46 protein-coding genes and 1 tRNA gene (1 of these 47 running past the window's edge) are annotated in these 57,671 nt (G+C 40.7%); 23 read left to right on the top strand and 24 right to left on the bottom strand.

Translation table 11 applies throughout. The features are described 5' to 3' along the window. The 4 genes from CQA40_RS02220 to CQA40_RS02205 all read left to right on the top strand — a co-directional run. On the top strand, window positions 1-1,432 hold the 3' portion of the coding sequence (locus tag CQA40_RS02220; RefSeq protein ID WP_181882796.1) for a TolC family protein. 224 nt of this gene lie to the left of the window's left edge; 1,432 of the gene's 1,656 nt are visible here — the last part of the coding sequence; its start codon lies off the left edge, out of view; its stop codon occupies window positions 1,430-1,432. A gap of 43 nt (window positions 1,433-1,475) precedes the next feature. Next, window positions 1,476-2,279 (top strand): efflux RND transporter periplasmic adaptor subunit, encoded by an 804-nt coding sequence (locus tag CQA40_RS02215; RefSeq protein WP_115519343.1) that lies wholly within the window; start codon window positions 1,476-1,478, stop codon window positions 2,277-2,279. Between the two features lie 40 nt (window positions 2,280-2,319). Continuing rightward, window positions 2,320-5,406 carry an efflux RND transporter permease subunit gene (locus tag CQA40_RS02210; protein WP_115519342.1) on the top strand — a complete coding sequence of 1,029 codons (3,087 nt, stop codon included), beginning with the start codon at window positions 2,320-2,322 and terminating at the stop codon, window positions 5,404-5,406. A gap of 93 nt (window positions 5,407-5,499) precedes the next feature. Then, window positions 5,500-6,339: a hypothetical protein gene (locus tag CQA40_RS02205; protein WP_147290138.1), complete on the top strand. Its 840-nt coding sequence runs from the start codon at window positions 5,500-5,502 to the stop codon at window positions 6,337-6,339. A gap of 139 nt (window positions 6,340-6,478) precedes the next feature. On the opposite strand, the gene CQA40_RS02200 is transcribed toward CQA40_RS02205, so the two are convergent. From CQA40_RS02200 to CQA40_RS10965, 5 genes are all read right to left on the bottom strand, one after another. Then, window positions 6,479-6,553, bottom strand: a tRNA-Val gene (locus tag CQA40_RS02200). A gap of 291 nt (window positions 6,554-6,844) precedes the next feature. Further along, window positions 6,845-8,071: a cation diffusion facilitator family transporter gene (locus CQA40_RS02195; protein ID WP_258864429.1), complete on the bottom strand. Its 1,227-nt coding sequence runs from the start codon at window positions 8,069-8,071 to the stop codon at window positions 6,845-6,847. 37 nt (window positions 8,072-8,108) lie between these two features. Next, the gene (locus tag CQA40_RS02190) at window positions 8,109-9,647 is read right to left on the bottom strand and encodes a 2-hydroxyacyl-CoA dehydratase (protein ID WP_258864428.1); all 1,539 of its coding nucleotides are present in this window, start codon (window positions 9,645-9,647) and stop codon (window positions 8,109-8,111) included. A 39-nt stretch (window positions 9,648-9,686) separates the two neighbouring features. Next, the gene (locus CQA40_RS02185) at window positions 9,687-13,217 is read right to left on the bottom strand and encodes an acyl-CoA dehydratase activase (RefSeq protein WP_258864427.1); all 3,531 of its coding nucleotides are present in this window, start codon (window positions 13,215-13,217) and stop codon (window positions 9,687-9,689) included. Between the two features lie 389 nt (window positions 13,218-13,606). After that, on the bottom strand, window positions 13,607-13,765 hold the full coding sequence (locus CQA40_RS10965; protein ID WP_181882795.1) for a hypothetical protein: 159 nt from the start codon (window positions 13,763-13,765) through the stop codon (window positions 13,607-13,609). A 59-nt stretch (window positions 13,766-13,824) separates the two neighbouring features. Here CQA40_RS10965 and fliQ point away from each other — a divergent pair, with 59 nt between their 5' ends. Both fliQ and CQA40_RS11520 read left to right on the top strand, forming a co-directional pair. Continuing rightward, window positions 13,825-14,091 carry a flagellar biosynthesis protein FliQ gene (gene fliQ / locus CQA40_RS02180; protein ID WP_023927448.1) on the top strand — a complete coding sequence of 89 codons (267 nt, stop codon included), beginning with the start codon at window positions 13,825-13,827 and terminating at the stop codon, window positions 14,089-14,091. 78 nt (window positions 14,092-14,169) lie between these two features. After that, window positions 14,170-15,369, top strand: coding sequence for a hypothetical protein (locus CQA40_RS11520; RefSeq protein ID WP_258864426.1), 1,200 nt, complete (start codon window positions 14,170-14,172; stop codon window positions 15,367-15,369). 105 nt (window positions 15,370-15,474) lie between these two features. Here CQA40_RS11520 and CQA40_RS02170 read toward each other — a convergent pair whose 3' ends face one another. The 4 genes from CQA40_RS02170 to CQA40_RS02155 form a co-directional block, all read right to left on the bottom strand. Continuing rightward, window positions 15,475-16,437, bottom strand: coding sequence for an ABC transporter ATP-binding protein (locus CQA40_RS02170; RefSeq protein WP_258864425.1), 963 nt, complete (start codon window positions 16,435-16,437; stop codon window positions 15,475-15,477). Window positions 16,438-16,439: 2 nt separating this feature from the next. Further along, window positions 16,440-17,513, bottom strand: coding sequence for an iron ABC transporter permease (locus CQA40_RS02165; protein ID WP_258864424.1), 1,074 nt, complete (start codon window positions 17,511-17,513; stop codon window positions 16,440-16,442). Between the two features lie 69 nt (window positions 17,514-17,582). After that, window positions 17,583-19,781 carry a TonB-dependent receptor gene (locus CQA40_RS02160; RefSeq protein ID WP_115519340.1) on the bottom strand — a complete coding sequence of 733 codons (2,199 nt, stop codon included), beginning with the start codon at window positions 19,779-19,781 and terminating at the stop codon, window positions 17,583-17,585. A gap of 50 nt (window positions 19,782-19,831) precedes the next feature. Next, window positions 19,832-22,243: a TonB-dependent siderophore receptor gene (locus tag CQA40_RS02155; protein WP_115519339.1), complete on the bottom strand. Its 2,412-nt coding sequence runs from the start codon at window positions 22,241-22,243 to the stop codon at window positions 19,832-19,834. A gap of 305 nt (window positions 22,244-22,548) precedes the next feature. On the opposite strand from CQA40_RS02155, the gene CQA40_RS02145 reads away from it, so the two are divergent. After that, window positions 22,549-24,024 carry a hypothetical protein gene (locus CQA40_RS02145; protein WP_258864423.1) on the top strand — a complete coding sequence of 492 codons (1,476 nt, stop codon included), beginning with the start codon at window positions 22,549-22,551 and terminating at the stop codon, window positions 24,022-24,024. Next, window positions 24,021-25,076: an ABC transporter substrate-binding protein gene (locus CQA40_RS02140; protein WP_181882794.1), complete on the top strand. Its 1,056-nt coding sequence runs from the start codon at window positions 24,021-24,023 to the stop codon at window positions 25,074-25,076. The genes CQA40_RS02145 and CQA40_RS02140 overlap by 4 nt, the downstream gene beginning before the upstream one ends. Window positions 25,077-25,220: 144 nt before the next feature. Here CQA40_RS02140 and CQA40_RS02135 read toward each other — a convergent pair whose 3' ends face one another. The 4 genes from CQA40_RS02135 to CQA40_RS02115 all read right to left on the bottom strand — a co-directional run bounded on the left by CQA40_RS02135 (window position 25,221) and on the right by CQA40_RS02115 (window position 31,430). After that, the gene (locus CQA40_RS02135) at window positions 25,221-27,212 is read right to left on the bottom strand and encodes a methyl-accepting chemotaxis protein (RefSeq protein ID WP_115519336.1); all 1,992 of its coding nucleotides are present in this window, start codon (window positions 27,210-27,212) and stop codon (window positions 25,221-25,223) included. 438 nt (window positions 27,213-27,650) lie between these two features. Continuing rightward, on the bottom strand, window positions 27,651-28,646 hold the full coding sequence (locus CQA40_RS11515; protein ID WP_408941403.1) for a septal ring lytic transglycosylase RlpA family protein: 996 nt from the start codon (window positions 28,644-28,646) through the stop codon (window positions 27,651-27,653). A gap of 225 nt (window positions 28,647-28,871) precedes the next feature. Then, a complete protein-coding gene (locus tag CQA40_RS02120; RefSeq protein ID WP_181882793.1) occupies window positions 28,872-30,440 on the bottom strand; it encodes a lytic transglycosylase domain-containing protein in 1,569 nt (522 codons plus the stop codon). Between the two features lie 183 nt (window positions 30,441-30,623). Then, window positions 30,624-31,430: a TatD family hydrolase gene (locus CQA40_RS02115; protein ID WP_115519332.1), complete on the bottom strand. Its 807-nt coding sequence runs from the start codon at window positions 31,428-31,430 to the stop codon at window positions 30,624-30,626. Window positions 31,431-31,540: 110 nt separating this feature from the next. Between CQA40_RS02115 and ribE the strand changes: the two genes are divergently transcribed. The 4 genes from ribE to hypE all read left to right on the top strand — a co-directional run bounded on the left by ribE (window position 31,541) and on the right by hypE (window position 34,960). After that, window positions 31,541-32,191: a riboflavin synthase gene (gene ribE / locus CQA40_RS02110; RefSeq protein WP_115519331.1), complete on the top strand. Its 651-nt coding sequence runs from the start codon at window positions 31,541-31,543 to the stop codon at window positions 32,189-32,191. 19 nt (window positions 32,192-32,210) lie between these two features. Then, window positions 32,211-32,558 (top strand): EscU/YscU/HrcU family type III secretion system export apparatus switch protein, encoded by a 348-nt coding sequence (locus CQA40_RS02105; protein WP_115519330.1) that lies wholly within the window; start codon window positions 32,211-32,213, stop codon window positions 32,556-32,558. 41 nt (window positions 32,559-32,599) lie between these two features. Continuing rightward, window positions 32,600-33,427 carry a C40 family peptidase gene (locus CQA40_RS02100; RefSeq protein ID WP_115519329.1) on the top strand — a complete coding sequence of 276 codons (828 nt, stop codon included), beginning with the start codon at window positions 32,600-32,602 and terminating at the stop codon, window positions 33,425-33,427. 453 nt (window positions 33,428-33,880) lie between these two features. Next, window positions 33,881-34,960: a hydrogenase expression/formation protein HypE gene (hypE, locus tag CQA40_RS02095; protein ID WP_115519328.1), complete on the top strand. Its 1,080-nt coding sequence runs from the start codon at window positions 33,881-33,883 to the stop codon at window positions 34,958-34,960. A gap of 276 nt (window positions 34,961-35,236) precedes the next feature. Here the strand turns inward: hypE and CQA40_RS02090 are convergent, their stop codons facing one another. Further along, window positions 35,237-37,210, bottom strand: coding sequence for a Na/Pi symporter (locus tag CQA40_RS02090; protein ID WP_115519327.1), 1,974 nt, complete (start codon window positions 37,208-37,210; stop codon window positions 35,237-35,239). A 395-nt stretch (window positions 37,211-37,605) separates the two neighbouring features. On the opposite strand from CQA40_RS02090, the gene CQA40_RS11790 reads away from it, so the two are divergent. The 9 genes from CQA40_RS11790 (at window position 37,606) to CQA40_RS02045 (ending at window position 45,293) form a co-directional block, all read left to right on the top strand. Further along, window positions 37,606-37,773 carry a hypothetical protein gene (locus tag CQA40_RS11790; protein ID WP_023927465.1) on the top strand — a complete coding sequence of 56 codons (168 nt, stop codon included), beginning with the start codon at window positions 37,606-37,608 and terminating at the stop codon, window positions 37,771-37,773. Window positions 37,774-37,787: 14 nt separating this feature from the next. Next, entirely contained in the window at window positions 37,788-39,443 is a 1,656-nt protein-coding gene (locus CQA40_RS02085) for a disulfide bond formation protein B (protein WP_115519326.1), read from the top strand. A 465-nt stretch (window positions 39,444-39,908) separates the two neighbouring features. After that, window positions 39,909-40,307, top strand: coding sequence for a preprotein translocase subunit SecG (gene secG, locus CQA40_RS02075; protein ID WP_115519324.1), 399 nt, complete (start codon window positions 39,909-39,911; stop codon window positions 40,305-40,307). Window positions 40,308-40,328: 21 nt separating this feature from the next. Continuing rightward, entirely contained in the window at window positions 40,329-40,886 is a 558-nt protein-coding gene (gene frr, locus CQA40_RS02070; RefSeq protein ID WP_023927468.1) for a ribosome recycling factor, read from the top strand. Window positions 40,887-40,944: 58 nt separating this feature from the next. Then, the gene (gene pyrE, locus CQA40_RS02065; protein WP_115519323.1) at window positions 40,945-41,562 is read left to right on the top strand and encodes an orotate phosphoribosyltransferase; all 618 of its coding nucleotides are present in this window, start codon (window positions 40,945-40,947) and stop codon (window positions 41,560-41,562) included. 32 nt (window positions 41,563-41,594) lie between these two features. Further along, a complete protein-coding gene (locus CQA40_RS02060; protein ID WP_258864422.1) occupies window positions 41,595-42,314 on the top strand; it encodes an RDD family protein in 720 nt (239 codons plus the stop codon). A gap of 125 nt (window positions 42,315-42,439) precedes the next feature. Beyond that, complete coding sequence (locus CQA40_RS02055; protein WP_115519322.1) at window positions 42,440-43,825, top strand: sodium-dependent transporter; 1,386 nt, start codon at window positions 42,440-42,442, stop codon at window positions 43,823-43,825. Window positions 43,826-43,834: 9 nt separating this feature from the next. Beyond that, window positions 43,835-44,035 carry an exodeoxyribonuclease VII small subunit gene (gene xseB / locus CQA40_RS02050; protein ID WP_023927472.1) on the top strand — a complete coding sequence of 67 codons (201 nt, stop codon included), beginning with the start codon at window positions 43,835-43,837 and terminating at the stop codon, window positions 44,033-44,035. Window positions 44,036-44,216: 181 nt separating this feature from the next. Further along, window positions 44,217-45,293 carry a carbon-nitrogen hydrolase family protein gene (locus CQA40_RS02045; RefSeq protein ID WP_115519321.1) on the top strand — a complete coding sequence of 359 codons (1,077 nt, stop codon included), beginning with the start codon at window positions 44,217-44,219 and terminating at the stop codon, window positions 45,291-45,293. 182 nt (window positions 45,294-45,475) lie between these two features. Here CQA40_RS02045 and glmS read toward each other — a convergent pair whose 3' ends face one another. From glmS to CQA40_RS02020, 4 genes are all read right to left on the bottom strand, one after another. After that, on the bottom strand, window positions 45,476-47,341 hold the full coding sequence (glmS, locus tag CQA40_RS02040; RefSeq protein WP_115519320.1) for a glutamine--fructose-6-phosphate transaminase (isomerizing): 1,866 nt from the start codon (window positions 47,339-47,341) through the stop codon (window positions 45,476-45,478). 165 nt (window positions 47,342-47,506) lie between these two features. After that, window positions 47,507-49,228 carry an amidophosphoribosyltransferase gene (locus tag CQA40_RS02035; RefSeq protein WP_115519319.1) on the bottom strand — a complete coding sequence of 574 codons (1,722 nt, stop codon included), beginning with the start codon at window positions 49,226-49,228 and terminating at the stop codon, window positions 47,507-47,509. A 22-nt stretch (window positions 49,229-49,250) separates the two neighbouring features. Beyond that, on the bottom strand, window positions 49,251-50,702 hold the full coding sequence (locus CQA40_RS02030) for an ArsS family sensor histidine kinase (RefSeq protein ID WP_258864421.1): 1,452 nt from the start codon (window positions 50,700-50,702) through the stop codon (window positions 49,251-49,253). 163 nt (window positions 50,703-50,865) lie between these two features. Then, the gene (locus CQA40_RS02020) at window positions 50,866-51,591 is read right to left on the bottom strand and encodes a response regulator transcription factor (RefSeq protein WP_023927477.1); all 726 of its coding nucleotides are present in this window, start codon (window positions 51,589-51,591) and stop codon (window positions 50,866-50,868) included. A 272-nt stretch (window positions 51,592-51,863) separates the two neighbouring features. On the opposite strand from CQA40_RS02020, the gene CQA40_RS02015 reads away from it, so the two are divergent. After that, the gene (locus CQA40_RS02015; protein WP_023927478.1) at window positions 51,864-52,079 is read left to right on the top strand and encodes a hypothetical protein; all 216 of its coding nucleotides are present in this window, start codon (window positions 51,864-51,866) and stop codon (window positions 52,077-52,079) included. 29 nt (window positions 52,080-52,108) lie between these two features. Here CQA40_RS02015 and CQA40_RS02010 read toward each other — a convergent pair whose 3' ends face one another. From CQA40_RS02010 to CQA40_RS01985, 6 genes are all read right to left on the bottom strand, one after another. Then, a complete protein-coding gene (locus tag CQA40_RS02010) occupies window positions 52,109-52,651 on the bottom strand; it encodes a CiaD-like domain-containing protein (RefSeq protein ID WP_115519316.1) in 543 nt (180 codons plus the stop codon). Between the two features lie 15 nt (window positions 52,652-52,666). Continuing rightward, complete coding sequence (locus CQA40_RS02005) at window positions 52,667-52,918, bottom strand: tetratricopeptide repeat protein (protein WP_115519315.1); 252 nt, start codon at window positions 52,916-52,918, stop codon at window positions 52,667-52,669. Between the two features lie 80 nt (window positions 52,919-52,998). Then, the gene (leuB, locus tag CQA40_RS02000) at window positions 52,999-54,075 is read right to left on the bottom strand and encodes a 3-isopropylmalate dehydrogenase (RefSeq protein ID WP_115519314.1); all 1,077 of its coding nucleotides are present in this window, start codon (window positions 54,073-54,075) and stop codon (window positions 52,999-53,001) included. A gap of 32 nt (window positions 54,076-54,107) precedes the next feature. Next, window positions 54,108-54,674, bottom strand: coding sequence for a 3-isopropylmalate dehydratase small subunit (locus tag CQA40_RS01995; protein ID WP_115519313.1), 567 nt, complete (start codon window positions 54,672-54,674; stop codon window positions 54,108-54,110). A 112-nt stretch (window positions 54,675-54,786) separates the two neighbouring features. Continuing rightward, the gene (locus CQA40_RS01990; protein ID WP_147290137.1) at window positions 54,787-55,800 is read right to left on the bottom strand and encodes a hypothetical protein; all 1,014 of its coding nucleotides are present in this window, start codon (window positions 55,798-55,800) and stop codon (window positions 54,787-54,789) included. Between the two features lie 204 nt (window positions 55,801-56,004). Next, window positions 56,005-56,844, bottom strand: coding sequence for an HDOD domain-containing protein (locus CQA40_RS01985; protein ID WP_023927484.1), 840 nt, complete (start codon window positions 56,842-56,844; stop codon window positions 56,005-56,007). A 605-nt stretch (window positions 56,845-57,449) separates the two neighbouring features. Between CQA40_RS01985 and CQA40_RS10955 the strand changes: the two genes are divergently transcribed. Further along, the coding region (locus tag CQA40_RS10955) for a transcriptional regulator (protein ID WP_181882792.1) at window positions 57,450-57,671 on the top strand (222 nt) is incomplete at its 3' end.

The following is a 57,671-nucleotide window of genomic DNA, read 5'->3' as shown; positions in this document are numbered from 1 at the left end:
CCCTGCTAGCAAAAGCCCTATTTCACAAGGATTTATAGGGCAAAGAATCTATGGGCAAGGAGATAGAGGATTTGATGATAAAGGATTTGAAAGCGCACTAGGCTCGCCCACCAAAGAGGAGCAGCTAGCTAGCGAATACTCTTCCCAAAACCTCCAAGATGAAGTAGAATCTCTGCTAAAAGAATCCAAGCACCAAGTAAATCTAGCCGAGCTTTTAGAGGCGGCAAAGAGTAATGACTCCCTCCAAGCTCAGCTCCTCCAAGTAGAATCCAATCGCCAAATCGCACGCGTAGCCAAAATAGGCTTTATCCCCAAGCTAGATGTGGATTATAGTTTGCAGCATAGTTATTCTGATTTGCGAAGTCTTGATGCAAATGCGATGAAATTTGGACAGTTTGGTAACTACCGCACACAAAACTTCAACGCTAGATTTTCGCTTGATTTGTTTAGCGGGTTTAGCACGATAAACCTTATCCGTGAGAGAGCTGCGACATATCGCTCATCTGTGGCAAATGCCGAGTATGCAAAGCAAAGCATATATCTGCAAGTGATTCAGGAGTATTATAGCTATTTCAATAACCTATCCCAGCTCCTCTCCCTAAAGCGCAAATACGAGGAGGTGCGCTCTGATGAAACGCGCGTGAAGCGACTATATGACGCGGGACTATCCACCATAGATGATTTGGAGTCTTTGCGCTCCCAGCTCTCCCTCACAGAATACCAAATCGCTGATATGAAGCTAAGCGTGGAGCAAAATCTATTTATGCTACGCTACCTTACCAAGCTAGAATTTGACGGACTTGTCCGCCAAGACATATCCACGCCAAGACTTAGTAGCGATGAGCAAAGGCAAGACATAGTCGCACTTAGCGAGCAGACAAAGGCATTAGAATTTCAAAAGCGACAATACCACTTCTACCCCACAGTAACTGTGGCAGATACCTATACTTACAGAATCGAAAAGCCAGATTATGTTACGAGGGCAGACCCGCAGTTTGGCAACTTTATGGCGAGGCAATTCCCCACACACGCAAATACCGTTACGCTTACCGCGACATTTACGCTGTTTGATAAAATCACCACAGGATTTCAACGCCAAAGCTACCAGCTAAACAAATTATCCAAGCAAAAAGAGCTAGCCTATAAGCAAGCCGAGAAGCAAAAAGATGAAGCCCTTTATCGTAAGCGACTAGAAATCGCTAAAAGCCAAATCCGCTCATCAGAGGCTAGCCTAAAATCTGCTAATATTTCCTTTGAGAATGTGCGCAAGCGATACAACTCCCAGCTTGTAAATTTCACTGACTACTTGCGCTCACTAAGCACCAAGTATGATGCAGAATCAACATACAATCAAGCCCTAAACAACTACGAGCTACAAAAAGCAAACTATATCTTTTATAGCGGACAGCAAATACAAGAGTATGTCAAGTAGCAAAATGTGGCAATGCCAAACCTAAGCGATACGGAGTAGTATGATGAAAAAGTCTGCAAAGTTTTTGATTTTGTTTTTGTTTGGACTAGGTGGCGCAAGCTATGCAGAGGATATATATGCTGTGTTTAATGTCAAAGCAATCAAAGACGCAAATCTCGCAATAGATGTAAGTGGCGTGGTGGAAAAAATCTTTGTCGATGTTGATAGTGAAGTAAAAAAAGGAGCGCAGCTCCTCGTGCTTGACAACAAAGACAAAGCCGCCCAACTAGAATCCATAAAGCAGCAATATCTTTTTGCAAAAGCCCAATGGGAGCGATACGCCAAAAGCGCGGACGCAGTGGATAAAAATACCCTAGACCAGCAAAAATCAAACTTCAAAAAACTAGAAGCAGACTATCAATACTACCAATCAATGTATAACAAAAGCATTTTGCGTGCGCCATTTGATGGCACTATCGCAGAAAAAAAAATCGAAGTAGGCGATGGCGTGGGCGGGACAAGCACTGCGCTATTTCGCCTTGTGAGTGCGGAGAAAAAGCTCGTTTTGCAGTTTGATTCTAAGCATTTATCAAAAGTCAAAATAGGCGATACATTTGAATACGCAATTGATGGCATAGGCAGCAAGCAATCTGTCATCATAAACAAAATCTACCCCACTATTGATAAATCCACCCGCAAAGCCACTGCTGAAGCAAGCGCACCAAATACGCTAAAGCCCGGGCTTTTTGGCGATGGGTTTATAAAGGCAAATGCGCCACAACACACACAAAATCCGCAAAACTTGCCAAATTCACAAAATCCACAAGAAAACATAGGACAAGAAAATCAAAAGCCACAAAATCATTAGAGCATTTAAGTAAGCCAAAACAACAAAAAGGAACAAGCTAATGTATAAATTCGCTATCAATCGCCCCATTAGCACGATAATGTTTAGCTTGGGAATTATGTTTTTTGGATTTTTGGGGCTAAAAAAAATCCCTGTCGCACTTTGGCCAAATATTGATTTTCCCATAGTGCTTATATCCACAGTATATCCCGGTGCTTCTGCCACTACGATTGAAAGCAAGGTAACTGACAAAGTAGAAGAGCAAGTGCTAGGGATTGATGGCATAAAAAATGTAACCTCCGTAAGTGTGCGAAACACAAGCCTTGTCATCGTCCAATTTCAGCTAGAAAAGCCTATAAGCGAAGCAGTGAATGATGTCATAAACAAAGTCTCTTCGGTGTATTTCACGGACGCAGATATACGAAAGCCCTCTATTGACAAAATCGATACCAACGGACAGGCAATCATTTCGCTATTTGTAAGCTCTGCTACGCACTCCGCACCAGAGATTATGAAGCATACAGACACTATCATAAAGCCCCAGCTCCAAAAAATCGCAGGCGTAGGTGGCGTGCAACTAAATGGATATAGAGAGCGACATATCCGCGTATATCCAGACCCTACCTTAATGGCAAAATATGACATAACCTACTCTCAAATCTCCCAAAAACTAGGTAGCGAAAATGTCGAAATAGACGGGGGCAAAATCATAAATGCCACACAGCAATTTTCTATCACTACCGATGGCAATAGCCCAAGTGTCGAAAAAGTCGGCAATATCCGCTTAAATGATAATGTCTTGCTTAGTGATATAGCTGTCATAGAAGATGGGCTAGAGGAGTATAACACTTACGCTGCGTTTAATGGCGAGGGCGGCGTGATAATGGAAGTGCAAAAAATCGCAGGCTCAAATGACATAGCCATAGCCGATGGTGTAAAAAAGGCATTGCCCATCATAGAATCCGTAAGTGAGGGGTATAATATCCGCCCGTTTTTGGATACCACAGAATTTATCAAAGAATCTATCCACGACATTGAGTTTGACTTGATTTTGGGTGGGATTTTGGCTGTGCTTGTGGTGTTTGTGTTTTTGCGAAATGTAACTATCACGCTTGTGTCTGCTATCTCGCTACCTATCTCGGTGCTGGGGACATTTGCACTTGTGCAAGCTATGGGATTCTCGCTAAATATGCTTACGATGATGGCTATCACGCTTTCTATCGGTATCATCATAGATGACGCCATAGTAGTCATCGAAAACATCTACAAAAAGCTAGAGGAGGGCAAGCAAAAAAGAGAAGCTGCCTATGAGGGTGTGCGCGAAATCGCTTTTGCAATCTTCGCTATTTCGGCTATGCTTTTGTCGGTGTTTGTGCCTGTGGGAAATATGTCTGGAATCATTGGCAAATTTTTCCAAAGCTTTGGGATTACAGTCGCGCTTGCGATTGGGATTTCTTATGTAGTAGTGATGACGGTGATTCCTATGGTTAGCTCACTTATTGCTAGTCCTAAGCAAAGTGCTTTTTATACCAACACAGAGCCGTATTTTGTGCGACTTCAAGAAATGTATGCAGGCACGCTAAAATCTGTGCTAAATCAAAAATTTATCGTATCTTTAGCTGTGCTTGGTATTTTTATCGCCTCGCTTTTTTTGGCAGGAAAGCTAGGAATGGAATTTATGCTAAAAGAGGACAGAAGTCAAGTGTATTTTTGGGTGCAAACCCAGCCCGGAATCAGTATCTATGAGATGAGGGCAAAAACCGAAGCCCTCCAAAAAGAAATCAACAAAGACACCCAAAATGTCGAATATACCACGATACAAGTCGCTTATGGCAAAACCCAAAACACGCACAAATCCAAAATCTATGTCAAACTTCACGATAGAGACAAGCGCAATATAGACCAATTTGTATGGATGCGCGAAATGGGCAAAAGGCTATACTCACTCAAAGAATCTAGTGGGCTTACTATCACTCCTGCAGAAGTGCCACTTATGGGTGGGGGGGACAACTCCGCACTACAAGTGGCGATATACGCACCCGAGCAGCGATTAGTCGATGAGAGTGCTAGCAAACTAAAGCAGCTTTTGCTGCACGATGAAAGGCTAAAAGGAAAGTTAGTTGATTACCACGAGAATCAATCTGATTGGCAGCCTGAATATCGCTTGAAAGTATTGAGGGCAAATGCAAATGAATATGGGGTAAGTGCCAAAGACATAGGGAATGCTATAAGTGCGGCTTTTTCGGGCGAAACCCAAGTAGCCTACTACAAAGAAAACGGCAAAGAATACAAAATCACTTTGCGTGTGCCAGATGAGCGCAGAGCAAGCGTAAATGACATAAAGCGCATACAGATTCCAAACAAAAACGGCGATATGATGTTTTTGGAAGGCTTGGTAGAAATAGAGGAGGGAAAAACCCCCACCACTATCAATCGCTACAATCGCCAACGAAGCATAATGCTCTATGCAAATACTGCTACAAAACCAAATGGCAAAAAATATCCACTAAGTGAAGTGCTAGAGACAATCGAAAAAACAAAAGGCGAGTGGCTATCTCAAGGCGCGACTTATAGCCTAAGTGGCGAAGCAGAAAATCTAGCTGAGACAGGTGCTGCATTTGGCATAGCCGTTGCCACGGCGTTTGTGTTGATTTATTTGATTTTGGCTGCGCTTTATGAGTCGATTTTAGAGCCTATCATTATTATGGTAACGATGCCTCTTAGCTTTTCAGGCGCGTTTTTCGCGCTAGGGATTGTAGGGCAACCACTAAGTATGTTTTCATTGCTTGGGCTTATACTGCTGATAGGAATGGTCGGCAAAAACGCCACACTGCTAATTGATGTGGCAAACGAAAAACGCGAGGAGGGCTATGGCATAAAAGATGCTATTCTCATAGCAGGGGAGCTACGACTTCGCCCGATACTTATGACGACTATCGCTATGGTATTTGGTATGCTACCTCTTGCGCTTGCCACAGGGGAGGGAAGCTCGATGAAATCTGCCATTGGTATTTGTATGATAGGTGGGCTTATCATTTCTATGCTTTTAAGTCTTTTAATCGTGCCTGTTTTTTATATGATTTTAGCCCCCATAGATGATAAAATCAAGCGATTTTACCGCGTAGCAAAATCACAAAGGCTTGCTTGATTTTGCGCTGTTTAGTGTGGTAAGATTTCTGTGGGCTTTTGCGTGATTTTCAAATATTGTATTTTTAGATTTTAGATAGATTTTGGATAAAAAATGATAGCTAATAAGTTTTTGTGTTTTGCTTTTTGTGTGGGGGTTGTCTGCGGTGGATTTACCCAAATGCTACTAGCAAAGCCCACAAGCCAAACAAAATCCACTCAAGCAAAATCTACAAAGCCCGCTAAATTTACCAAACCTCCAATATCCAAACCTGCACAAAGTCCAAACTCCACCACAAAAAATAGCCCCAAAAATACCCAAAAAACCACTACTAAATCCAAATCAACAAATAAAGATTCCTCACTAAAATTTACACTCACCCCCCTAGAAATAGAGGAAAACAAGCTAGGCAAACCTCGCAAAAATCCTCACTCACTATTCATAGGAGCTGGGCTAGGCTATGGAGTAGAGATACAAATACCAAAAGACACGGCTAATGCCAAAGACACAATATCTATGCTAAATATCGGCTTTCGCTCGGGCTATGAGTATATGCCACTAGCCTATATCGGCTTTCGCGTGTATTTGGACTATTTTTTGAGTGTGCGTCCTAGCGGGCTAGAGAGTGAAGCTACCTCTACATTTTTGGCAAATCTAAACGCACAAGGTAGAATCTACTCCTTTAGCGAAAGGTTTGAGTTTGGCTGGCTAGGTGGCTTAAGCGTGGGTTATGGAGTGCAGGATAAGCAAATCTCATCTAGTGATGATTCTAGCGAGCAGATACAACAAGGCAGAGGGGTTTTTCTAGGAAATGTAGGGGTTTTTGGTATCATTGATGAACATCATCGAGTAGAGATTTTAGCCAAACTCCCTATCAAAACCTTTGCAGAAGAAAGTCAAACACATACTTATGAGGATTATAGCTTTTTGCTTATGTATGACTATCTTTTTTGATTTTTATTGTGAAGCATTGGCAAAATATTGTGGGTAAAAATATTGTGCAAAAAAAGATTATGTAAAAAAGATTGCGAAAATTTTGCAAGAAATGTAAGAAATAAAGATAAGTAAGATAAGTAAGATAAGTAAGAAAAAATGGTGGCTCTGATTGGACTTGAACCAACGACCCCTACCATGTCAAGGTAGTGCTCTACCACTGAGCTACAGAACCAAAAACTAGCACAAAGCAAAACTAAAAAATAAACACTTAAATCACAAAAACACTCTAAAAATGCACGCCAAAAATCAACGCACGCTTGGGATAAAAGCAAGTTTGAATTATAAAGTATTTTTGTTTAATTTTTGCTTTATCGCCCTATTTTATGTTGCATTACTTCGTGTCATATTACGCGTTATGTTGCATTTGAAGCACCACGATTGATTATAACTCGTGGTGGCTATTTACAAATCCCAAATGCTAAAAAAACTAAAATCCACTTATGCAAAATCGCTTAAAAAATCGCTAAAGCCACTGTGGATTTGTAGTCCAGCTTACAGATAGCCAGATTTTGTAGCTTGGGATTGCAAGTGCGTGCTGTATCTCCTCACGGATAGAATCCAAGTCCGCCACCTTGCCCTCATAATCCCCTTTTACCAATATATTTATCTCCACCATAAAAAACCTACCAGATTTTGCTGTGTGTGTATCATAGTCGCTAAAGCCGTATTTTTGGCTTATTTCCTCCATTATGTGCGTGATTTTTTCATCGATTTCTTTTGGGGCTACCATTATCAAATCTTTGAAATTCGCTATGGCGATTTTTGCAGGGCTTATGCAAAGTAGCAAGGATAGCACGCACAAAAGCGCAGGGTCTACATATCGTGCCAATGTTTTCGCACTAGGGCTAATCGTGCCAGAATCAAGTGCGCTCCCACCACTTGTCCCGCTTAATATCACATAAATCACGCCAAACGCCACAATCGCACCCAAATATAGCACACAATCGATTTTCCACTCAATATTATCCACCTTGATTAAATCAGATTCTAGGGCTTTGCAAGCGCGGTGAGTGTAGACAAAAAGTGCTAAACAAAACAAAAACGCACACACACTATACACGCAAGCCCCACCCAAATACACCTCATACCCACCACTTAGAATGCTACTAAGCGCGTTTATAAACGCATACACACACACAAAAACAAGCACCAACGCCTTAAAAAGATTTACCATAGGTTCAAAGCGCACATAGCCGTATTGAAACACATCATCATCTTCTTTGTAGATATAGCGCGAAGTTATCACACTAAGCGCACCAAGCCCCACACTGATAAGTGATACAAACCCATCAAATGCGATTGAAAGCGAGCGCACAGCCACCCCAAAGCCAATCCCAAATATCGCTAAAATTAGCGAGCTAAACATAGAGATTTTTAGCACCATTTGTTCTTTTTGGGCTTCTTTTTTGGGAGAGGAAACATTAGCAGGTTTCGCGCTAGAATCGCTTTTTTTGCCTTTGCGCACAGAAGTGATATAGTTTCGTTTAAGTGAGAGTGTCTTGCTAAAAGGCAAGGAAGTTTTTAGGATAGATTCTTTTGGCTTTTGTGTGCTATCTTGCACGATAGAATCTCCCATTTTGGATTCTTTTGCACTAGATTCTTTCGCATTAGAATTATTTAAATCCACTATCTTAGAATCAGCACTTGTAGCACTTATATCATCGCTGTTTTGTGGCGTTAGATTTTGCATTTATATCCCCTATCTGCTCTAAATCACTTTTGGCGATTTAGCATTTTTGTTTTTGGGAGAGTTCTTTTTTGGCGTTTGAGAGCATAAGTTTTATGCGGTTTTCTTGATTGACTTTTGTCGCGCTTGGGTCGTAGTCTATGGATATTATGTTGCTTTGTGGATTTCGCTCTTTGATGAGCTTTAGCATACCGCGTCCTACTATGTGGTTTGGCAAGCAACCAAAGGGTTGCGTGCAAATGATATTATTTACGCCTTGCTCTAGTAGCTCTAGCATTTCAGCAGTGAGTAGCCAGCCCTCGCCCATATTCATTCCGTGCGAGACATAGCCATTTGCTAGGGTTTTGGTATGCCAAAACGGCGTAGGTGCGCGAAAAACCCCGTGCTTTTTTATCGCGCTTATCATATCTTTTTGTCGCTTCAAAAAATACCAATACACCGCTTGATAGATAAGCTTTTTGTAGAATTTATCGCCATAGAGTTTGTTATCCACAAGTCTATCATTTATGCAATAAAGCCCAAAATCTAAAAATCCCGGGATTACCACTTCGCAGTCCTCTTCTAGCAAGAAGTCTTCTAAGTTATTGTTGCCTATGGGGGAAAATTTGATATAGATTTCGCCCACTATGCCGACTTTGACTTTTTGCGTGTGAGTGCGACTAATACTAGCAAAATCTTGCAAAATCGCTTTCATATCGCGTTTTAGGGATTTGTAGCTTGTAAGCCCGCTTGTGGTTTTGGCTGTGGCTTTGATAGATGTTTTTAGCGCACAATCGCTTGTGTTATGGTTTGTTACGCGCTCTATCCATTTGCTTACTACTTTGTCAGTATCGCCCTTGTTTAGCTCATAAGGCTTGCACTGATTTGCTAGGCACATTAGCAAATCCCCATAAATCATTGCATTTGTAAAATGCTTTAGCATTTCTCTGCTTACGCGAAATCCTTGCCCACTCTCTAGTCCGCTGAAGTTTAGCGAAATCACAGGAATCCTCTCAAACCCCGCTTTTATAAGGGCTTTGCGCAGGAGGTGGATATAGTTGCTAGCCCGACAGCCACCACCTGTTTGGGTGATAAGCAAAGCGACTTTGTCTAAGTCGTATTTGCCACTTTTTAGCGCGTCTATCATTTGCCCGATGACAAGCAGGGCAGGGTAGCAAGTGTCATTATGCACATTGCGCAACCCCTCATCAACCACACCCTTGCCCTCATTGTGCAATAGCTCGGCTTTATATCCGTGCAAGTGCAAAATATTTACTAAGAAGCGAAAGTGAATAGGCAACATCATTGGCACTAAAATCGTATGCGTTTGCTTCATCTCTTTTGTAAATATGGCTTTGATATTATCCCGCCCTTGTGATTTTTGCGGTGGTTTCTTTGGGTTTTTGGGATTATTAGCACTATTTGATAGTCTCCACTCTTTTATAGCAGGCAATCTTGGTGGGAGATTTTGACTAAAATCTTGGAATGCTTTTAGTGCGTTTTTGGGGTTTGGCATAGAGCTTAGAGTATCAAAAGAATCCAAAAGATTTTGGTGTAAAAACGGGCTTTGTCCTTGATATAGATTTGTCGCTTGCTTCATTGACTTTCCTTATTTAGCAGATTTTAGATTTAGCTGATTTTAAGCATTTTCTTTTGTGGCTTGTGTTGCTAGATTTTGACGAGTAGCTAGCACAGAGGGGAAAGCCATATTTGCGCGTTTGCGAAAGATGATTGATTGCTCGCTATTTGTGCTATTAGCATTATCGATTTTAGTAGCAAAGACAGCACTATTAGATTGTGTCTTTAGCACACTAGAATCCATAAAGCTAGATTTTGCTTCTAGCTGTTTGCTATCTTGTTTGTGGTGTTGGCTAGCTAGCTCCATAGCTGCTATTAGCGAGCGGATACGAATCTTTACCGCACCTAGATTGCTTATTTCATCGATTTTTAGCTGGGTGTAAAATCTGCCTTTTGATTCTAGGATTTCGCGCACTTCATCAGTAGTGATAGAGTCTATCCCACAGCCAAAGCTCACAAGCTGCACTAGCTCGATATTTTCATTTTCGCAAACAAACTGCGCGGCATTATAAAGCCGTGAGTGATAGCTCCACTGGTTTAAAATCTGCAAATCTTTTGCGTGTGCGAGATGAGCTATGGTATCCTCGCTTAGCACGACTAGCCCAAGAGAATTTATGAGCTTATCTATGCCGTGATTTATCTCTGGGTCTATGTGGTATGGGCGTCCACAAAGCACGATAGCTTTTAGATTTTGCTCCTTTGTGATTTGCAAAATCTCTTCACCCTTAGCACGAATATCAGCTAGCCACTCCTCACGGAAGCGATATGCACTATCAAGTGCAGCTTTTAGCTCTTTTTGGCTAAAATCTTTTAGTCCTAGCATTTTGCTTGTCGTTTTTATGGTGGATTTTAGTGTGTTTTTTAGCGCGGATTTTAGCCCTTTTTTGTCGCTTTTGGATTTTGCAAAATCCCTAAACATTTCACCAAAAAATCGGCTAGATTTTCGGTAGAAATTGTCTTTTTTGTGCAAGCCAAAGTAGGGATAATAAAATCGCACTTCTTTTAGTTTGTCGACATTGTTTGCAAGTAGTTCTGGATAGTAAGCGACAACGGGGCAATTATAGCTTTTGGTGCTAGAGTCTTGGTGATTTTGGCTATTTTGAAATCCTTTGCTCATACAAGGGTAAAATATCGCTTCTATCCCTTGCTCTAGCAAATCCTCAATATGTCCGTGCATAAGTTTGGCAGGGTAGCACACTGTATCGCTAGGGATAGAATACTGCCCTTTTTGGTATGTGTCTTTTGAGCTAAATTTTGATACTACTACTTCAAAGCCTAGCTCGCTAAAAAGTTTGTGCCAAAAGGGTAGATTCTCATACATATTTAGCCCTAGTGGGATACCGATTTTGCCTTTATATTTCGGATTTTGGCTTGGATTTTCATATAGCTTGTAGTTAGTCAAGTCCTTTAGCCTATTTAGCTTGTATTCATACATATTTGGGAGAGTGCTTTGTTTTTTTATGCCTAGTGGTTTATCACAGCGATTGCCCGAGATAAATTTCCGCGCTCCTTTTGAATCGTTAAATTTATTTATCGTTAGGTGGCAGTTATTTCCACAGATTTTGCAGTTTGTCGCACTTGCACTATGTGAGAAATGCTCCAAATCATTTTCATCTAAAATGCTAGATTTGTCTAGTTCTAAACTTTTGGCATAAAGAGCTGCGCCAAATGCACCCATAAGCCCGCTTATCTCTGGGCGAATGACATTTCTAGCGATTTCTATCTCAAAGCTCCTTAGCACAGCATCATTTAGAAATGTCCCTCCCTGCACGACTATTTGCTGTCCCAAATCATCAGCATCACGCGCACGAATCACTTTGTAAATCGCATTTTTTACCACACTCATAGACAGCCCAGCACTTATATCCTCTATGCTTGCACCCTCTTTTTGTGCTTCTTTGACAGAGCTATTCATAAACACCGTGCAGCGCGAGCCAAGCTCTACGGGGTGCTTTGACTTTAGCCCTAGAGTTGCAAATTCACTCACGCTATGTCCCATAGAGCGAGCAAAAGTCTCTATAAAGCTCCCACACCCACTTGAGCAAGCCTCATTTAGCATTATGCTATCTATCGTGCCATTGCGGATATAAAAGCACTTCATATCTTGCCCGCCGATGTCAATGATAAAATCCACCTTTGGGTTAAAAAACTGCGCGGCTTTTAGGTGTGCCATTGTCTCTACTATGCCTGCATCTAGTCCAAAGCCAGACTTGATAAGCTCTTCGCCATAGCCTGTAACGGCACTTCCTTTGATAAAAATCTGCGAACCATAATGCTTGTAGATATGCTTTAGTTGGGAGTGAATCACGCTTGCAGGATTGCCCTCATTGGAGTTGTAGTATTGATAAAGTATGTTGTTTGCAGAATCTAGCAGTATGATTTTGGTAGTGGTGCTACCACAATCCACTCCAAGATAGGCTTCTATGGGCTTTCCTCCATTTGCTTCAAAGGCTTCATCAATGTCTATAATTTTTAGGCTAGCTTTTTTGTGCCTAGCATTAAAATCATCTAGCTCTTTTTGGCTAGCAAAAAGTGGCTTTAGATATTTGTTGCGAGAAGCGGTGTTTTTGGATTGCTCCAATCTCTCTAGTAGGCTATCACAGCTAAATGTTTTGCTTGATTCGCTAGCACACCTTGCCACACCGATAGCCACCGCATAAGGAGCAAAATCAGGGAAAACCGCGCAAAAAGGCTTAATGGATTTTGCGGGATTTTGAGTATTTTGGGTGTGGCTAGGATTTTTGTTTTTTGCTCTCTCATAGCTTTGACTTTTTTCATAGTCCTCTTGCAAAGTTTTAGCAAATCTCTCTTGCAAGCCTTTGTAAAAAAACAGCGGTCCACCCAAAAACAGCACTTTGCCTGTGATTTTGCGCCCTTGTGCTAGTCCGCTTATGGTTTGATTTACCACAGCTTGAAATATGCTAGCAGCAATGTTAGATTTATCTACGCCTTGATTTAGCAGAGGCTGGACATCGGTTTTGGCAAACACTCCACAGCGACTTGCCACAGGATAGATTTTGCTATGATTTAGAGAAATCTCATCAAATTCTTGCGCACTAATTGCTAGCAGGGTTACCATTTGGTCGATAAACGCCCCCGTGCCACCTGCACAAGAACCATTCATTCGCTCCTCACTTCCTCCGCTCAAAAATAAGATTTTGGCATCTTCCCCACCTAGCTCGATAACCGCATCTGTATCTGGCTCTAGTAACTTCACCGCTTCTGCTGTGGCAAACACTTCTTGGACAAAATCTATGCCAACTGCTTTTGCTATGCCAAATCCTGCCGAGCCACTTAGGGCTACTTTTAGCTCACGCGTGCCGACTATCTCGCGCAAATCAGTGATGATTTCTATGGCTTTTTCTCTCACTTTTGAGTAGTGTCGCTCATATCGCTTATAGATGATTTTCCCCTCGTCCAAAAGCGCGATTTTTGCCGTAGTAGAGCCGACATCTATGCCAAGAAGTAGTGGTGTGGCAGAAAGCGTGGTAGTAGAAAGTGAGGTATCAAGTGTGGGATTTGCAGAATGTGTTTTTGTGGATTCTTGGCTTATTTGCTTTATCTGTTTGCTTTTTTGCATTGTTTGGGACATTTTTGTTTTACCTCTTTTAGGTTTTGTTGGGGTTTTGTTAGGTTGTGTCTAGGTATTTGATTTTGGTGTTTTGTGGTTGTTTAGTCCATATTTTGCGACTTTTGAAAGCCAACTTTTGATAATGCTGAAATCGACAAAGCAATGGCGAAATTGTAGCAAAATAAAGGCAAAAATCGTGCCTTAAGTTCTGCAATTTTCACTTTAGAGAAAACAAACCTTTTTACCCAAAAAATCACCGCCTTATTTTTAAAGCTTTATCTCAAATTTTAAAGCGACAAAATCTTAGCAAAGAAGTTTAAAAAAGTCAAACGATTGTTTGAAAATATAAAAATCAAAAATAAATTACACATAAATTAGCACTTGCTTTTTTATAAAAACCAAGTGCTAATTTATGTAAAGCTATTTAAAGCCACACCAAAATCAGCCAAAACTTGCGTAAAATCATTTGAAATACTTAAAATCCCATTGCCAAAATCGCCCTCAACCACTAAGAGAACATAGAGATTTTGTGGCAAGATTTTGCTATAATGGACTTTTGTTTTATCCACAATAATAGTCTACTAAAGCACGCAAAATCAAAATCCCACAAAAACAAAAGGACACAGATATGGAAGAGCAGCTTGTCGCCCTTGCGATTGAAACCTACAAAATCACACTTCTTATCTCACTTCCCATTCTTGCCACAGGGCTTATCATCGGGCTTTTAATCAGCATTTTCCAAGCCACCACTCAAATCAATGAAATGACACTCTCTTTTGTGCCAAAGATTTTGGGCGTAATCGCCGTAATTGTGCTTACGATGCCGTGGATGCTAAATATGCTAAGCGATTACACGACAAATATCATCAAACTTATCCCTAAATTCATAGGCTAGATTTTGTGTTTTAAATCACAAAAATAAGATTTCCAAACGCAAAATTTTAAGCAAAATTAAACAAGACAAAAGCCCAAAATGTTTCTAAAAATCATAAACTTTGCCACTTACACAAGCCTAAAAATCGGCACTCCACTGCCTGTGTGGGTGCTAGAGAGAAGCGATGAAGTCGCCTTTGGTGCATTGGGCTCGCACAAGGTGTGGGATAAGCTAGATAAGCTATATTTTTTAGAAAAATTGACACAAGCAAAATCCAACACTAAGGCTGATTTATCGCACGCTAATTTAGACTTATCCTCTTTGGCAAGTGATTTTACAAACTTGAATAGTGATTTGAGGAATGATTTGGCAAGCGAGGGATTAAGTCCAAATGAGATTTTGGGAAATAAAATTTTGGAAAATGAGATTTTGGGGGATAAAATCTCAAGTAGCGGGATTTTTGAGATAAAGCAAAGCACTTGTGGCAAACAACAGTGCCTAAAACAACTCCCCTACACCTGCATAGGCAATGGCTATAATCTCCTTGTATCGCCAAATGCTAAGCACTTAGTGATGCTTTCTTCCGAGTTTGATTATATTTTGGCAAAAGATACTTTGCAAAATCCAAAAGATTCTAGTGAGGTTATCGAAGTGGGTGGCAAAACTAGCTCTTCAAGCCTTTTTAGATTTTGTAAGCAGCATAATTTAGGTGGGCTAGAGTTTTTGCGCTCATTGCCGGGGAGTGTGGGCGGACTAGTCAAAATGAACGCTGGAATGAAGCAATATGAGATAAAAGACACGCTGCTAGAAGTCTGCATAGATGGTATCTGGCGCAGTGATTTTACCCTAAGCTATCGCTCTAGTGATATAGCAGGCATAATAAGCGCGGCTAGATTTCGCCTAAAAAAAGGCTTTGATTCTAGCTTGCTAGAGCAGTTTAAAGCGATGAGAAGCACCCACCCCAAAGAGCCAAGCTGTGGAAGCTGCTTTAAAAATCCTAGCGGGGATTATGCAGGTAGGCTAATAGAAGCTGTGGGGCTAAAGGGTGTGGAGCAAAATGGCGTAGGGTTTAGCCCACACCACGCAAATTTTTTGGTAAATTTTGGCGTAAAATCTACTCAAGCAAGTCCTACTAAAACAAATCTTGTCCAAGCAGATTCCACCAAAACAAATTTCACTAAGATAGATTTTTACCAAGCGGAGTTTGCAGACGCACTAGCGATGATAGAGCTAGCAAAAAAGCGCGTAAAAGAGAGATTTGGCATAGAGCTAGTCCCTGAAGTGCAAATCGTGCGCTAAAATCGCGCTTAAAAATCATCACACGATAAACCTAAAGCGACTAAAAAGTGCGAAACAAAATTCTTAAAAGCAATACCGCGTTACTGAAATTTGCTATGAGTTAAGCTATATCCGCACGATAAATTCTTGGTAATCAAAATTTGCACCCATAGAGTGTAGCACCAAAGGCACGCCATATAGGCTACTTAAATGCGCTTCATCTAGCAGCTCCCTCCCACCAAAAATGCTATTAGAAAATCCCTCGCCTAACGCGCTAGCAGTCAAAAATCGTGCTTTTGGATTTTCACAATCTTTTGAAAAATCCACTTGAAAATCCACTTTCGCGCAAGATTTTGTAGAATCTATTTTTGAGATTAGCAAAACTTTGTGGGACAAAAACAGCGCGTGGGCAGGGAAATGAGTGTTTATGATGATAGCACAGCCCTGCTTGCTTAAATCCTTTAGCATATCAAGGATTGTTTTTTGATTTGCAAAATCAAGGTTTGATTCTGGCTCATCTAGGATTAAAATCTTTGGTCGTTTGACTAAAGCACGGGCAAAAAGCACCATTTGAAGTTCGCCTCCACTTAAAGAAGCGCAGTTTTTTGTTTTTAGATGAGTGATGTTTAGCTCATCTAGCACTTGGCTTGCTTTTTCAAAGTCGCTTTTTTTGGGCACTAGGGTAATATGTGAGTTTAGCCCTAGTGTTACCATTTCTAGTGCGCTTATGGCTAGAGGGATACCTTTGTTTTGAGCGACATAGGCTATGTTATCCCACATTTTTGCTTGCTTTGCACCTTGAGAGTGGCTTATATCCACGCCATTTAGTAGCACTTCTCCGCTAGTGGCTTTTATAAATCCCAAAAGGCATTTTAGTAGTGTCGTTTTCCCCGCTCCATTGCGTCCTAGCACACTTAGGATTTCGCCTGCTTGGAGGGAGAAATTTATATTTGAGAGGATTTTGCTAGTGCGTGAGAAGTTTAGATTTTTTACTTCAAGCAGTGGTGGATTTGATTTTGGCTCAAAAATAGTTGTGGTGTGATTTGTGGTGTGAATCGTGTCGCAGTGGATTTTATCGTGCTTTGGCATAGTCATAGCCTTACTCCTCCTTTGTTTTTGTGCAATATATAGATAAAAAATGGCGCACCCACAATCGCACTCAAAATCGATATAGGAATCTCACTAGCACTAAGCGAGCGTGAGATAATATCTATGAGGGTTAAAAATCCAGCACCCAAAATCGCGCTTAAGCCCAAAACCCTAGAGTTTTCACTTCCCACAAGTAGCCGCGCAATATGTGGGATAAGTAGCCCTATCCAGCCTATCACGCCACACAGACACACACTCACGCTTACAATAATCGTGCAAGATAAAATCACACTTGCCCTCAAAGCATTTAGATTTACCCCTAGACTTTTTGCTTCTTCTTCGCTTAGGGCGAGTAGATTTAGCTTCCAGCGCAGGGCAAAAAGCACTACACAGCCCAAAGCCACTACGATAAGTCCAGCCCCTAGCTGTGCGCTCCACACGCGTGAGAGCGAGCCCAAAAGCCAATAAGTGATACTAGGTAGCGTATCTTGCGGGTCGGCTAGGTATTTCACAAGGCTTACTAGGCTAGAAAAAAGTGCAGATATGATAATCCCGCTTAGCACCATACTTACGCTACTTAGTGGGACAAAGCGCGAGTAGCTTACCGCTACCACAAGCACGAGAGACACTATCCCAAAGCAAAATCCAAACGCACACACGCCCACCATATTAAGCCCAAGCATAAGGGCTAGCACCGCGCCAAAGCTACTTGCATTTGTTACGCCCAAAATATCAGGTGTGGCTAGAGGATTTCTAAAAAGACTTTGAAACGCGCAACCACACATACTTAGCCCAGCACCCACGATAAGTGCTAACAGCACGCGAGGGGCGCGAAAATCTAGCAAAATAACTTGTTGTAAATACTCTTGCTGTGATTGTGCGCTATGAGTGTTACTAAGCGTGTCAAAAAGCATAGAGACAACCTCGCTAAAAGCGATAGGATAGCGTCCGCTTGATAATGCTAAGAGTGCTATGCACACCATAGCAATGATAGCTAGCGTGTAAGCAAGTGCGGTTTTTGTGGATTTTGGGTAAGTGTGTGTTGTGTGGGTGTTGTTTGTTGATTTTGCTTTCATTGTGGGTTTTCCTTTAGTCGTTTTATTTATTGCTACATAAATCGCATACATAAAGACACAAGCGATGAGTTAGTATTTCCACACATATTTTAGTGTGAAGTTTCGCGCAGGTTCTACTAGAGGATTTGTGATAGAGTATGGTGCGTTTATTTCCTCAAACACTACGGGATTTCGCCCTATGGTGTTAAAGAGATTTGACACGCCAAAGATTAGCTCCATATCTTTCATATAGGATTTGAAAGCCCCTAGCTTCACTCCAGCGTAAATATCACTCATCATATAGCCCTTACTCCTGCGCTCTTGTGTGTTGTCTATGCGCCATTTATCCGCATAAAATCTCTGCACTATTCCCAAATACACTCTATCAAAGTTAAACTTCACACTTATATTTCCATAAAGTGGCGCGATATAGGCTATCGGCTTATGATTGCTTATATCCATTCCATAATTATACGCAAGCACATAGCCTAGCTCTATCATAGAATCCAAAAAGCTATGCCTGCCCTCTAGCTCCGCCCCAGCGATATATGCCTTGCCTATGTTTTGATATTTTCTAGCATTTGTGTTTAAAATACTATCATAGTAAGTCGCTCCAAGTGCGATTTTGTCGTGATAGTAGGTAAAAAACCCTACAAGTGAAGCGTAGTGATTGTCCGTATGCACGCGAAATCCTAGCTCTGCGGTTTGTGAGTATTCAGGATGCAGTGTTGGGTTTATCATTGTTGGGGGAGTGCCAGCAGAGACAGAGTAGCGATAGCTATATGAGTCTTTGAAGTTGTGGCTTAGATTGATGACATTGCTAATGTAGTCTGTGATAAACCACACACTTCCTAGAGAGCCTGTGATAGCTCCGCTGTGTAGTATGTCATTATCATCAAGTTGCTTTGTTAGCGCGGCTTGAGTTCCATTACTTGCATTAGAATTTTCGCTAGACATTCTCTCTTTGCCAACGGTGGATAAAAAATAATCCCCTCTAATCGCACCTGATAAAATCCACCTATCAAACACTTTCCAATCATCTTTGAGAAATAGCGCAAAGTCTGTGTTTGTGCTAGGGCGAGCATCGATATTTACACTACCTGTGGCGTTTGTGCCATTTCCATTGTGAAAAATCTGCCTTGTGCCTCTAGGATTTATCGCGCTTACTATCTCCCCACCATATCCCAAAGAGTGCTTGCCAGCCGTGCTATCAAAGATGATTTTAAATCCTGCTATGTTGTTATTATAAACTTGCTGTTGGATATTTGTTCTGCTTGTGCCATAAGTGGAGTTTGAGCGGTAGTTCCAAATGTCTGTGTCCCAATGCCGAATATATGTGTATATATCCATAGAGTTGGCAAAAGATAGATTTTTTTTAAGCGCACCTAGTCGTAGGTAGTATTCTCTAAGCGGAATCTCACTTACATAGATTCCATAAGAACTGCCCGGTGCCGCACTAACTCCAGCTCCACCACCTGCGCGGTGAGATTCTATGCTTGAGTAGCGTCCTTGCGCATAGTAGCGAGTGTTGCTTTTTGTCGTGTAGCCGACATTAAAGTCCAAATTAAACGCATTGTAGTTGGAGTTTTTTGTTTTTAGGTATTTGCCACCCTCTTGGATAGGCGTTAGATAATCCCCACCGATTCTACCACTAGCACCCACTAGCAAATCCCATCCACCTCCACCGCCCAAAATCTCCGCCCTCCCAGCTACGCCGTTATTTACACTTTGGTATTCTAGTGAGCGAAGTCTCGCTGTGGCTTTGAAGTCTTTCCCACCAAGATTGTAGTTGCTTTTTCTAGAGCGAAAATTGATTAGCCCATTTATGCCGTAGTTGCCATATAGTGAGCCAGCCGAGCCGCGAATCACCTCGATAGAATCAAATTGACTTACATCAAGCACATTAAAATCTAGCGTGCTTCGTCCCGTGAAAGGCACACCATCTATCATTATGAGTGTGTAGCCGTTATTGGAGTTTTGCCCGCGCACGCTTATTTGTCCATTTACTCCACCGCTTCGTGAGTAAAGCACGCTAGGCACACTCTCTAGTGCAGCTTGTGCGCCACCTAGTGAGATTTTCTCTAGCAAGGTGTCTTTTGAGACGATAGATATTTGCCTACTTTGTAGCTCTAGTGGTAAGCTACTTAAGCCTATTTGCGCACCTTTGTTTGCGCTTACAGTTACGCGCTCTAGCTCGTGGGTTTCTACATTTTGGGATTCTAGCGCGTATAGTTGGGCATATATTTGGGATAGTAGCGTTGCAGAGATTGCTAGTGTTTTTGCTTTCATTATTTTTTCCTTAAATTTTTTATTTTGCTATATAAATCACAAGCGATGAGCTAGTATTTCCACACATATTTTAGTGTGAAGTTTCGTGCGGGTTCTACTAGAGGGTTTGTTACGCTAAGTGGATAGAGTGCGTTTACCGCTCCTACCGTTACGGGATTTCGCCCTATGGTGTTAAAGAGATTTGACACGCCAAAGATTAGCTCCATATCTTTCATATAAGATTTAAATGCACCTAACTTTAGCCCTGCGTAAATATCTGTCATTGCATAAGATTTTGTCCTATATTCTGTCGCTCCAGCCACGCGATTTTTGCCACCATAAAACCTCTCAACTAGCACGAAATATACTTTATCAAAGTCAAACTTCACGGTTAGATTTCCATAAAGTGGGGCTAGATAAGCGATAGGCTTTTTTTGTGTCAAGTCTTCTCCATAGTTGTAGCTTAATGTGTAAGTTAGCAAGACTTTAGAGCTAGCAAAGCTATGCCTGCCCTCTAGCTCCGCACCAGCGATAAACGCTCGCCCGATATTTTCATAGCGATTGCGTCCGTCTTGAAACAAGATTCCCAAAACCATATCTTGATAGTTTGTATAAAATCCTATAATTGAAGCGAAGTGATTTTCGCTAGTAAATCGAAATCCAAATTCTGCGGTTTGGGAGTATTCGGGCTTTATTTTTGGATTGGCAATCGTAGGCGTGGTAGAAGCTGATGGCGTAGAGCTAAGCCTAGAAGAAGCCCCCGGGTCTTGGAAATTGTGAGAGACATTGATGACATTGCTAATGTAGTCTGTGATAAACCACACACTTCCTATCGAGCCTGTGAGCGCACCTGTGTGAATGAGTGGATTTGCATCTAGCACTTCCGCGCTTTCTTTTGCACCATTCATATTATTGGCAACTTGTTTGTTTTCTATATCACTGCGCTTTTTAGAAATAGTCGTTAGCACATAGTCCCCTCTAATCGCACCTGATAAAATCCAATTATCAAACACTTTCCAGTCATCTTTTACAAATAGCGCGAAATCCGTGTTTGTATTTGGACGAATAGTAGTGCAGCTAGCCGCCCCGCATTCGCCTTGCGCGGTAGTCAAAAAGTTTTGTCTATAAGGAGTTAGATTTATGCTACTTAAAATCTCTGCACCATAGCTAAAGTAGTTGTTTTTGTATCGCGTGTCAAATGAGATTCTACCTCCTAGATATTGATTGGCATATACTTCTTGGTGGATAAAGAGATTTTGCGCTGTGTTACCATTGCCATTTACTAGCGTGCGTCTATCATTCCAAAGGTCTGTATCCCAATAGCGATAATACACATAAGCATCCATAGAATCCGCGTATTTTAGGTTTTTGGCACTTACCCCAAGCCTTAGGTAATACTCCGCCATAGGATTTTCTCTAAAATACACTCCATAGTCTGCGCCCGGTGCTGCTGCTAGCCCACCTGCGCGTGAAGTCTCTATGTGTGAGTAGCGTCCTTGTGCGTAAAATCTCGTGCTATTTTTTGTGGTGTAGCCGACATTAAAGTCCGCATTATAAGTGGTGTAGTAAGAATTTTTTGCTTTCAAAAACTTGCCGTCTTTTTGGATAGGCGTTAGATAATCCCCTCCATTTCTAGCACTTACCCCCACTAGCAAATCCCAGCCACCTCCACCACCCAAAATCTCTGCCCTCCCAGCTACGCCGTTATTTACACTTTGGTATTCTAGTGAGCGAAGTCTCGCTGTGGCTTTGAAAGATTCCCCACCAAGATTGTAGTTGCTTCTCCTAGAGCGGAAGTTTATCACGCCATTCATCGCATCGCTTCCCCATAGTGCGCTAGCCGCACCGCGAATCACTTCGATAGACTCAAATTGACTTACATCAAGCACATTAAATTCTAGTAGGCTTCGCCCTGCAAATCGCACGCCATCTATCATCACCACAGACCTTTGCGAAGTGGAGTTTTGCCCGCGCACGCTTATTTGCCCATTTACTCCACCGCTTCGCGAGTAAAGCACGCTAGGCACGCTCTCTAGCGCGGCTTGTGCGCCACCTAGCGAGATTTTCTCTAGTAAAGAGTCTTTTGAGATGATAGAAATCTGCTTACTTTGTAGTTCTAGCGGTAGTTCGCTTTGGCTTACTTGCGCAGTTACAGAGACTTTTTCTAGTTGCCTTGTTTCAGAGATTTCGCCTTGATAGCTTGGAGTGGTATCAGCTGCGTGCTCTAGATTTTGGCTAGAATCGCTAGATTTTCCAAATTCACTAGGGTTGTTAGATTCACTAGAATCGCTAGAATCTACTTTTGTTGCGCTTGGTGTTGCACTTGGCTCGCTTGTGGTAGTAGCAGTGGTGGTGCTTTGGCTTGTATCTACTTCATTTGACAAAGCAGGTTCTGCATTTAGCAGATTCACACCTATGACACTCGCACTTATGATACTTGCACTTATGGCACTTGAAATCGTTGAAAGGGATAAAGGCTTCATTTTTTAGCTCCTAAAGAATTTTGATGATTTTGGTAGCAAAAATAGTGAAAATTGTTACCAATCAGCGCAATCATAATCAAAAAAAAAAAAAAACAACTTAATTTTGCAAATTTTTATCAAAATTTTGGTAGTGTTGTAACGAGATTACACAAAAATATCATTCATTCTTATTTTATGCGCTTTTCTAAGACTTATAATAGTGCATATTTTGAGAAAAATGCGTTATTTTTTGTGTAATCCTCAAGCACTTTTTATTTTTGGCTAAATCCTAGTCAAAAAGCACAAAATCACAAAAAGGAGAAACAATGAGTGTGCAAAACTGCTGCGTAGCGAGTGAAGAGAGCATAAGCCAAAATCTAGCAACAAGGCTTAAAGAAGCATATAGCCATAGCGAGATTACGCGCTATGGTAAGGTAGCTTATATCGATTCTTATGGTTACGAAAAGGACGGAATCTATGAGCATTTTTTGTATAAAAACGCGCTGGAATTTGTGGATTTATACAGCGATTTTGGTGGGCTGGATTTGAGCAAATACTGCGCTATGGTGCTAGGAATGAGTATCGATGAGGTAGCACTATGGAAGCATAGAGAGAAGCTATATGAGTTTTTGGACAATGGCGGGATTGTGATAAGTTTTTGCCACAACTATACAAAAATCCTCCCAAATAATGCAGGCTACATAAAAAGCCCTGTGGAAATACGAGATAGAGAAATAAAGCTAGTAGGACATAGCCTCACAAATGGCATACGCGAATACGACATAAACTATCGGCGAGGTGTCAAAGGCTTTTTTAATCGCGGGTATTTTGAGCTAGGAGATAAGCAAAAAGATTGCGAAGTGTTTTTGCGCGATAGTGAGGGCAAAGTAGTAGGCTACATAGATAGAATCTCTACGCGTGGCGTGATAGTAAGCACTGCAGGGGCGGATTTGCTGACATTTGGCGTGTTTGAAAACAATAGTGCTAGAAGACTTGGGCTAAATCTTTTTAAATGGCTTGCATACGAGCTAAAGCAAAGAGAATCCAAAAAATCTACCATAGCAAAAAATCTAGCACGCACAAACCAAAATACAGAGAATCAAAGCGGGCTTTTTCACTTTGATTGCGACATAATCGCTAGCCAAACTCCGCAAAATCCACTGCGCAAAAATCCAAAGCTAAAAAACGCTATCATCACAGGTGGTGCAAGCTATGAGCGCAACTTTTTCTACAACAAAGATGCAAAATACGCACACTTTTTTGACAAGCGAATCTACCACAAGCAAGCCAAAGATACGGATTTTAGCGAGTTTGATTATATCGTCATCGCTTCTAGGGCAAATCCGCGATTTTTGTTGCCTTGCAAGGATAAGTTTTTGGACTTTCTAAAAAATGGTGGGAGTATTGTGAGTTTTGGCGAGATTACGCAGGATTATTTGCCAAATATCGCGTGGAAAGAATACAGCGTGAATTTTTGGTGGTGGCTTAGCGAGGGCGCGGATATGCCATTTGTGGTGTGCGAGGGTGGCAAAAGCCTTTTTGAAAAAATGTCGCTTTTCACTGCCAAATGGCACTATCACGGAGCGTTTTATCCACCAAAAGATTGTATAAATATTTTGCAAAACGAGCTAGGAGAGGCAATCATCTACAAAGACATAAGTTTCAAAGGTGGGCTATATGTAACCTCGCTTGACCCAGATTTTCATCTAGGGCAGGGCTTTATGCCAAAGACAGAGCCGTTTTTTGATAACTTTATGGAATGGATAGAAAACGACATTCTAAAGCACAAGGAGGCAAAATGAAAAAGCTAATATTTCTTGCACTCACGCTTGCTAGCGTGCTTTATGGTGCTACATTTCCACTGCAGCTAGTCGATGATGAGGGGCAAAAAGTGATAATCCACAAAGAACCACAGCGCATAGCTATCTCTGGGCTTTGGCCTATGCCATCAGTGATAATGATGCTTTCAAATAGTGCTGATAAAATCATATATATGCCACAAGCATCAAAAAACGCTTTGCTACATTCATTTATGGTAGAGATTTTCCCTCGCATTTCCCAAATCCCCGCAGGCAATAGCGAAAATATCGAGGAGCTACTAAGCTACAAACCTGATGTGTTTATCTGCCATAGTGCAAACAAATCCGTGTGCGCGTCTATGCGCCAAAGTGGCGTGCCTACTATTGCTATAAGCGTGAGTGCGTGGAAATATGATTCTTATAAAACTTTGCAAGGGTGGTTTAGGCTTATCGCGCCACTGTTAGATAGAGAGCAAAAAGCACAGCAAATCTTACAAGAAGTGCTTAAGCAAGAAAATCTAGCAAAACAAAGTAATGAGATTTTGCCAAAGGCGATTTTTATCCACACCTATGCAAGCGATGAGAAGCTCACTATCGCAGGGATTTTTAGCAAGTATTTGCTTAAATCTAGTGGTGGGGTAGCTATGCTAGAATCCAATGCAAACACTTCCTTAGAGGAAATCTACAAGCTAAATCCAGATATTATTTATATAAACAATTTTACTCCGCTTTTGCCAGAGCAGATTTTGCGCTCTAAGCGGTGGCAGGGAATTGCAGCAGTGAAAAATAAGCGCGTGTATAAGCTACCTTTGGGAAGCTATCGTCCATTTGCTCCAAGTGTGGATTTGCCCGTGCTTTTGGCGTGGCTAAGAGCGCATAATGAAGAGTTTGTAAAATCTAGTGGCGATAAAAAAGGCGCGATAAGGGGAGTGATAAAAGATGAATACAAACAATACGCAAAGCAATACTACAAAGAAATGTTTGGACTTAAGCTAGATGAGGTGCAGCTAGAAAAAATCTTTGCCCCCTCAAGCAAAGCAGGGAATCTGCAATAATTTTGCTAGCATTGTGAGGGGGTTTGTGCGTATCTATGCTTCACATTTTTTACAAAATCCCCTTTACAAAATCCTTTTGCAAAATTCCACTGCATCATAGCAAAGCCACAAAATTCCCTAGCGTAATTTTGATTAAAATCTATATTAGAATTTCTTTTTATCCACATCTGCTAGGATTTCTTTTGCTACGCTATTTACGCGCTTTGTTATGTCATCTGTCGCCATTGCTACGGACATATTTTCTTGCGTTACTGTGTTTAGCTCTCCTATTGCCTCATTGATTTGCTCTAAACCGATAGTTTGCTCTCTCATAGATTCACTCATTTCACTTACAGATTGCACGAGGATATTTACATTTGCTTCGATTTCGCTAAGCGAATGCGTAGTGCGCTCGGCTAGCTTCCTCACTTCATCAGCGACAACGGCGAATCCTCTGCCGTGCTCCCCAGCTCTAGCTGCCTCAATAGCGGCATTTAGCGCAAGTAGATTTGTCTGCTCGGCTATGTCTTTGATGACATTTACGATATTGCAAATATCCTCTGCTTGCTTAGAGCATTGCTGTGTCCTTTCATTTACTTGCTGCATAGAAGCGTTTATTTGCTCAACTGCTGCGCTTGATTGCTCTATCGCACTAGCTTGAGTTTGGGAGCATTGCGTTAGTTTTTGCATCGATTGCTCTAAGTCTTTGCAGTGCTGTGCCAAATCTTTTGCAAAGTGCGAGCTAGAATTTAGCATTTCTTTTATAACTTGCCCCAAAGTGTTTGTAACGACTTCTACCTTGCCCTTTGCATTTGCCACTTCGGTAGTAAAATCTAGGCTCGTATACGCGCTAAAAACCCTAGCGATTTCATTGGTATCGCTACCGATTTTATCTTGGAGCGAATCTAGCATTTTATTTAGCACATTTTTTAGCTCGATTAGTTGAGGATTGGCTGGGTTTTGGGTGATTCTAGCCGTTAGATTGCCTTCTTCGATTTGTTTTGCCGTGTCGGCGGATTGTAGTATTGCCTCCTCATCTTGGGTTAGGTTTTTCTTTGTGTGCTCAATATTTTCATTGATAGCTTTGCTAATGGTGCTAAACTCATCATTGCCTTTTAGCGGGATAGGATTTGGCGGGTGTTTTGTTTTGTGATTGAGATACGCAAAGAAAGCATTTAGTCCATTTTGCATAATGCTTAGCGGTTTAAACAAATAATGAATGCAAGCTAGCAATGCCACACCACCTAGCACAAGCAACAATATTGCTAACCCCATAGAAGTCAAAAAACTCTGATGAATCACCTCTACGAAGTCCGATTCATTTGCTTCTGTGGCGATTACCCAGCCTGAAGGCATTTGATGATAAAACACTACTTTTTTATTGCCACCAAATGTCGTTTCAAATCTGCCCTGCGGGTTTGTCTTGCTTTGTGCTAAAATCTGCGCTCCTAGCTCGTTAAACTCGACTTGATTTTCTGCATTTAAATCCTTATGCACAAATACACTGCCTTTGGAATCCACTAGCAAAACTTCAAGGCTAGGCAATTCTCTAAGGTGCATTCTGTCAAACCGCTCTTGGAATGTAGAGGGAATCACATTTGCACCAATCACACCTATGAATTTATCATTTTTAAATATTGGCATAGCGGTGGTGGCAACTACTATGTTTTCATAACCAGAGGCTTTGCTAATGTAAGGGTCAGAGACTACAAATTTTTTGGTAGATTTTGCTAGCTGATACCATTCTCTTTGGCGAAAGTCAAAGCTATTGCCATCATCGCCGTTTTTTAGCTCGGATTCGGTGGTTTTGGCAGTTACCGAGATTAGTTTGCCATCATTTTCATAGATGACAAATACAAGCGGAGAGGCGACTACACGAGCGAGATTTAGTAGCACCCTGCGTTGCAGTAAATAATCCTCTCTATCCACTAATGAGATTCGCTTTGCTAGTCCGTTTAGCTGATTTGTAGCGGAGGAATTCATCGTAATGTCTATGGTAAGATATGCCGAGTTTAGGGCTAGTTTTTGCAATCCCTCATAAACTTCAATCGTTTCAGCCGAAGTTTGCTTGTAGTTTGCAAAGGTAGAAATCCCAAGCACCACAACAAAAATGCCAATGCTAATGCCTATAATTTTAGAAGCGACACTTTTAAACATAAAAACCCCTTTATATGCGAAATCAAAATGCCTTTACAAACACCTTATTTGCGTAAGTTTTTGCGCAAATTTGTGCAAAAAGGTGGGAAAGACAAGGGGAATCCTACAAAAAAAAAAAAAAAACGAAAAAATAACTACAAGATTTTATTTTCATATTTTTATTGCGCGTTTTTTTAGATTTTATTTAGTGGAATTTGGAGGGGATTTTAGTAATGGTGTTGTTTGTGTGTGGGTAGGCAATGAGCTAGTGGCAATGAATTAGAAATGAATAGAATTGAGAGTTTCTCGCTTTAGGTGGCATTTACAAAGTAGTGCAAAGTAGCGCAAATGAGAGGAGAGAAGCAGTGGGCAAAGATAGTTGCCACATATTTTATGAAATCAAATATAGCGCAGTTTTGTTTAGCAGAGAATTTAATTTATAGAAAAATACAAGTCTTTTTACTCGCGCACGATGATAGGAGTCAGGCCATTTGATTTAGCAAAATCTTGCGCTTCAGCTTCGCTACTAAAACCTTGCACAAACACGCGGTATAAGTCATTATCCTCTTTTATAAATACATTATATTCTTTTGCAATGTCATCAAACTTTTTCTTTGTGGCTTGCGCACCATCTTTTAGTTTAAACACGCCAACTTGCAGCGAGAAAACCCCTCCCGCGACAGCTTCTTTTGTCTCGCCTACTTCAAATTCATCTTGGATAGCTTCATTGGATACATTGAGGGAGTTTTGGTAGTTTTTATCCACCTTGCCACCAAACCCTATCACTTCTAGTCGCACTTTTGCCGTGCCTTTTGTAACCATATCTATATCTTTTGCCGCGACATTTGACAAATCAATGATACGTCCCTCTACAAATGGTCCTCTGTCATTTATGCGCACAATGGTGGTTTTGCCATTTTCTTTGTTTAGCACTTTGACTATGGTATTCATAGGGAGTGTCTTGCTTGCTGCGGTGTGAGCGTGCATATTGTAGGTTTCGCCATTGGAGGTTTTTTTGGCGTGGAAGTTTGGTCCATACCAGCTTGCTATGCCATCAAATGTTTCGCCGATTTTGACTTGCGTGGGGTAATACCACTTGCCCGCGATTTGATATGGTCTCATCGTGGCTCTCTGTATGGCTTGGGACTCTCTCATACCATACATAAGCGAAGCCCCACCACCGCTAAAAGAATCAATAGGGGCGTTGCTAGCAGTGAAATTTTGCTCAAAGGATTTTCCAAAGCTAGTGTTTTTTTCTCGATTTGAAAAGGTTTTGCCAAATGCTTTTTCAAATCGCTCGTTTTCAAATACTTGGTTTGCAAAATGCTGTGCTTTGCCCACAGAGCGATAGCTTGATAAGGCTTCATAGTCTTTAAACGCTCCTAATCCACCGCGATACACGCTTTCATTTGCGCAAGCTGTCAAGCATATAGCCAAAAATCCAAGAACAACGATGAAGTTTGTATAATGAATGATTTTGGATAGTTTGTTTAGTTTGCGTGTGGTTGGTTTGTAGCAAAGAGGTTTGTATAAAAAAGAGCTGTGATAAAAGAATCCGCGTGAAAAAAATTTAGACAAAGAAGCAAACAAAGAGAGGAAATGCAAGACAAAAAGAGAATCTATGCAATTTGCATACTTGGTTTTTCTAAATCGCATAGATTCTTATCATATAGATTTTGTTTATTTTTGCGCGATTTTGCCACTAGAAGCAAGCGGGACAAGTAGCTTTTGATTGGCTACTATTCTAGGTTTTTCGCTTAGGTTGTTGGTGGATTTGAGTGTGGCTACTGTTATGCCGTATCGCTTTGCTATGCTTGCTAGATTTTCGCCTTTTTTGACTCTATGAAACATAAACTCCGCAATTTTTGCATTGTCTTGGTCGAAGTTTTGCTTAAAATATGCAAGTCTATCATAGGGAATATACACAGAGTATTCTTGTTGATTTGGTGGTAGGAAGTGATAGATTATGTGGCGATTGTATTTTTTTATGTCATCTATATCCATACCCGCACCTGCTGCGATAGATTCTAGCATTGTCCCGCCCTTTACTTGCACTTCGGCTAGAGTATCCATAGCTCCGCGATTTAGCAGGTATTCTCTATCGGCATCACGCATTTTTTGTAGATTGCCAAAAGCTAGAGACATACTCAAAATCGTGCGGATATAGTTGCGCGTTTCGGCAGGTAGGTATTTTGCTCTCTCATCAAGCAATACATTCAAGTCCTTTGTCCCAGCTTTTGCTATGGCTCTATTTAGCCGTCCTAGCCCGCAGTTATACGCCATTGCCGCTAGATACCACTCTCCTGTGGCTTGGTAGAGGTATTGGAGGTAGCGTATAGCCGCTTTTGTGCTTTTTATCGGGTCGCGCCTTTCATCGACATAATCATTGATGATAAGCCCCATATCTCGCGCTGTAAAGCTCATAAACTGCCAAATCCCACTTGCTTTTTTGCGACTATATGCTTTTGATGAGAAGCCAGATTCTGCCATTGCGAGAAACAAAAACTCTTGTGGGATTCCACCTTGCGCTATCATAGAGCGGATAATAGGGATAAACTCATAGCTTGAGTCAAACTGCTGGACAAATCTCGCCCATCTCTTATCATCGCTTTGGGAGTGCAAAATCGTATTTGTCTTTAGGCTCGCCAAAAATTCCTCACTCACACCAAACGAATTTAGCGTAGAGATGCTTTTGTTATCAGGATTGAAGCCACCATTTGTGCTCAAAAATCGCTCACTTTGCATAGCTCGCGCAGAAATGGGGGCTTGGATGGGCTGCATACTAAATGTAGCTGTGCTTTGCGTGCTACTGCCTGCAGGGCTACTAGAGCTATCCATAGAAGTAGCAGATTGGGTAGTAGTTGGTTGAGAAGTGATAGCTGTGGTAGCTTGAGTAGAATTTGGTTGATTTGAGTTGGCTTGTGCGTTTGGATTTTGGTTAGGATTTTGTGAGGTTGTAGCAGAATCTAGCGCGTTAGATTCTACACTTTGACTTGTAGCTGTGTCATTTAGCGTGTCATTTTGGATAGTGGAGTTTGTGCCACTATTTGGGTCGATACCGAAGTTTATAAAGCTAGTCATATCAGCACCACTAGAATCTAGCAGCAGATTTTGACTAGAGTCTAGCACCCCGCTACTTAGCGCATTGCTAGACATATCAAGCGTGCTACTAGCATTTAGCACACTCACACTTGTTACCCCTGCCACACTAGCCAAAATCCCTTTTAGTAAAAGTTTTGAAATTTCCACCGATTTTCTCCTCATACAAAATTTGCAAACATTGCGAAAAAATATCCCAAAAACCTAAAAAACACCAAACAAAGCACGCAAACATTATCGCAAGCACACCGCAATCGTAACAATCACAATGCGAAAAATCACGCGACAAAGCCCAAAAATAAATCTAGCATTATAGTAAACTTTTGTTTCTTTTTAGTTAAATTTAAATAAATTTTGTGCATTTTGTGTCGTTATGCTCGCTATTTCCTCCACGCTAACCCCCAAAATCTCCCCAACACGCGTAGCTATAAGCGGTATATATTCAGGGCTATTGCGCTCTCCACGATGGGGGTGGGGCGTGAGATATGGCGCATCTGTCTCCAGCAGCAAGCGATTTTTGGGGATAAGTGGCAGGACTTCAAGCAGACGCCTAGCGTTTTTAAAAGTAGCCACGCCACCGATTCCATAATAAAATCTATCACTTAAATCTAGCAAGATTCTATCAGCATTGTAGCAGTGCAAAACCCCTCGTGCTTGCTTATAAGAGGAGAGAATCTCATAAGCATCATTGCTTGCTTCACGGATATGCACGATGAGGGGCAAATCTTTGCTTATCGCTAGCTCTATTTGCTCGGCAAAGAGAGCTTTTTGCGCGTTTTTTATCGCTTCTATTTCTTGGTGTCTTTTTTCTTTATCACAATCCTCTTGTGAAACCTTTGGCAGATAATAATAATCTAGCCCGCACTCCCCGATAGCTTTGCATTTTGGGCTATCGACAAAGCGGCTAAGGCTTGTCCTAAATTGTGCTTCCTCATCAATATCACAAGGGTGCAATCCACAAGCAAAATACACATTTTTATCGCTATCGCTTATTTCTTTTGCTCTATCCAAAGTGCGAGGACTTGCCGCAGGGATAAGAATCTCCTCCACCCCCAAATTCCTCGTGCGCTTTAGCACGGTATCTAAATCCCCCTCATATCTTTCATCGTCCAAATGACAATGCGTATCAACAAAGTGCATTTTTATCCTTTAGTGTTTTAAATAATAAAAAATCTCTAAAATTTGTTAGAATTCTAGCAAAAATCGTGCTTCATAATATAAATCAAAATAAAAAAAGGATTTTGCCAGCAATGTTTAGCGGACTTGTGCGAGAGATAGGACATATAAAAAGTTTTAAAAACGACATTTTGCGCGTGCAATGTACTCACAAAGCCCAAATCGGCGATTCTATCGCTATAAATGGAATGTGCCTAACGGTCATAGAAGTACATAATGACGGATTTTCGCTAGAGATTTCTAAGCATTCACAAAGCCTAGTCGCACTTGAGAATTATCAAGGGGCTGTGCATATCGAGCCTGCTTTGAGGGCTGATTCTAGGCTTGATGGGCATTTTGTGCAAGGGCATATCGATAGTGTAGGTGTGATAAAATCTATCACGCCACGAGAGAATGCCACGCGCTTTGCAATCGCTATCCCAAAAGAGAAAATCCAAATGATTATCCCGCAAGGCTCGGTATGTGTAGATGGCATAAGCCTAACTATCGCAAGTATAGACGAAGCAAATAAAGACAATGATAAAGAAGCGATTTTTATGCTTAGCATTATCCCTCACACTTTGCAAAACACACTTTTTTGCACCTATCAGGTCGGCAGGCGCGTAAATATCGAAACTGATATGATTGTGCGCTCTATTGTCCATATACTAAAAACTCGCGATAGCACTCAAGCCAAAAATACTTGCTCGTGGAGTGAGCTAGATTCTATCGCATTGCGATACTAGATGATAAACAAGGCAGATAATGCAAAAACCCCCAAAACTTCAAAATCCAAAATTTCTCAAAAATCTAAAAAATTTGCCACAAATCAAAGCCGCAGCCCTCGCTTATGATGACAAAGCTGACATCGCACCAAAAGTCCTAGCAAGTGGCAAAGGCGAGATAGCAAAAAAGATTATCCAAAAGGCTAGGGAGTTTGATATTCCACTTTTTGCAAATGAGGAGCTAGTAAATATGCTACTAAAAGTAGAGATTGATGAGTGTATCCCTGTGGAGCTATATAGTGCGGTGGTTGAGGCGTTTGTATGGCTACACAATATCGAGCAGAAATCTCAAATGAGCCAAAATCAGCCACAAAATCACTCAAAGTAAATTTAGTCCCAAAATCAAACTAAAGATAAAAAGATGAAAAAATGAGATTTTATAAAAGATTTTATAGCATTTTTTATAAGAGAAGTTTTTGCTTGCGTGCATTACTACTTGGTGTGCGTGTCTATGCCTCCCAAGTGCGAGCTAGCGCAAGCACATATATTGGCATAAGTAGCATAAGTGTATGTGCGCTCTTGCTAAGTGGGTGTGCGTTTTTGGATTTTAACAAATCTGCAAGGCTAAGTGGCTATCAGCAAACAAGGCAAAATCTTTTTGCCACTTCAAGCACGACAAAATCTAGCACAAAATCTCAACAAACCCCACAGCAAGCCAAAGATTTTACTCAAAGCATACAGAGCGAACAGAGCGCACAAAGTGCGCAAAATCTAAATTCGCAAAGTCTAGATTCTCAAAGTGAGGATTTTGCGACTATTTTGACTTCGCCTCACTCCGCGCTTTTTGATGGGGCATCTGAAAATGAAATCCTCTCCAAACTATATCAGCAGCAAAAAAGCTGGGAAAAAACTCCCTATCGTTCGGGCGGGATAAAGCGCGAAGGTGCAGATTGTAGCGGATTTGTTATGGTGGTGTTTGATGAGAGTTTCTCACTCAAACTCCCTAGAATCACGCTAAATCAAATGGCGCAGGGCGAAAAAATCGGTGGCAGGCACACGCCCACAAAAAATCTTCAGCCCGCAGATTTGCTATTTTTTCGCACGGGTAGGGGGGCGCACGGCTATCACGTAGGGATTTATCTCCAAAATGGCGACTTTATGCACTTATCGACAAAAGGTGGGGCAAAAATTGTGAATATCTCAAATAAGTATTGGAAAAATAGGCTTAGAAAAGTCGTGCGCTACGAGATTCCATAGATTTTTAAGGCATTGTGAATAAATCTATATTTTTGTGAATAAGTCCAAAACAAAACGCATAAATTTTTAAATTTTACTTGTTTTTGTTTGCAATCCATTTCTTTTAAGCATTTTGCTAAAAATTGAGTTTTTTAGATTTTGGTTATTTTTAGCACAAGCAATGATATTTCTTATCTGTTGTGGGTTTTGTCAAAAGTCAAAATCTTTAGAGGTAGTCAAAATCTTTGAATGCGAAGCAAGATAGAGTAAAGTAAAAAGCAAATAAAAAAGCCAAGCAAAAAAATAAAGCAAAAAACAAAGTAAAAAAATAAAATATGGAAACAAACAAAATAACCCAAAAATAAATCCAAAATAAATCATTGTTTTTGCTTGTTTTTAGTAAAATCTAGCGATTCTAAAACATAAAAATAAAAAAAGCAAAATCTAAAAACAAAACTTTTTCAAGGAGAATCTATGCAAAAAAAGCACACACAATACCCCCACACGACTATCCCTCTTGCCGCAGGTAGCGGTGGGGCAGCTAGCGATGAGCTGATAAGGGAGATATTTTTGCCACATTTGGGGAGGTTTTTTGTAAGTGAGGGGGAGGATGCGGGCGTGTTTAGTGCGGGAGATAGTGCCAAAGATTTTGCCATAAGCACGGATAGCTTTGTGATTTCCCCGATATTTTTCAATGGTGGCGACATAGGCAAGCTAAGCATTTGTGGGAGTAGCAATGATGTGGCGATGATGGGGGCAAAGCCAGAATTTATCACGCTTGGATTTATGATAGAGGAGGGGCTAGGGCAAGATGAGCTAGAAAAAATCATCAAAAGTATTGCGTGTGAGGTGGAGCGCACAGACTTAAAAATCCTAAGTGCAGATACCAAAGTCCTGCCCAAAGGCTCGATAGATAAGCTGTTTATAAACACTACTTGCATAGGAAAGGTGCTAAAGAGTGGCATTTCTAGTAAGGCATTGCAAAAGGGGGATAAAATCATTCTCTCTGCACCCATAGGAGCGCACGGGGCGAGTATATTTGCAAGCAGAGAGGGGATAGGACTTCACTCAAATCTACAAAGTGATTGCGCTCAACTCTATGAGATGCTAGAGCCACTTTTTGGTGGTGACTTTGAGATACACGCGATGAGAGACGCTACTAGAGGTGGGCTTTCAGCCGTGCTAAATGAATGGGCAAACGCCTCAAAAGCACAAATAGAGATAGATGAGGAGTGCATATACATAGATGAGGAAGTGCGCGGAGTGTGTGAGATACTAGGGCTTGAAGCATATATGCTAGCAAACGAGGGAGTGTGCGCTCTAAGTGTAGAGCCAAGCCAAGCTAGTGAAATCTGTGAGATTTTGCGCTCCCATCCACTTGGCAGATATGCCTCTATCATCGGCGAAGTAACCGAAGTGAGTAGCACGCATAAGGCTAGCTCAAACCAAAATCTAGCAAAAGATACAAAAGCACGCGTGGTGCTAAAAAACAAATGGGGTTCAAAGCGGTTTATGGAGTATCCGCAAGGCGAGCTATTGCCTAGAATCTGCTAGATTTTATCTGCCATTTTATATATTTTTATAATATTTTAGATTCTTGGCAAAAACTAAGCAAATGCAACTTTACGACATTTTTTACAAAAAGAGCCAATAGATAAAAAAGCAAAAAGACAAAAATAGCAGGGCAAAATCATTATCTGCCACATAAAATCCCCTCCCAAATCCCAAAAATCATAAAATTACTAAAGAATCATCAAAGCCATATACGCGAAATATGCAAAAACCCCCCTCTTTTTATCGTCCCCCTCCTAAATCCACCAAAAACTAAATCTATTTTTTGACTACTTTTTCTGCACTCTTTTTTGTGGTGGGAGTGCTTTTTTTGCCCTCTCTTGTGCTAGGAGATTTTTTGGTGTTTTTTGTCTCTTTAGAATCTTTTTGCGCTTTTGGATTTTTTGCGCTTGATTCTTTTTGTTTGCTTAGCAAAGCCTCTCGCTTCTTTTTGCTTTTTTTGCCTATGTAGGTGTTTTTGGATAGTCCATAGATATGGTTTATCGCACCTATAAGCTCTTTTGCTACATTGTTGATGAAAGATAAGTCATTTAGCAGAGATGTCCCCTCTGCCGCGCTTACTGCTTTGCGATTGATTAGGGCTTCGACAATGTCAAACGCCTCTCTATCTTGGAGTTTAAAGAATTTCTTTTGCTCCTTTAGTAGCTTTTTGGCATCTTTTCTGTCGTCTTTGGGGGCTTTTTTGATATGCTCTATCATACGAAGTAGCTTACCCAAATCAAGCCTCATATCATCGTATTCTTTTTTAAGCGCGGCATTGCTTCCTGTGGAATATTTTTTCATATTATCCTCTAGCAAGCCTATATTTTTGGTGGCTTCAGCGATTTTGCGTGAGGCGATTTGTATGGATACGATTCGCTCAATATGCTCTCTATTGGTGGTAAAAACCTGCAACTTTGTGGAGAAATCCATAATCGCATTAAAGAGGGTTTTTATCTGTGTGTTATACAGCTCTGCTATGTCTATGTCAGCTTTTAGCAAGTCTTTTTTCTTTATGAGGCTAGAAAACGCCGCACTTGAAGAAATATCCTCTCTATGAAATCCAATAGCCCTAGAAATAATCATATAGGCATTGTCATATAGGTGCTTGACTTCGTTGTTTAGCGCACCCATAGCAGTGTCGGGATAGGATAGCAAAATCTCGCTGATAAAAAGCGGAGTAGACACAGTCTGTGTTTTGGTGTCGCTTTTTAGGGCTTTGTTTAAGAAATTTGCCATAGCGGGGATAAAGCCGATAAGTAGCACCACACCAAACACATTAAACAGCGTGTGGAAAAGTGCCAAGCGCAGTAGGCAAGAATTGCCCTCTTCTAGTGTTTTGGCAAATCCAAAAGTATCGCCTAAGAAGTTGTTTAAGTCTAAAAAATAAGGGAAAAATACCGCGACAATAAGCACGGTTGTGAAGTTAAACATACAATTTGCTATGGCAAGTCTTCGTCCATTCACATTTGCGCTTAGGGAAGCTACAAGCGCGGTTACTACGCCACCTACGCTTGTGCCAAGCACTGCACTAAGTGCTGCTGTGTAGCTGATTTGTTGCTCCAAAAACGCTGTGATGATGATAGCAAGCGTGGCGTGGGAGCTTTGGATAATTGAAGTAATGAGTGCGCCCAAAAGCAAAAATCCAAATACTTCTTTGTAGCCATCAAGTTTGTATTGGGATAAATCCATAACCCCGTGAAAACTCTCAAAACCAGCCTTTATATAAAACACACCCAAAAAGAAAAATCCAAGCCCTGCAAGCACCTTGCCTATGCCTTTGTATGTCTTAGATGCTTGGAAATTAAATAGTAGTCCACCTACGATTAGGGGTAGCGCAAGTGCGGAAATATTTATCGATGAAGCACCTACAATCAGCCAAGAGCCAGCGGTATTTCCTAGATTTGCTCCAAACATAACGCCAATACCTTGCGTAAGCCCGATGAGTGAAGCACTCACAAAAGAAATCGCAAGCACAGATACGAGGCTAGAGCTTTGCATAATAGTCGTAGCAAGTGTCCCAAAGATAATGCTTTTTATGGAATTTTTGGTGTATTTTGCTAGCACTCTCTCCAAAAACCCACCAGAGAATGCGCGGAATCCCTCACCCAAAAATAGCATACCAAATAGCAAAATCGCTACCCCTGCACAAAGTTTGCCCACTTGCTCATTTACCGCTAGTGCGTATATCACAAGTATGACAATCACTGCGAAATAATACTGCTTTATTACCCCTTGAAATCGTGCCAACATTTTCTTTACCGCCTTTTTGCGCAAACTTTAGAGTGCGCTAGATTTTGTGAATGCCTTGCATTATATCGCCTTTTATGTAAAATATTTCTAACAAAATACACACTAAAGTGCGGTATATGCAAAAATATTGTAAAAGTTGTAAAGAAATTGTAAAGATTATGGATATATATTGCAAAGATAATTGAATATTTTTATCGTTTTTTGTTTAATTTTGTTTTTTTAGATTTTGTTTTGCTATACTGAAAGGGTATTTGGCTAGGCATATTCATTCAACTTCAATATCAACTTTCTAACTATGCTGATTTAGGTTGGCTGATTTGTGACCGTGGCTGATTTGAGGGTATGTCGGGTTTGTGTCAAGTCAAATACAAAATCTTATTCCTTAAGGAGTTTGTATGGAATTCTTAGAGTATCTCTTAGCATTCATTGCGGTTTTACTGATTTGGTTCAAGCCGCAAAAAGAAAGGTTGGCGTTTGGCATCATCGCTGGTGTGATTGCCTTTGATGTAGTGTTGTGGTTGGTAGCAAGTGCTTCTACTTGGATACCAAATCTTACACTTTAGTATAGGAGGTTGTGATGAAAGAATTGTTTGACAAACTTCTCACAGAGAAGAATTTCAATATCGTAATGACAACCGCCGTGCTAATCATTTTGGTTGTTCCTGTTGGTATGGCAAACCTCTATCTAGGCTTTGTCAAAGGAGAATCTCCTTGCTTGCTTTGCGGACACGAGCGACTTGGTATGATTATCGTTGGGATTTTGGGGCTATTTATGGTGCGCTATGGCGTGAAAATCAAGTATATGGTAGCAGTGTTTCTCACAGGCTTTTGGTTCTTGTATGAGGGCTTGCGTCATGTCGGTATCAGCGGGCAGGGCGATATAGGACAGGGCTTTGGCGAGGCAATGTTTGGCTTGCATACTTATACTTGGGCTTTTGTGGTGTATTGGGCTGTGATTTTGGCTATGGCTGTGATGATGCTCTTTATCCGCAAAGACAATCTGCTTGGCAAAGAGCTTCTAGATTCTGAAATCAAAATCAAAGAATTTAGTCAATACGGCAAAGCTGTGTTTGTGCTTTCTGCATTTATCGTATTTACCAATGTCGTGCAGTTTTTCATCACCAATGGACCACCTCCATTTGGCGGTAGAGGCGCACCTGCGGCTACACGATTTACTTGGGATATTTCTTTAGCTTCTAAGTTTTGGGACCCCGTGCATTGGCACGAAAACTTTAGACCGGGCAAGTGGAGTTTGCTAGGGTTTAATCAAGGACCTAAGCCGTGGATTGCAGGGGCAAACGAGAATGAGGACGCAAATTACCCAATCGATACCAATCCTAGCAATTCGCCGATTTTAAGCCAAAATCAAACTCCGCTTTCGCTCATAGCTACCAAAGAAATAGGCATCGAGCTTAAAAACTACGCGGGTAGCAAGACTTATGCAGGTGGTTTGGCGTATGACAAAGCAAACAACCAATTTGCCCTCATCGGCACAGGTGCTTCTGTGTATTTCACTGATAGCAACTTCGCAGAGAGCAAAGAGTTTGCTACTATCGACCAACCAAATGGACAAGACATTCCTATCACTGTTGATGCGACATTTTTCGCACCGGGCAAAGTCGTAGCCACTGCGTATAACAAAGCGATTTGGGGCGTGGAGCGCGTAGATAGCCTAGATGAGACTGATAAGTTCATTCAGTGGGAGTTTTTGCCTCAAGTAGAGGGCAATCTTTTGCCAGCGTTTGGTAAGAAAAACGAGGCACTCTATAAAAATACCAAAGGACAAAGACTTTCTTTGCGCACTACAAGGGCTAAGAAAAACTATGTTTTAAGTCTTGCTAAAGACCCAGATTCAAGGTATTTTTATATGCTAACCGTAGCTGCTAAAAAAGCTCCAAATGTCATCTTGCTAAAATTTGATACCAAAGACAATCAAATCAGCGAGGAGACAATCCTAGAGTTTGGCAAAGGCTTATCACTAAAAGAGGGCGCGAAAGTCAATAACTTCTACATTACAGGTGCGGACATTGCAGATGGCAAAATGCTAGCCATTTCTAAAAACTACAACGCACTACTTGTAATCGACCTCGCCTCTAAGGCTATAACTGATGCTTACACACTGCCAAATATCGGCGATATAAGCGACATAGCTATCAAGGGCGATGAGCTCTATATCCTCACACGCGAGGGCGGAGCAGACAAAGTCGCAGTGGTGAGAAATCCCATAAAATAACGCTAAAATCGCTTGAAAATAGCACTTGCAAAAAGCATTTGTGGTGTTGCTTTTTCACTACAAATCTTTGCAAGGGCTTTTTAAGAGATTTATAGCATTTAGGGATTTTAGCTAGATTCTTTGACTTGGCAAGATTTTGCTTAATTTTGCTTGGCAGAGAATCTAGCTTTTTGCATCTTTGCAATGTTTGTTTTTGTTTCTTTTTTATCTTTTTATTTGCTTGCTTGGATTGTGTGTCTTTATCTTGCTAGATTTTGATTCTGCTTTGTTATTCTTTGGTTGTTTTTGCTACTTTCTTGCCACTTCTACTAGAAATCCTGCCACAAAGTTTTCTTATCCAAAATCATATAAATTTATGTTAAAATTGCCTTTTTGTTTGCGTGTAATGGCTATAAAGCTGTGCTATCAAAATCATCGCAAACTAAAAACCCAAAATCTAAATTTTCACTTCTTAAGGAGAGTGCTATGAGCACGGTTTTTGTCGTTATTGAGATTATTTTGTCTATCATTATCGTAGGAGTAGTCCTCCTCCAAAAGTCCTCAAATCTAGGGCTTGGCGTGTATAGCGGGAGCAATGAATCCCTATTTGGCGCAAAAGGACCTGCAGGATTTTTGGCAAAACTTACAATGTTTTTAGGGCTATTATTTTTGGCAAATACGATATTTCTAGGCTATCAGTTCAATGCCCAGCAAGAAAAATCCGTCTTTGACTCACAAAAGGAAGCTACTAGCAAGCCAACCGCTCCTCTAAACGCTCCTCTAAATGCGCCGCTAAATTCTCCGCTAAATACACCGCTTAGCCCATCGCTAAATTCTCCACTGCAAACTAGTACTCCAAGCCAAAACAATCAAAGCGATAAATAAAACACTTTAAGGAAGTAAGCAATGACACAAGAGATTTTGACTCACGCACGCGAGTATATGGAAAAATCGCTAGAATCTTTGCGCAGAGATTTTGCTACTTTGCGAAGTGGCAGGGTGTCTGTAAGTATCCTAGATAATATCCGCATAGACTACTATGACACCCCCACCCCGCTAAATCAAGTCGGTTCTGTCATTGCCCAAGATGCCACCACCATAGTGATAACCCCTTGGGAAAAAGGACTACTAAAAGATATAGAAAAAGCTATCCAAGAAGCAAATATCGGGGTAAATCCAAATAGCGATAGCGATAGCGTGAAGCTGTTTTTCCCTCCTATGACACAAGAGCAGCGCAAAGGCATAGCCAAAGAAGCAAAGGCTATGGGAGAGAAAGCAAAAGTCGCTATTCGCAATATCCGTCAAGACAGCAACAACCACATAAAAAAGCTCGAAAAAGATAAACAAATCACAGAAGATGAGAGCAAAAAAGCTCAAGATAGCATACAAAAAATTACCGATGAAATGGCAAAAAAAGTCGATGAAATGGTTTCTCACAAGGAAGAAGAAGTGATGAAAGTCTAGCTTCACAGCTAGCAAAAAGAGTAAAATCTCAAAAAGAGCAAAATCTAAGGATAAATCTATGTCGCTTAATGTCGCTCAAATCTACAAAGACGCAAAAGCCTTGCTAGAGGGGCATTTCCTCCTTAGCAGTGGCAATCACTCCACGCACTACTTACAATCCGCCCGAGTGCTAGAAAATCCACAGCAAGCCCAAGTGCTAGCACGCGCACTTGCCACACAGATACAAGAAGCAAATATCATCGTTGATAGCGTGTGCTCTCCTGCACTTGGTGGGATTTTGGCTGGCTATGAGCTAGCACGAGCACTTGGCGTGCGATTTATTTTTACCGAACGAGTAGATGGAGAAATGCAGCTTCGCAGAGGATTTGAAGTGGGGACAGGCGAGAGGTTTCTTATCTGTGAGGATATTATTACCACAGGTGGTTCGGCACTAGAGTCTGCGCGGTGTATTGAGTTTTTGGGTGGCAAAGTAGTGGCGTATGCAGGGCTAGCAAATCGTGGATATTGCACTCGTGTAGGCTCAAATCTATCCAAAAAGCCCGAGTGTCGCTTGCCTGATAATATCCCTCTTTTTGCGCTAGAGGATTTTGTATTTGATATGTATGAGCCAAGTTCTTGCCCAATGTGTGCGCAAAATCTAAGCAAAGCTATCAAGCCGGGTTCTCGTGGCAACTAATCAAATCTAGCAAAAATAAGCAAAATCTAAAAATGCCAATCCGCCCAAATAATACAAACAAATCCACAAAAAAACCTATAAGCAAATCTCAAATAGAATCCACAAATACTCCCAAAATCTCTACTCAAAAAAAGCTAGCCAAAAATCGCTATTCAAGCCCGCTAGCTAGGCTCACTTCAAAATCTAGCCAAGCAAAAATGCAAAGCAATTCTAGCAGTGAAGCAAAATCTAACACAGATTCTTTTTACTCGTTGTCATTGGTTGCTTCTCATCTTTTTCTTGCCCGCAGGCTAAAAGCCTTTATCACTGATATATTTATGCTTTATACACCGATATTATATATAGCCACTTATGTCGTGCTAGGTAGCGCAGAGGAGTTTAGGCAAAATCAGCTTGTGATTTTTATCTGCTTTGCCATTTATTCGTGCATTTATTCGCTTTTTATCGCCATTAGCGGGCAAACTCCCGGTCTTAGATATGCTAATCTAAAACTCATCTACATTCCAAAATCTACTTCAAAATCTATCCCAAAATCCACCTTAGACAACTTCAAAGACTTCACAAAAGATTCTCAAAAAGTCGGTTTTTTTCGCGCATTTGCGCGGATTGTTTTGTGGGCTTTTGGCGTGGCGTTTGTTTTTGGGATTTTTACCCCTCTTTTTTCTCGCAAAAAGGAGTTTTTTTATGACACGCTTACAAGTGTGTATATCATAGATTCTGCCAAAATCCAAAGCAAATCCCTAGCCACTTAACGATTCTCTAAGTTAGATTATCGTATTATGTGTGCCTTGCTTTGCTAGATTTTGTGGCTAGATTTTGCAAATTTAAGCTACCCCAAAATACATAAATTATCACAAATTATCACAAGGAGAATGCGATGCGTCCAGCCTTTTCACAAATCGGCTTTATTTTAGCTGCGCTTGGTAGCTCTATCGGGCTGGGACATATTTGGCGATTTCCGTATATGGCAGGGGAGAATGGCGGTGGCGCATTTGTATTACTATTTTTGGTGTTGGCTTTGTGCGTGGGGGTTAGCCTACTTATTGCTGAAATGCTTATAGGCAATCGTGGAAAAGGCGATATGCCCGAGTGCTTTGCCACCCTTAGTGAAAATCCAAAAACCTTGTGGCGATATACGGGGATTGCCCTGCTTGGTGGGGTGTTGATTTTGTCGTTTTATTGTGTGATTTTGGGGTGGATTTTGTATTATCTTGTTTTTGTGAGTTTTAGCTTGCCTAGCAGTATGCAAGATTCACAAGGAATCTTTTCCGCTCTTATGAGTGAGGGTGTGGAAGCACAGATTTTGTGCTTTTTTGCGACACTTTTTTGCACGGCTTTTATTGTTTCTTTTGGGATAAAAAAGGGCATTGAGCGATTAAATGTCATTTTGATGCCCTTGCTATTTATCATTTTTATTGCTTTGCTTGTTTATGCAAGTTTTCAGCCAAGTTTTTTGCGTGCTGTGCATTTTTTGTTTGATTTTAAGTATGAGGATATTACTCCTAGCGTGCTTATTAGCGCATTAGCTCAAATGTTTTTTTCTCTCTCACTTGGGGTTGGGACGATTATGACTTATTCAGCGATGAGTGAGGATAAGCAAAATCTCCTAAAAAGCGCGGTTTGGGTAGTTATCCCGGGGCTTATTATTTCGCTTATTGCGGGGCTTATGATATTTACTTTTTACTTTGGCTATGAGGGCGAGCTAGGGCAGGGTTCTGGCGAGAGCGTAAATCTAGTATTTATTTCACTGCCACTTATTTTTTCAGAATTTGGCAATGTAGGCGTGATTTTGAGTGTGGCGTTTTTGAGTGCGTTATTATTCGCTGGTATCACTTCTACTGTGTCATTGCTAGAGCCTAGCGTATATTTTCTCATAAACCGCTTCAAAATCCATAGAATAATCGCTACTTTTGGGATTAGCGCGGTGGTGTTTTGCATAGGGCTTGTGGCACTGTATTCGATGAGTGCTCGTGGAGAACATCTCATTTTTGGTGGGAAAAGTGTGTTTTTGTGGCTAGATTTTGTAAGCTCTAGCGTGATAATGCCTATCAGCGTGCTTTTTGCTACTTTTTTTGTGGGATTTGTGCTAGCCAAAGCTAAGGTGGCTAAAGGGGCTAAAGGAATCAAGGAGGGAGAGCTTAGAGAATACACGCGTGATTTTTTGAGCGATAAAGCATTTGGGCTATGGCTTTTTGTATTGCGCTATATCGCTCCTGTGATTATTGTGGGGATTTTGGCTTACAAAGTCATCACAGAATTATAGGAGTGTGAAATGGAGAATTTTGAAGAGAAAATCCAAAAAACAAAAGAGATTTTAAGCAAGCTAAACGCAGAGGATTTGAGCCTAAAAGAAAGCCTAGAGCTATACAAAGTGGGTATGCAAGAGCTAAAGCTAGCCCAAGAAATGCTAGAAAAAGCGCAAATGGAATATGAGGAGATAAAGCAAAATGAGCAAGACAAACAAGAGAAGTGATATGGGCAAAACAGGCAAAATAAGTAAAACAAGCAAGATAAGTAGAGCATAAAAATTTGAGGCTTTTAAACAGAGATGATTTTAAGCAAAAGCATTTTAGCAACGATACACCATAGACACACGCCATACAATGCGACATAATACAGCACAATATCGCACAGCACATAACAAGGGGTAAATTATGAAAATTACGATTTTTCAGCAAGACACGCTTGGGCTAAATGATTCTCGCTTCGCGCTTTTTTGCTACAAGCTAGAAAAAGACACACTCGTGCTACTGCCTGAATACACGTTAAATCCGTTTTTTATGGAGCTAAAATCTAAGACAAAAAAACAAATCCACTCTCACACAAACTCTCAAATATGCTTCCTATCCTACCTAGCCGAGCGACACAATATCAACTTTGTAGCACCTATCGTGCGCCATATAAACAAAAAACTATACAAAGAAATCATCTACATTAGCACCCAAAACGCGCAAAAATTTAACCAAGACATACAAAAAACGCAAAATATACAAAAAGTGATTGACACGACAAAAAAAACACAAAAACAGCAAAAAAATATCAATGAAGGCGCGACAAATAGAGCAGAATCTAGAGCGGATTCTAGCGCAAAGGGTAATAAAACCACCCACAACGATTCTAGCACGAAAAGTCCTAGCACGCAGGATTCTAGCCTCATACAAAACGCACAAGGTATAAAAAAATTTATATTTGATTTTTGCATTAGCGATACAGATACTCTCACTCATATCGACAAATGCGCGACAATCTACCCATTTTATCGACAGCAGCGACTTATAGAGTATCATCATTGGAATGAAGCGAGGTTTTTTGACAATCACAAGCACAAAATCCTAAAAAAGCCCCTTATTTTTACGCATAATGGCTTTAATATCGCAGCATTGTTTGGCTTTGAAGTGCATTTTGATGAGTTTTGGCTAAGTATGAAAAAAGAGGGTGTGGATATAGTGCTACTGCCTTGTGCCAATACCTTTCAGTCAAATGCTAGGTGGCGTGAGCTATGCAAGGTGCGGGCATTTCTAAATGGCTGTGTTGTGATTCGGGCTAATCGTGTAGGCACAAGTGTGATAAATGACAATGAATGGGTGTTTTATGGCGATAGCCTAATCGCTATGCCAAATGGCGAAATCATCGACAACTTACGCGACAAAGAAGCAATGCTTTCCTTAGAAATCTATAAAAACAAAATTTTGGAAATGGCGCACGAATGGGGATTTCGCAAGAATTTTTAGGCAATATCAAATTATCTATCAAAACTTCACTGCGTTTGGCAATAAAATCTTTTTAAAATCTCACAAAATCTAAATCTTGCAAAATATAAACCTCACAAAACCTTAAAAACCTGCAATTAGGACAAGATAGCGTAATATCGCTAGAGGCTTTGCTATTTTTGCAAAGCAATTAAAATCAAATTTTACTCCACAGTTACAGATTTTGCAAGATTTCGTGGCATATCTACATCATTTCCTAGTCGAATTGCCACCTCAATAGATAGCAACTGAAGTACTACCATCATAGAGAAAAACTCCTCCATATAGCTATCCAAACGCGGAATTTGTATGCAGTCATCAGCAAGGGAAAAATCCTCTTGGCAAATCGCACAAATCGTAGCATCTCTCGCGCTTAGTTCCTCGACATTTGAGTAGATTTTGTCATAGAGTAGGTGCTTTGGCATTAGCGCAATAGTGAAAAGATTGGCATCTACTAATGCGATAGGTCCGTGCTTCATCTCGCCACTTGCGTAGCCCTCTGCGTGTAAGTAGCTGATTTCTTTTAGCTTTAGCGCGCCCTCTAAGGCAAGCGGATAAAAAATATCCCTCCCGATAAAGAAAAATCCGTGTCCGTGCAAATATCGCTTTGATAGTCGCTTGATTTTTTCGTGCAAAGAGGGCGTTACTTTGGTGGCTTGCACAGCTTTTAGCATTGTGTTTGCTTCTTTTTTTGCTTCGTTAGAATTTATCACACCCTTTTTTTTGCCTAGATATACGCTTAGTATCCATAGCACCATTACTTGTGTGGCAAATGCTTTTGTGCTTGCCACGCCTTTTTCTATGCCCGCGCGTGTTAGGATACTAGCTTTGCTTTCACGCACGATTGAGCTATTATCTACATTGCATATAGATAGTGTCTCTAGTCCGTTGCTTTTGGCTAGCTTTAGGGCTTCAAGCGTATCTGCTGTCTCGCCACTTTGAGAGATTACCACAAAAAGTTCATCTGCACTCAAAATCGGCTCTGCATAGCGAAACTCGCTTGCAAGCACAACATTTGTGCGGATTTTTGCTTTGCGTTCTAGGAGATATTTGCCTACAAGTGCAGCGTGGTAGCTAGTCCCACACGCACAGATTGTGATTTGGGAAAATCTTAGCGTGGATTTTGCGCTGCTATCTTTGCTTTGCAAGCCAAGTGATTGTAGCTCTTCTAAGCATACATATCCATCTACTTCGCCTCCTACGCGCCCCATCATTGTTTCTAGCAGGACTTTTTCTTGCTCATAGATTTCTTTTTCCATAAAGTAGCGAAATCCCTCTTTTTGCGCGTAAGATTTACTTATGCTTAGTGGTTTTTTGGGACTAAGCGAGTCAAAATCTAGCGAGCTACCATAGCAATCATCATCTATATACACCACTTCATCGACAAGTCCTATAAGCGGTGCGTCCGAAGAGGCGAAGTATATCTCGCCATTTTTTTTATCTTGTGCGATGATGAGCGGAGCAGCATTTTTGGCATAAAAGATTTCATTTGGAGCGACTTTTGTGATTAGCAAAATCGCATACGCACCCTTTAGCCTACTAGCTGTTTTTGCAAAAGCCTCTTTTGGATTTTTGCTAGATTTTAGATTTTCCTCAAATAGATGAACGATGACTTCAGTATCTGTCTGGCTTAAAAAGCTATGATTTTGCGATTCTAGCTCTTGCTTGATTTCTTTGTAGTTTTCGATTATGCCATTATGCACCACATAGCTAAACTCGCCCGTGTGCGGGTGGGCATTGATTTCAGTGGGCTTGCCGTGTGTCGCCCATCTAGTGTGTGCGATACCTAGCCCAAAGCCTTTGGAGCTAAAATCTTTTGTTTTAGATTCTAGGTTTGCTAGCTTACCTACGGCTTTAAATGCGTGGAGATTTAGGTTTTTGCTATGTTGTGTGTTTTTTGGTGTTTGTTGGTTATTTTCTAGCACGGCAAATCCCGCAGAATCATACCCGCGATATTCTAGCTCTTTTAGTCCATTTAGTAGAATCTGCCTTTTTTCTCCATTTCCTACATAGCCTATTATTCCGCACATTTTGGTGTCCTTTGCTTGCGTTTAAGTGTTTGTGTTTCTATGCTTTTAGTGAATCTCTAAGCTGCACGATTTTTATGCCCTGAAGTGCAATTTTACACTATTTTTGCCAAAATAAGCACACTTCGCCATAGTGTCTTTGCATTGCAAAAAGAGTAAAAAGCTAGATTATTTGCAATGCACGGAATCTATGTATTTGCCATCAAAGCAGGCTTGGCAGTATGTGGTTTTGCCTTTTGTGCTATTTGTTAGGTTGTTGTTTGCTTCCTTTTTGCCACTATCGCTTGCATTATTTTCATCATCATTGATACTTTTTGCTAAGCCCTCTAGAGATAAAAACCCCAAATAATCCGCACCGATAAAATCCCTCACTTCATCTATGGAGTGATTTGCGCAGATGAGTTGGTCTGTCTGTGGCGTATCTACGCCGTAGTAGCAGGGGCTTATGGTGGGTGGAGAGGAGATTAGTAGATAGATTTTGCGTGCGCCACTTTGTCGCAAAATTTGCACGATTTGCTTGCTAGTCGTCCCTCGCACGATAGAATCATCAATCACAATAATATCTTTGCCTTTGATTAGGCTTGCATTTGGGTTTAGCTTTAGCTTGACTTTTAGCTCTCGCGCACTTTGCGTAGGCTCGATAAAAGTGCGTCCTACATAGTGATTGCGGATAATCCCTAGCTCAAAGTCTATGCCACTTTGCTTAGCATAGCCAAGTGCTGCTGCCACGCCAGAATCAGGCACGGGGATAACCATATCCGCGCTTAAAATATGCTCTTTTGCTAGCTCTATGCCAAGTCGCTTGCGCACGGCATAAACATTTCGCCCAAACACATTGCTATCAGGGCGGGCGAAATATATGTATTCAAATACGCAAGGTGCGCTTTTTGGTGTGGCAAATTGGTAGGATTTGTAAGTGGGGGTTAGGCTAGAATCTACACCACAATTCGTAGCAAAATCTAAATCCGCGCTAGATTTTGTATTAGGTTTTTTGCTAGATTTCGTGCTTCCTTGATTGCCTCGCTCAAAGACTAGCATTTCTCCTGCTTCTATATCGCGGATAAATTCTGCTCCCACTAAGTCAAACGCACTGCTTTCGCTTGCGACAATGTAGCTTAGAGTGCCATCAGTGTTTTTGATACTGCCTAGACTTAGCGGGCGTAAGCCATAAGGGTCGCGTATGGCAAACATTTTTGTGCGAGAGAGAATCACAAGCGCATACGCACCATCGATTTGGCGTATTGATTCTATGATTCGCTCATAAAGAGTGGATTTGCTAGATTTGGCGATTAAGTGGATAAGCACTTCGGTGTCAAGATGACTTTGAAATATTGCACCCTCTTTGGTTAGATTTTCGCGTATGGAGTGGGCGTTTGTGAGGTTGCCATTGTGCGCTATGGCGATAGCACCTAGCGAGTAGCGAGCATAGATAGGCTGACACTCATTTATACTATCCTCGCCTGCGGTGGAGTAGCGATTATGCCCGATAGCATTGCAGCCTTTGAGTGTGGAGAGAATCTGTGGTGTAAATACGCGCGTAACAAGCCCGTTTTGCTTATGTAGGGAGATTTTTGAGTTATCACTTACAGCTATGCCACTTGCTTCTTGCCCTCTATGCTGCAGGGCAAAAAGACTATAATACGCCAAAATCGGTGCATTTGGTGCGCCAAAAACTCCCACTACGGCGCATTTTTCTTGGAATTTTGAGGATTCTTGTGTGGCTAAAAGATTTTGTGGTGTTTGGAGGTTTTGCGCTTTTGTAGAGTTTAAAAAATCTTTTATTTTTGTGATTTTTTGTATTTTTTGGTTGATTTTGCTTAAATGGCTTGTTTGGCTAGATTTTTTGGTAGTTGTTGAGTGTAGCGTTTTTTGAGAGATTTTGCTTGGCATTACTATTCCTTAATGGAGTTTTTTAGATAGAGTTTTCTTTTTGGGCAGATTTTTGTGTTTTTGGCTTTTGGGCTTTTTTGGTGGTGTCTTTAGTCATATCAGCTATATCTGTGTCTCCGTTTTGATGTGACGTGCTAGATTCTGTGGAATTTGTGTTGTTTGCGTGGTTTGTAGGCAGATTGCAAAAGCTCTCCACAATGCAGTTGTGAATGACAAAATAATTTGTCTTTGTGCCCTCGCTATCCTCATCGTGGCGATATGAGATAGTGAAGTTTTGCGCATCAAGTGTATTTTTGATGATATACATTCCTAGCCCAAATCCTTGTGAGTTTGGCTTGGCAGAATCTTTAAAATATGGCTTGAAATATTCTTCAAACTCCATTTTTAGAGCATTGCCGTGATTTGATATGATGATGTCGCGTCCATTGGATTGTATATCTACTTTTCCATCAAAGCTGTATTTGATTCCGTTGTCGATGAGGTTTTTGACACTTAGGCAAAAAAGCTCAAAATCTGCTTTGATGATTTCATTTGGTGCGTGATTTTGGATGGGATTGTTTTCACCTGTGTAGATTAGGAGCATTTTTTGGATATTTTCTATCAAATCATAGAGAAAGAACTCGGTTTTTTTGAGATTGTAGTTTTTTGAGGATAGTTGCTCAATTTTGGCAAACTCATCAATAAGCGCATTTAGTCGCTCAAATACCGAAGTTAAGCGGAGTTTTTGGGTTTTGTTGCGCACCATTTCAGCAGTGATTCTGCCCTTTGTGATTGGTGTTTTTAGCTCGTGCATTATTGAGCGCAAAAACAGCGTGCGCGAGCTATTTAGCGCACTAATGCGTTTGATTGCTTTGTCAAACTCACTTGCAAGCTCGCCTATCTCATCTTTTTGCGGGATTTCGCACTCCACGCTAGTGTCGCCTTTGGCAAAGCGGCGAATCTGCCTGCGTAGATAAATCATCGGTAGCAGGCTTTTTATCACAAGCACAAAAAGAAAAATCAGCACCATTGAGCCAAAAAGAATGATAAGGTAATAATTTACATAAAAATTACGCAAAGAATCTTTGTAGAGAAAAACTTCATTTTCGCTTGTGAGTAGGATATACATATCGTTGTTTAGCTCGATAGATTTTAGGTAGATTCCTTGTGTGTCATAGAGGATTTTGGTAGTGTCTAGGAGATTTTTTTTGAGGTTGTTGTCATTTACTTGGATAAAACCCATTTCTTTTAGGTAGATTTGTATGGCGTCTAAATTGGTTTCTTTAGAGATTATGTGATTAAAAATAATGCTTACGCGCTCATATCGCTGCCGCTCATTGTCAATAGCATATCGCTCGGCTTGAAATCGCAGGAAATAAAACGAGAATGCAAAAAAGCTCCCTAGCGCAAACAAAAACAAAATCGTAATTTTAAAAAATATCGAATGCTTCATCACGCTATACTCCGCATTTGTGGGAATTTCACGCTGTGCCACACTATGATTTTGAGTATTTTGACTATGCTTTTGCAGTGCTTCTCATAGCAAATCTCAAAGCAAGATAAGCGCAAAAAGCGACAAAGGCTAAAGCACAATCCAAAACAAAATCTAAAGATTTTATGCACTTGGAGCATTTGCATTTGCTTATAAGTAAGATAGGCTAAAACTCTAGCTTGTAGCCTACGCCACGCACAGAAATAATATGTCTTGGCTTTTTGGGGTCATCTTCGATTTTGGCACGAAGTCGCCCGATGATGACATCAATGCTTTTATTGGAGCTTTCTGGGTTTATCGACTCAGACTCAATAGCAATCGCCTCACGCGAAAAGACATTGCCTTTTTTGCTAATTAACAGCGTCAAAATCTCATATTCTGCACGAGTTAGCTCTAGCTTTTTGTCGTGATAGTAGATTTCACGGCTATTTTTTTCTATGCGGAATATCGGGTTTGGTTCTTTTGCGCCTTCTTGGTTCGCATTTGTTTTGTATCTGCGTAGGAGAGATTGGATTCTAGCTAGCAGTTCTTTTGGGTCATAAGGCTTTGGCAGGTAGTCATCTGCGCCATTTTCTAGGGCTTTGACTTTGTCATCGACATCGCTTCTTGCCGAAGAGATGATGATTGGCATATTTTTTTGCTTCGCCACACGCTTGCAGACTTCAAGCCCATCAAGGTTTGGCAGTGTCAAGTCAAGCAAAAGCAAGTCAAATTGCTTAGCATTTATCGCACTCATTCCTGTGTATGGCTCATCATAGCTTGTTACTTTGATATTGTGTGATTTTAGGTATTCGCTTAGGATTTCAGCAAGCTCTACATCATCTTCTATCATAAGCACTTCAAGCGTCCTATCTGGGTAGGTAAGGATTTCTGTGTTCTCTTCAGTATTCATTTTAACTACCTTTGAGTAATTTTTTGCAAATCGTAGCAAAATCTAGCTTAAATAATAGCTAGCTTTGCGATGAAAAAACAAAAAATAATGGCAAAATGCGCAAAATCAACAAAAAAGCGTAAATATGACAGAAAAACAAAGAGAATGAAAAGTTCTAATAAAGAATAAAAAAGAAAGTTTTAAAAAGTTTTCCCTCACTCATAAAAACATTTGTAGAAAAACCTACAAAAAAGCATTTGCAAAAAGTGAGGGAAAATCTTTCAAGGAGTTTTATGAAAAAAATCATTTCAAAGCGCGTTCTTAAAGAGTATCTTTGGAAACCAAAATATTTTGCAAAAAATCAAAATGTCTTGGAAAATCTCTTTGGAGAGCTAAGAAAAGGCACTTGCTGGAGGGGGAGCAAGTGCCGAAGTAACGGCTGGCGTGGAGGGGGGTTAAGCCAACCGCTACTGCCTATAAAGGCAAGGGGAATTTTATCTAAAAATTAGTAAATATTTCTTAATAAAATATAAAAAAGCTATTTTTTATTGTCTTTTAGAAAATCATCAAGCAAGCACAGCTCGTATTGCAAAAAATTTACAACCAAGTCTAGTTTCTCTTTAGAATCACGCATTTGAGGCATTTTTAGCCCCTCAAATAGCACAAGCAGTTTTTCGCGTAGCATTTCTAAAAATTCAATATTTGATGGGCTAAACACTGCTTCTTGCGCGGGGATAACCTTGCCTGAAGTTGTCTTGCTTGATTGTATGGTTAGCCTTAGAGAATCTTTATTTAGAGAATTTTGGCTAAGCAGGCTTTTTGTTTTGGAAGCATTTGCTGTGTTTGCTGTGTCATCTATCGCTTCAAACGCGCTAGATTCGCTATTTAAGTTGTCTTTGAGTGCGTTTAGATTCTCATTTAGACGAGCGTTTAGGCTGATTTCATTCTCATTTGTTTGAGTGCCTTGCATAGAATCCTTTTTTTGTAGATTCTCGCTAGCTTTTTGTCCTCCGCCTATTTGCGCTTCTTTTTCTACATCATCTAAGGCTTGCAAGACTAAATCTTTTAGTTCTAGTTCCATTTTTAGCTCCCTTTTTTAACTCCATTGTAATAGCCATTTCTCAAGTTTTTGATAATCGCTTGCCGTCCTTGCATTGACAAATAGCTCAAGTTTGTCGCGATTTATCCCACTAAAGTTGTGTTTTTGTGTTTTTAGTCGCACTAGTGCGGCACTTGCTTCCATATTTTTGGGGTCTTTTGCCAAAATCTCCTCATATATCATCATCGCTTCTTCTTTGTAGCCCTGTATCTCATAGATACTTGCTAGAGTGTTTGTTTTAAACGCCATCAAAACTCCTTAAATCCATTTGCGCTAGATTTTGCAAACTTACATAAGATATTTGCTTGAAGTCATACATTTAATAAAATCTAGCAAATCATTTCAGCGATTTTATCGCCCATCTCTTGTGTGCTACACACTTTTTTTGCGCCAAATTGTGCTATGTCTTTGGTGCGGTAGCCTTCTTTTAGCACTTTTTGTATCGCTTCTTTCATAGCTTTGGCTGGCTTATCTAGCCCTAGTGAAATCTCTAACATCATCGCTGCACTCAAAATCGTAGCGATAGGATTTGCGATATTTTGCCCTGCTATATCAGGTGCAGAGCCGTGTATAGGCTCATATAGCCCGATAGATTCTCCTATGCTAGCACTTGGTAGAAGTCCTATTGAGCCTGTGATTTGGCTAGCTTCATCGCTCAAAATATCGCCAAAAAGATTGCTTGTGAGGATAACATCAAACTGCTTTGGCTCTCGCACGAGCTGCATACTTGCGTTATCGACATATTGGTGGGTTAGCTCTACTCTTGGGTAGGATTTTGCCACTTCATTTACCACTTCACGCCACAGCTCGCTTACCTCTAGCACATTTGCTTTATCCACCGAGCAGAGTTTTCTGCTTCTAGTATCAGCTAGCTTAAACGCCCTATGCGCTATGCGCTCTATCTCACTGCGAGTATAAACCATAGTGTTATAGGCTTTGTTGGCTTCCTTTGCGCGTGGCTCGCCAAAGTAGATTCCGCTTATCAGCTCTCGCACGATTAGCAAATCTACACCCTCTATGATTTCGCGCTTTAGTGGGGAGCTATCTACTAGCTCGCTAAACACCATTGCAGGGCGCAGATTTGCAAATACGCTTAGTGCCTTTCGCAATGCCAAAAGTCCTGCTTCTGGGCGTTTGGGCTTGGGTAGGGATTCCCATTTTGCTCCACCCACAGCACCAAAAAGCACCGCACTAGAATCCAAACAACCCTCGATAGTCGCCTTTGGTAGCGGTTCTCCACACTCATCATAAGCCACACCACCCATTAGATATTCGCTAAATTCTAGCTTGAAGTCATACTTGCTTTGAGCCACTTCTAGGACTTTGATTGCTTGGGTAATGATTTCATCACCTATGCCATCACCTCGTATGACGGCGATTTTATGCGTTTTGGGTTGTGTGCTCATTTTTGGATTCCTTTGTTTTTATTAGCGTTAGTTTATTTGGCATTTTCTTGTAGCCATTTTTTGGCAAATGCCATAAGCCCACCACTTTGCAAAAGTGAGTGCATAAAGTCCGGGATTTTTTGGTAGGCAAATGATTGATTTGTGCTTAGATTTTCTATTATGCCTTTTTGCAAATCTATGCGGACTTTGTCGCCCTCGCTTATTTTATCCACTTCTTTTGATTCTAGGATTAAAAGCCCCATATTAAAAGCATTTCGATAAAAGATTCTAGCAAAGCTTGGTGCAATCACGCAAGCTATCCCTGCGGCTTTTAGTGCGATAGGTGCGTGCTCTCTGCTGCTGCCACAGCCAAAATTCTCTCCCGCTACGATAATATCCCCTTGTGAGATTTCGCTAAAAAAGTCTGGGCGAGCATCTTCCATAATGTGCTTAGCTAGGATATTTTCATCGCTAGTGTTTAAGTAGCGAGCAGCGATTATGACATCGGTGTCGATATTATCGCCAAATTTCCACACATTGCCTTGAATTATGCCTTGCTCTTTTGCTTTTTGTGATTCTTGGGTTTTATCTTGGGAATGATTTTGCGTGGTGCTAGACATTTGCTTCCTTTTTTTTTGTTTGTTGTGGTTTGTTTTGGATTTGACTACAAGGTTTGCGATTTTGGCAAAATCTTTGAAATTATATCACTTTGTGGCAGATATTGGCTAGATTCTAGCCCTTTTTGGCAAAAGCGGTGCGCAAGATTTTGGATTTTGGTGCTTTTGCTAGATTGAAGTCAAAATCAAACACAGGCTCTTTTTTTATAGGAAGTTTGTTGTCTTTGAAAACTTTGCCATAGCCTAGAGATACGCCCACAAAGAGGTTTGTCCCTGCTTGTGCTATATACCTGCCCTTTAGCAGATATAGACTCAAAAACGGCGAGATAGTGAGATTTCTAAATATCACGGTATCAAGGCGTAGGTTTAGCTCCACTTCAAAGCTAGGGTCGCGCTCTCTTGGGTAGTTGCTAAGCAAATATTGGCGATAATACAGCCCACCTGCAAAATCCACACCATCTCTTAAGCTGTGTTTTAGCTGGATTCCGCTCTCAAGACCCATACTTTGGATTTGATGATTTATATTGCTAAAATCATCTTCACCAAAAAGATTTAAGTGTAGATTTTGGATATATTTACTATCAAAAAGACGCGCCCCTACGGATAATCGCAGGTATTTTTTTCGGTAGGGGAGATTGGGCGAGGGGGTAAATTCACTTTGCAAACTAAGGCTTACAAATGGTCCTATCTCGCCACCTAGTTTTTCGCCACCGCGGATATTTTCTAGCTTCCAAATGCGATGCGTGTAGCCAGTGGATAGCAAAATCCTATCGATAGTTTTGTTGCTAACTCTAGGGCTATCGCTTGTGGCAAAGATGATTGTTTGCCCATATTCTGCAAGCAAGGAGTTAAAAAACACAAATCTACTTGAGTAGTAGTCTGCTAGCAGTTTGCCATAAGCTTGGATAACAAGCTGTGAGCTACCGCTTAAGCGACTATTGGCAAAACTCTCATATCGTTCTTCATTGTCGATTTGGGTGGTGTTGAAATTTATTGAGATTCTGCTTAGCTCCACTCTCCAGCCTGCTCTATCCATATCGACATCTAGATTTTCATAGTCTTTTTTGCTAAGCTCTGCACTCGCACAATCCCCCAAATCCACCAGCGCAAAAAAAGCAAAAATCACCACAAAAAGTGGCTTTGACACACAAGATATATATAAAAAAAGTGCGTGATATAGTTTATGAAGTTGTTTGTGAGAGAAACGCAAGCAAAAAGCCTATACTCTAAATGCACTTTACGCGTTGTAATTTTTAGTCTGCATACTTTTGCATATTCTACTGCATATCTTTGCTTTATCGCACATTTTGGGGTATGCAGGGCTTTTTGGCGATTATTTTTTGTCTTGAGGGACGGGGATATGGGCTAAGAGATTGTCCATATCAAAGCTCACGCCTTGCTGATTTGCTTCTTTTGCTAGGGCTATGGCTTCATTTATGTTGTATTCATTCCCCCCTTCATAAGGCTCAAATATACGATTTGCTATGGCTAGAGCATAGGCACTTTTTTGGATATTTCGCGTGGCAGAATGCGGACTTGTCGCATATAGCACAGTCTGTATCATATCATCATCAAATTTCCACAAATCAAAGCAATACGCCAAAAATGAAATATGGTCAGTGCCGAAAAACTCCTGCTCGACAAGGGCGACATTCATAAACCCATTTTCCTCAAGCATTTTGCGGAAGTCTTTGTCTTGGCGAGTTTTGATAAGTGCAATAGAAAACAAAATCATACCAAGACGCAAAAGCATAGCGCAAGGCACAAGCATTTGGGATAGCTTTTTGTCCTCATTTGCCAGCCAAGTAGAGATGAAATTGACTTCTTTGGAGCAATTCCCCATAAAAATATCCGTATCAAGCCCATAAGGAGAAACATTTACTTTGAGTTGAGAGCGGACAGAATCTGTCATCACAAGATTTTTGATATTATCAATTCCAAGCAGTGCTACGACTTGATTTATCGTAGAAATCTTGCTAGAAAATCCATAGTAGGCAGAATTTGCGATTTTTAGCAAGTTTGTCGTTACCATAGGGTCTTTTGAGAGAATGTCCACAACCTTGCTGATTTCTACACTTTCGCCAGCTTCTGCGATATAATCGCGCAGTTTTACGACCGTATCGGACAATGGAGGGAGTTTTTCCTCAATAATGTTGAGAAGAGACTCATTCATTTTAGACTTCCTTACTATTATGTTTATTCCTCATAGAAGCATTTTATTGCCACTTATGAGATTTGGCTTGTGGATTTTCTATATTTTGGCAACCATATAAATGAACCCTAGCGTTATGCTACTGCTACTTCAGTGCTATGTTGCACCATTTTATCGCTATTTTACTTGCATTTTTAGACTGCCAAAAATTCATTCAAAACTTCGCAATGCAAGATTTTACCTTAAAATCCTTAAACTTGAAGTGAAAATTTATACATTTTTAGCAAAATAATCCCACACATAGCATTGATTGATATGAAAATATAGATTTTGTGTTGGGAATTTATCAGGTTTTTGGTGGCGAGGTGTTTGATTTTATTTATTTTTGTGGCTATTTTTGGCGTGTTTTTGGTGGATTTGGTAGATTTTGGCTTGGAGGAGAGTTTTTGGATTGCATTAAATATTCTAAGTTATTTTTACAAAAGATAGATAATTTATAATAGCGTGCCTACCAACATTCTAAGATTTTTTGTAGAATTCATTTTTGTGTATTTTTTGACAAAATTCTTGTATAATTCGGTAAAAAATTACTAAACCTTAGGAAGTGTTTATGGAGGTGTTTATTTATGAAAAATCAGTCTAAAACAACAAAACGCGATATGGCAAAACATATTGATGTTGATGTTAGCACTCTATATAATTGGAGACGATTTAAACCAGATTTATTTCGTATTGTAATGCTTGGATTTAAATTTGATGAACTTATCAATGCTTCAAAATCGCACTATGACGAGTTGCGTGAGTTTGATTCTGTTATCCAAGACGAAATCAAACGATACAAATTACCC

The organism is Helicobacter sp. MIT 01-3238 (genome assembly GCF_003364135.1).
Classification (GTDB): Bacteria; Campylobacterota; Campylobacteria; order Campylobacterales; family Helicobacteraceae; genus Helicobacter_B.
This window is presented reverse-complemented; position numbering and strand designations above follow the sequence as displayed.

Bases quoted from the DNA above. Each gene is read 5' to 3' on its own strand.
- CQA40_RS02215 (WP_115519343.1), top strand. From the start codon at position 1,476: ATGAAAAAGTCTGCAAAGTTTTTGATTTTGTTTTTGTTTGGACTAGGT.
- CQA40_RS02210 (WP_115519342.1), top strand. From the start codon at position 2,320: ATGTATAAATTCGCTATCAATCGCCCCATTAGCACGATAATGTTTAGC.
- CQA40_RS02205 (WP_147290138.1), top strand. From the start codon at position 5,500: ATGATAGCTAATAAGTTTTTGTGTTTTGCTTTTTGTGTGGGGGTTGTC.
- CQA40_RS02195 (WP_258864429.1), bottom strand. From the start codon at position 8,071: ATGCAAAATCTAACGCCACAAAACAGCGATGATATAAGTGCTACAAGT.
- CQA40_RS02190 (WP_258864428.1), bottom strand. From the start codon at position 9,647: ATGAAGCAAGCGACAAATCTATATCAAGGACAAAGCCCGTTTTTACAC.
- CQA40_RS02185 (WP_258864427.1), bottom strand. From the start codon at position 13,217: ATGTCCCAAACAATGCAAAAAAGCAAACAGATAAAGCAAATAAGCCAA.
- fliQ (WP_023927448.1), top strand. From the start codon at position 13,825: ATGGAAGAGCAGCTTGTCGCCCTTGCGATTGAAACCTACAAAATCACA.
- CQA40_RS11520 (WP_258864426.1), top strand. From the start codon at position 14,170: ATGTTTCTAAAAATCATAAACTTTGCCACTTACACAAGCCTAAAAATC.
- CQA40_RS02170 (WP_258864425.1), bottom strand. From the start codon at position 16,437: ATGCCAAAGCACGATAAAATCCACTGCGACACGATTCACACCACAAAT.
- CQA40_RS02165 (WP_258864424.1), bottom strand. From the start codon at position 17,513: ATGAAAGCAAAATCAACAAACAACACCCACACAACACACACTTACCCA.
- CQA40_RS02160 (WP_115519340.1), bottom strand. From the start codon at position 19,781: ATGAAAGCAAAAACACTAGCAATCTCTGCAACGCTACTATCCCAAATA.
- CQA40_RS02155 (WP_115519339.1), bottom strand. From the start codon at position 22,243: ATGAAGCCTTTATCCCTTTCAACGATTTCAAGTGCCATAAGTGCAAGT.
- CQA40_RS02145 (WP_258864423.1), top strand. From the start codon at position 22,549: ATGAGTGTGCAAAACTGCTGCGTAGCGAGTGAAGAGAGCATAAGCCAA.
- CQA40_RS02140 (WP_181882794.1), top strand. From the start codon at position 24,021: ATGAAAAAGCTAATATTTCTTGCACTCACGCTTGCTAGCGTGCTTTAT.
- CQA40_RS02135 (WP_115519336.1), bottom strand. From the start codon at position 27,212: ATGTTTAAAAGTGTCGCTTCTAAAATTATAGGCATTAGCATTGGCATT.
- CQA40_RS02115 (WP_115519332.1), bottom strand. From the start codon at position 31,430: ATGCACTTTGTTGATACGCATTGTCATTTGGACGATGAAAGATATGAG.
- ribE (WP_115519331.1), top strand. From the start codon at position 31,541: ATGTTTAGCGGACTTGTGCGAGAGATAGGACATATAAAAAGTTTTAAA.
- CQA40_RS02105 (WP_115519330.1), top strand. From the start codon at position 32,211: ATGCAAAAACCCCCAAAACTTCAAAATCCAAAATTTCTCAAAAATCTA.
- CQA40_RS02100 (WP_115519329.1), top strand. From the start codon at position 32,600: ATGAGATTTTATAAAAGATTTTATAGCATTTTTTATAAGAGAAGTTTT.
- hypE (WP_115519328.1), top strand. From the start codon at position 33,881: ATGCAAAAAAAGCACACACAATACCCCCACACGACTATCCCTCTTGCC.
- CQA40_RS02090 (WP_115519327.1), bottom strand. From the start codon at position 37,210: ATGTTGGCACGATTTCAAGGGGTAATAAAGCAGTATTATTTCGCAGTG.
- CQA40_RS11790 (WP_023927465.1), top strand. From the start codon at position 37,606: ATGGAATTCTTAGAGTATCTCTTAGCATTCATTGCGGTTTTACTGATT.
- CQA40_RS02085 (WP_115519326.1), top strand. From the start codon at position 37,788: ATGAAAGAATTGTTTGACAAACTTCTCACAGAGAAGAATTTCAATATC.
- secG (WP_115519324.1), top strand. From the start codon at position 39,909: ATGAGCACGGTTTTTGTCGTTATTGAGATTATTTTGTCTATCATTATC.
- frr (WP_023927468.1), top strand. From the start codon at position 40,329: ATGACACAAGAGATTTTGACTCACGCACGCGAGTATATGGAAAAATCG.
- pyrE (WP_115519323.1), top strand. From the start codon at position 40,945: ATGTCGCTTAATGTCGCTCAAATCTACAAAGACGCAAAAGCCTTGCTA.
- CQA40_RS02060 (WP_258864422.1), top strand. From the start codon at position 41,595: ATGCCAATCCGCCCAAATAATACAAACAAATCCACAAAAAAACCTATA.
- CQA40_RS02055 (WP_115519322.1), top strand. From the start codon at position 42,440: ATGCGTCCAGCCTTTTCACAAATCGGCTTTATTTTAGCTGCGCTTGGT.
- xseB (WP_023927472.1), top strand. From the start codon at position 43,835: ATGGAGAATTTTGAAGAGAAAATCCAAAAAACAAAAGAGATTTTAAGC.
- CQA40_RS02045 (WP_115519321.1), top strand. From the start codon at position 44,217: ATGAAAATTACGATTTTTCAGCAAGACACGCTTGGGCTAAATGATTCT.
- glmS (WP_115519320.1), bottom strand. From the start codon at position 47,341: ATGTGCGGAATAATAGGCTATGTAGGAAATGGAGAAAAAAGGCAGATT.
- CQA40_RS02035 (WP_115519319.1), bottom strand. From the start codon at position 49,228: ATGCCAAGCAAAATCTCTCAAAAAACGCTACACTCAACAACTACCAAA.
- CQA40_RS02020 (WP_023927477.1), bottom strand. From the start codon at position 51,591: ATGAATACTGAAGAGAACACAGAAATCCTTACCTACCCAGATAGGACG.
- CQA40_RS02015 (WP_023927478.1), top strand. From the start codon at position 51,864: ATGAAAAAAATCATTTCAAAGCGCGTTCTTAAAGAGTATCTTTGGAAA.
- CQA40_RS02010 (WP_115519316.1), bottom strand. From the start codon at position 52,651: ATGGAACTAGAACTAAAAGATTTAGTCTTGCAAGCCTTAGATGATGTA.
- CQA40_RS02005 (WP_115519315.1), bottom strand. From the start codon at position 52,918: ATGGCGTTTAAAACAAACACTCTAGCAAGTATCTATGAGATACAGGGC.
- leuB (WP_115519314.1), bottom strand. From the start codon at position 54,075: ATGAGCACACAACCCAAAACGCATAAAATCGCCGTCATACGAGGTGAT.
- CQA40_RS01995 (WP_115519313.1), bottom strand. From the start codon at position 54,674: ATGTCTAGCACCACGCAAAATCATTCCCAAGATAAAACCCAAGAATCA.
- CQA40_RS01985 (WP_023927484.1), bottom strand. From the start codon at position 56,844: ATGAATGAGTCTCTTCTCAACATTATTGAGGAAAAACTCCCTCCATTG.